Source organism: Pantoea sp. PNT03, assembly GCF_014852515.1.
Lineage (GTDB): Bacteria > Pseudomonadota > Gammaproteobacteria > Enterobacterales > Enterobacteriaceae > Pantoea > Pantoea leporis.
Map to the genome: position 1 here is coordinate 57,672 of NZ_JACVBT010000008.1, position 56,474 is coordinate 114,145.

At 55.7% G+C, this 56,474-nt stretch carries 55 protein-coding genes (2 of these 55 cut by a window edge); 25 read left to right on the forward strand and 30 right to left on the reverse strand.

What is annotated here, in order from left to right:
• On the forward strand, window positions 1-563 hold the 3' portion of the coding sequence (locus tag IB226_RS22280) for a glycosyltransferase family 9 protein (protein WP_192237023.1). It extends 469 nt beyond the left edge of the window; only the last 563 of its 1,032 coding nucleotides appear in the window; its start codon lies beyond the left edge, outside the window; it ends in the stop codon at window positions 561-563.
• Here the strand turns inward: IB226_RS22280 and IB226_RS22285 are convergent.
• The gene (locus IB226_RS22285; RefSeq protein ID WP_192237024.1) at window positions 544-1,509 is read right to left on the reverse strand and encodes a polysaccharide deacetylase family protein; all 966 of its coding nucleotides are present in this window, start codon (window positions 1,507-1,509) and stop codon (window positions 544-546) included. The genes IB226_RS22280 and IB226_RS22285 overlap by 20 nt on opposite strands.
• Before the next feature lie 205 nt (window positions 1,510-1,714).
• Between IB226_RS22285 and IB226_RS22290 the strand changes: the two genes are divergently transcribed.
• Window positions 1,715-2,797: a glycosyltransferase gene (locus IB226_RS22290; RefSeq protein ID WP_192237051.1), complete on the forward strand. Its 1,083-nt coding sequence runs from the start codon at window positions 1,715-1,717 to the stop codon at window positions 2,795-2,797.
• A gap of 35 nt (window positions 2,798-2,832) precedes the next feature.
• On the opposite strand, the gene tdh is transcribed toward IB226_RS22290, so the two are convergent.
• The gene (gene tdh / locus IB226_RS22295; protein WP_101760674.1) at window positions 2,833-3,861 is read right to left on the reverse strand and encodes an L-threonine 3-dehydrogenase; all 1,029 of its coding nucleotides are present in this window, start codon (window positions 3,859-3,861) and stop codon (window positions 2,833-2,835) included.
• Window positions 3,858-5,066, reverse strand: a complete 1,209-nt coding sequence (locus IB226_RS22300) for a glycine C-acetyltransferase (RefSeq protein ID WP_192237025.1) — start codon at window positions 5,064-5,066, stop codon at window positions 3,858-3,860. The genes tdh and IB226_RS22300 overlap by 4 nt, the downstream gene beginning before the upstream one ends.
• A gap of 231 nt (window positions 5,067-5,297) precedes the next feature.
• Here IB226_RS22300 and rfaD point away from each other — a divergent pair, with 231 nt between their 5' ends.
• Genes rfaD through IB226_RS22320 form a run of 4 tightly spaced genes read left to right on the forward strand, consistent with a single transcriptional unit; the run spans window position 5,298 to window position 9,156 of the window.
• Window positions 5,298-6,230 (forward strand): ADP-glyceromanno-heptose 6-epimerase, encoded by a 933-nt coding sequence (gene rfaD, locus IB226_RS22305; protein ID WP_101760676.1) that lies wholly within the window; start codon window positions 5,298-5,300, stop codon window positions 6,228-6,230.
• A gap of 17 nt (window positions 6,231-6,247) precedes the next feature.
• Window positions 6,248-7,291, forward strand: coding sequence for an ADP-heptose--LPS heptosyltransferase RfaF (rfaF, locus tag IB226_RS22310; protein ID WP_192237026.1), 1,044 nt, complete (start codon window positions 6,248-6,250; stop codon window positions 7,289-7,291).
• A 2-nt stretch (window positions 7,292-7,293) separates the two neighbouring features.
• On the forward strand, window positions 7,294-8,256 hold the full coding sequence (gene rfaC / locus IB226_RS22315; RefSeq protein ID WP_192237027.1) for a lipopolysaccharide heptosyltransferase RfaC: 963 nt from the start codon (window positions 7,294-7,296) through the stop codon (window positions 8,254-8,256).
• Window positions 8,257-9,156, forward strand: a complete 900-nt coding sequence (locus IB226_RS22320; protein ID WP_110868202.1) for a sugar glycosyltransferase — start codon at window positions 8,257-8,259, stop codon at window positions 9,154-9,156.
• 94 nt (window positions 9,157-9,250) lie between these two features.
• Here IB226_RS22320 and IB226_RS22325 read toward each other — a convergent pair whose 3' ends face one another.
• From IB226_RS22325 to envC, 3 genes are all read right to left on the reverse strand, one after another.
• The gene (locus IB226_RS22325; RefSeq protein WP_110868201.1) at window positions 9,251-10,327 is read right to left on the reverse strand and encodes a glycosyltransferase family 9 protein; all 1,077 of its coding nucleotides are present in this window, start codon (window positions 10,325-10,327) and stop codon (window positions 9,251-9,253) included.
• A gap of 130 nt (window positions 10,328-10,457) precedes the next feature.
• Entirely contained in the window at window positions 10,458-11,354 is an 897-nt protein-coding gene (locus IB226_RS22330) for a divergent polysaccharide deacetylase family protein (protein ID WP_192237028.1), read from the reverse strand.
• 3 nt (window positions 11,355-11,357) lie between these two features.
• Window positions 11,358-12,659, reverse strand: coding sequence for a murein hydrolase activator EnvC (gene envC, locus IB226_RS22335; RefSeq protein ID WP_192237029.1), 1,302 nt, complete (start codon window positions 12,657-12,659; stop codon window positions 11,358-11,360).
• A gap of 249 nt (window positions 12,660-12,908) precedes the next feature.
• Here envC and IB226_RS22340 point away from each other — a divergent pair, with 249 nt between their 5' ends.
• From IB226_RS22340 to cysE, 5 genes are all read left to right on the forward strand, one after another.
• Entirely contained in the window at window positions 12,909-13,340 is a 432-nt protein-coding gene (locus IB226_RS22340) for a rhodanese-like domain-containing protein (protein ID WP_008109709.1), read from the forward strand.
• Between the two features lie 18 nt (window positions 13,341-13,358).
• Window positions 13,359-13,613, forward strand: coding sequence for a glutaredoxin 3 (grxC, locus tag IB226_RS22345; protein ID WP_007885328.1), 255 nt, complete (start codon window positions 13,359-13,361; stop codon window positions 13,611-13,613).
• Between the two features lie 40 nt (window positions 13,614-13,653).
• Window positions 13,654-14,118: a protein-export chaperone SecB gene (gene secB, locus IB226_RS22350; RefSeq protein ID WP_101760668.1), complete on the forward strand. Its 465-nt coding sequence runs from the start codon at window positions 13,654-13,656 to the stop codon at window positions 14,116-14,118.
• A complete protein-coding gene (gene gpsA / locus IB226_RS22355) occupies window positions 14,118-15,137 on the forward strand; it encodes an NAD(P)H-dependent glycerol-3-phosphate dehydrogenase (RefSeq protein ID WP_101760667.1) in 1,020 nt (339 codons plus the stop codon). The genes secB and gpsA overlap by 1 nt, the downstream gene beginning before the upstream one ends.
• Window positions 15,138-15,206: 69 nt before the next feature.
• On the forward strand, window positions 15,207-16,022 hold the full coding sequence (cysE, locus tag IB226_RS22360) for a serine O-acetyltransferase (protein WP_007885334.1): 816 nt from the start codon (window positions 15,207-15,209) through the stop codon (window positions 16,020-16,022).
• Here cysE and trmL read toward each other — a convergent pair.
• From trmL to cpxR, 3 genes are read right to left on the reverse strand one after another with little or no spacing between them, the layout of a single operon-like run.
• Window positions 16,019-16,492: a tRNA (uridine(34)/cytosine(34)/5-carboxymethylaminomethyluridine(34)-2'-O)-methyltransferase TrmL gene (gene trmL / locus IB226_RS22365; protein ID WP_192237030.1), complete on the reverse strand. Its 474-nt coding sequence runs from the start codon at window positions 16,490-16,492 to the stop codon at window positions 16,019-16,021. The genes cysE and trmL overlap by 4 nt on opposite strands.
• Window positions 16,493-16,527: 35 nt before the next feature.
• On the reverse strand, window positions 16,528-17,904 hold the full coding sequence (gene cpxA / locus IB226_RS22370; RefSeq protein ID WP_101760665.1) for an envelope stress sensor histidine kinase CpxA: 1,377 nt from the start codon (window positions 17,902-17,904) through the stop codon (window positions 16,528-16,530).
• The gene (gene cpxR / locus IB226_RS22375) at window positions 17,901-18,599 is read right to left on the reverse strand and encodes an envelope stress response regulator transcription factor CpxR (RefSeq protein ID WP_007885339.1); all 699 of its coding nucleotides are present in this window, start codon (window positions 18,597-18,599) and stop codon (window positions 17,901-17,903) included. Before cpxR ends, cpxA begins: the two co-directional genes overlap by 4 nt.
• Before the next feature lie 150 nt (window positions 18,600-18,749).
• Here cpxR and cpxP point away from each other — a divergent pair, with 150 nt between their 5' ends.
• From cpxP to IB226_RS22395, 4 genes are all read left to right on the forward strand, one after another.
• Complete coding sequence (cpxP, locus tag IB226_RS22380) at window positions 18,750-19,262, forward strand: cell-envelope stress modulator CpxP (RefSeq protein WP_101760664.1); 513 nt, start codon at window positions 18,750-18,752, stop codon at window positions 19,260-19,262.
• Between the two features lie 202 nt (window positions 19,263-19,464).
• The gene (gene fieF, locus IB226_RS22385) at window positions 19,465-20,367 is read left to right on the forward strand and encodes a CDF family cation-efflux transporter FieF (protein WP_008109699.1); all 903 of its coding nucleotides are present in this window, start codon (window positions 19,465-19,467) and stop codon (window positions 20,365-20,367) included.
• 209 nt (window positions 20,368-20,576) lie between these two features.
• A complete protein-coding gene (gene pfkA, locus IB226_RS22390) occupies window positions 20,577-21,539 on the forward strand; it encodes a 6-phosphofructokinase (RefSeq protein ID WP_101760662.1) in 963 nt (320 codons plus the stop codon).
• 146 nt (window positions 21,540-21,685) lie between these two features.
• Window positions 21,686-22,675: a sulfate ABC transporter substrate-binding protein gene (locus IB226_RS22395; protein WP_101760661.1), complete on the forward strand. Its 990-nt coding sequence runs from the start codon at window positions 21,686-21,688 to the stop codon at window positions 22,673-22,675.
• A 45-nt stretch (window positions 22,676-22,720) separates the two neighbouring features.
• Here the strand turns inward: IB226_RS22395 and IB226_RS22400 are convergent, their stop codons facing one another.
• The 8 genes from IB226_RS22400 to IB226_RS22435 form a co-directional block, all read right to left on the reverse strand.
• Entirely contained in the window at window positions 22,721-23,890 is a 1,170-nt protein-coding gene (locus IB226_RS22400) for a cupin (protein WP_192237031.1), read from the reverse strand.
• Between the two features lie 10 nt (window positions 23,891-23,900).
• Window positions 23,901-24,683, reverse strand: coding sequence for an HpcH/HpaI aldolase/citrate lyase family protein (locus tag IB226_RS22405; protein WP_110868195.1), 783 nt, complete (start codon window positions 24,681-24,683; stop codon window positions 23,901-23,903).
• Window positions 24,665-25,381: an alpha/beta fold hydrolase gene (locus IB226_RS22410; protein WP_192237032.1), complete on the reverse strand. Its 717-nt coding sequence runs from the start codon at window positions 25,379-25,381 to the stop codon at window positions 24,665-24,667. Before IB226_RS22410 ends, IB226_RS22405 begins: the two co-directional genes overlap by 19 nt.
• A gap of 2 nt (window positions 25,382-25,383) precedes the next feature.
• Entirely contained in the window at window positions 25,384-26,565 is a 1,182-nt protein-coding gene (locus IB226_RS22415; protein ID WP_158238591.1) for an MFS transporter, read from the reverse strand.
• A 10-nt stretch (window positions 26,566-26,575) separates the two neighbouring features.
• The gene (locus IB226_RS22420; RefSeq protein ID WP_192237033.1) at window positions 26,576-27,337 is read right to left on the reverse strand and encodes an SDR family NAD(P)-dependent oxidoreductase; all 762 of its coding nucleotides are present in this window, start codon (window positions 27,335-27,337) and stop codon (window positions 26,576-26,578) included.
• A 10-nt stretch (window positions 27,338-27,347) separates the two neighbouring features.
• Window positions 27,348-28,667, reverse strand: coding sequence for a histidinol dehydrogenase (gene hisD / locus IB226_RS22425; RefSeq protein WP_192237034.1), 1,320 nt, complete (start codon window positions 28,665-28,667; stop codon window positions 27,348-27,350).
• 170 nt (window positions 28,668-28,837) lie between these two features.
• Window positions 28,838-30,139 carry an amidase gene (locus IB226_RS22430; protein ID WP_192237035.1) on the reverse strand — a complete coding sequence of 434 codons (1,302 nt, stop codon included), beginning with the start codon at window positions 30,137-30,139 and terminating at the stop codon, window positions 28,838-28,840.
• Window positions 30,136-31,371: an MFS transporter gene (locus IB226_RS22435; protein ID WP_192237036.1), complete on the reverse strand. Its 1,236-nt coding sequence runs from the start codon at window positions 31,369-31,371 to the stop codon at window positions 30,136-30,138. Before IB226_RS22435 ends, IB226_RS22430 begins: the two co-directional genes overlap by 4 nt.
• A gap of 298 nt (window positions 31,372-31,669) precedes the next feature.
• Here IB226_RS22435 and IB226_RS22440 point away from each other — a divergent pair, with 298 nt between their 5' ends.
• The 5 genes from IB226_RS22440 to IB226_RS22460 all read left to right on the forward strand — a co-directional run bounded on the left by IB226_RS22440 (window position 31,670) and on the right by IB226_RS22460 (window position 37,129).
• A complete protein-coding gene (locus IB226_RS22440; RefSeq protein ID WP_192237037.1) occupies window positions 31,670-32,737 on the forward strand; it encodes a LacI family DNA-binding transcriptional regulator in 1,068 nt (355 codons plus the stop codon).
• A complete protein-coding gene (locus IB226_RS22445; protein ID WP_110868187.1) occupies window positions 32,737-33,705 on the forward strand; it encodes a nuclear transport factor 2 family protein in 969 nt (322 codons plus the stop codon). Before IB226_RS22440 ends, IB226_RS22445 begins: the two co-directional genes overlap by 1 nt.
• A 152-nt stretch (window positions 33,706-33,857) precedes the next feature.
• Window positions 33,858-35,012 (forward strand): ester cyclase, encoded by a 1,155-nt coding sequence (locus IB226_RS22450; RefSeq protein WP_192237038.1) that lies wholly within the window; start codon window positions 33,858-33,860, stop codon window positions 35,010-35,012.
• Window positions 35,009-36,307 carry a histidinol dehydrogenase gene (hisD, locus tag IB226_RS22455; RefSeq protein WP_192237039.1) on the forward strand — a complete coding sequence of 433 codons (1,299 nt, stop codon included), beginning with the start codon at window positions 35,009-35,011 and terminating at the stop codon, window positions 36,305-36,307. Before IB226_RS22450 ends, hisD (IB226_RS22455) begins: the two co-directional genes overlap by 4 nt.
• A gap of 63 nt (window positions 36,308-36,370) precedes the next feature.
• Window positions 36,371-37,129, forward strand: a complete 759-nt coding sequence (locus IB226_RS22460) for a CDP-diacylglycerol diphosphatase (protein ID WP_192237040.1) — start codon at window positions 36,371-36,373, stop codon at window positions 37,127-37,129.
• Window positions 37,130-37,212: 83 nt separating this feature from the next.
• On the opposite strand, the gene tpiA is transcribed toward IB226_RS22460, so the two are convergent.
• The 3 genes from tpiA to fpr all read right to left on the reverse strand — a co-directional run bounded on the left by tpiA (window position 37,213) and on the right by fpr (window position 39,544).
• Window positions 37,213-37,980 (reverse strand): triose-phosphate isomerase, encoded by a 768-nt coding sequence (gene tpiA, locus IB226_RS22465; protein WP_008109693.1) that lies wholly within the window; start codon window positions 37,978-37,980, stop codon window positions 37,213-37,215.
• Window positions 37,981-38,100: 120 nt separating this feature from the next.
• Window positions 38,101-38,691: a YiiQ family protein gene (locus IB226_RS22470; RefSeq protein ID WP_192237041.1), complete on the reverse strand. Its 591-nt coding sequence runs from the start codon at window positions 38,689-38,691 to the stop codon at window positions 38,101-38,103.
• Window positions 38,692-38,797: 106 nt separating this feature from the next.
• The gene (gene fpr / locus IB226_RS22475; RefSeq protein ID WP_110868182.1) at window positions 38,798-39,544 is read right to left on the reverse strand and encodes a ferredoxin--NADP(+) reductase; all 747 of its coding nucleotides are present in this window, start codon (window positions 39,542-39,544) and stop codon (window positions 38,798-38,800) included.
• A gap of 289 nt (window positions 39,545-39,833) precedes the next feature.
• On the opposite strand from fpr, the gene emrD reads away from it, so the two are divergent.
• The gene (gene emrD / locus IB226_RS22480; RefSeq protein WP_225608424.1) at window positions 39,834-41,030 is read left to right on the forward strand and encodes a multidrug efflux MFS transporter EmrD; all 1,197 of its coding nucleotides are present in this window, start codon (window positions 39,834-39,836) and stop codon (window positions 41,028-41,030) included.
• On the opposite strand, the gene glpX is transcribed toward emrD, so the two are convergent.
• The 3 genes from glpX to IB226_RS22495 all read right to left on the reverse strand — a co-directional run bounded on the left by glpX (window position 41,020) and on the right by IB226_RS22495 (window position 44,514).
• Window positions 41,020-42,030: a class II fructose-bisphosphatase gene (glpX, locus tag IB226_RS22485; RefSeq protein ID WP_192237042.1), complete on the reverse strand. Its 1,011-nt coding sequence runs from the start codon at window positions 42,028-42,030 to the stop codon at window positions 41,020-41,022. The genes emrD and glpX overlap by 11 nt on opposite strands.
• Window positions 42,031-42,126: 96 nt before the next feature.
• Complete coding sequence (glpK, locus tag IB226_RS22490; RefSeq protein ID WP_110868179.1) at window positions 42,127-43,635, reverse strand: glycerol kinase GlpK; 1,509 nt, start codon at window positions 43,633-43,635, stop codon at window positions 42,127-42,129.
• A 30-nt stretch (window positions 43,636-43,665) separates the two neighbouring features.
• Window positions 43,666-44,514 carry an MIP/aquaporin family protein gene (locus IB226_RS22495; RefSeq protein ID WP_061720295.1) on the reverse strand — a complete coding sequence of 283 codons (849 nt, stop codon included), beginning with the start codon at window positions 44,512-44,514 and terminating at the stop codon, window positions 43,666-43,668.
• Window positions 44,515-44,934: 420 nt separating this feature from the next.
• Between IB226_RS22495 and zapB the strand changes: the two genes are divergently transcribed.
• Window positions 44,935-45,174, forward strand: a complete 240-nt coding sequence (zapB, locus tag IB226_RS22500; RefSeq protein WP_007885384.1) for a cell division protein ZapB — start codon at window positions 44,935-44,937, stop codon at window positions 45,172-45,174.
• A 50-nt stretch (window positions 45,175-45,224) separates the two neighbouring features.
• On the opposite strand, the gene rraA is transcribed toward zapB, so the two are convergent.
• The 6 genes from rraA to priA all read right to left on the reverse strand — a co-directional run bounded on the left by rraA (window position 45,225) and on the right by priA (window position 52,306).
• Window positions 45,225-45,710, reverse strand: coding sequence for a ribonuclease E activity regulator RraA (gene rraA, locus IB226_RS22505; protein WP_061720294.1), 486 nt, complete (start codon window positions 45,708-45,710; stop codon window positions 45,225-45,227).
• 155 nt (window positions 45,711-45,865) lie between these two features.
• On the reverse strand, window positions 45,866-47,203 hold the full coding sequence (hslU, locus tag IB226_RS22510; RefSeq protein ID WP_007885388.1) for an HslU--HslV peptidase ATPase subunit: 1,338 nt from the start codon (window positions 47,201-47,203) through the stop codon (window positions 45,866-45,868).
• 5 nt (window positions 47,204-47,208) lie between these two features.
• The gene (gene hslV / locus IB226_RS22515) at window positions 47,209-47,745 is read right to left on the reverse strand and encodes an ATP-dependent protease subunit HslV (protein ID WP_101760642.1); all 537 of its coding nucleotides are present in this window, start codon (window positions 47,743-47,745) and stop codon (window positions 47,209-47,211) included.
• Between the two features lie 89 nt (window positions 47,746-47,834).
• The gene (gene ftsN / locus IB226_RS22520; protein WP_192237043.1) at window positions 47,835-48,752 is read right to left on the reverse strand and encodes a cell division protein FtsN; all 918 of its coding nucleotides are present in this window, start codon (window positions 48,750-48,752) and stop codon (window positions 47,835-47,837) included.
• A 151-nt stretch (window positions 48,753-48,903) separates the two neighbouring features.
• Complete coding sequence (cytR, locus tag IB226_RS22525; protein WP_061720292.1) at window positions 48,904-49,941, reverse strand: DNA-binding transcriptional regulator CytR; 1,038 nt, start codon at window positions 49,939-49,941, stop codon at window positions 48,904-48,906.
• Between the two features lie 166 nt (window positions 49,942-50,107).
• Complete coding sequence (gene priA, locus IB226_RS22530; RefSeq protein WP_192237044.1) at window positions 50,108-52,306, reverse strand: primosomal protein N'; 2,199 nt, start codon at window positions 52,304-52,306, stop codon at window positions 50,108-50,110.
• 210 nt (window positions 52,307-52,516) lie between these two features.
• Between priA and rpmE the strand changes: the two genes are divergently transcribed.
• Window positions 52,517-52,732, forward strand: coding sequence for a 50S ribosomal protein L31 (rpmE, locus tag IB226_RS22535; RefSeq protein ID WP_007885402.1), 216 nt, complete (start codon window positions 52,517-52,519; stop codon window positions 52,730-52,732).
• Between the two features lie 77 nt (window positions 52,733-52,809).
• Here rpmE and metJ read toward each other — a convergent pair whose 3' ends face one another.
• Window positions 52,810-53,127 (reverse strand): met regulon transcriptional regulator MetJ, encoded by a 318-nt coding sequence (gene metJ, locus IB226_RS22540; protein ID WP_007885403.1) that lies wholly within the window; start codon window positions 53,125-53,127, stop codon window positions 52,810-52,812.
• A 274-nt stretch (window positions 53,128-53,401) separates the two neighbouring features.
• Here metJ and metB point away from each other — a divergent pair, with 274 nt between their 5' ends.
• Entirely contained in the window at window positions 53,402-54,562 is a 1,161-nt protein-coding gene (gene metB, locus IB226_RS22545; protein ID WP_008109665.1) for a cystathionine gamma-synthase, read from the forward strand.
• A gap of 2 nt (window positions 54,563-54,564) precedes the next feature.
• Window positions 54,565-56,474, forward strand: the 5' portion of a protein-coding gene (locus IB226_RS22550; protein WP_192237045.1) for a bifunctional aspartate kinase/homoserine dehydrogenase II. Its footprint extends 523 nt past the window's final position; the window shows 1,910 of its 2,433 coding nt (coding positions 1-1,910); the start codon lies at window positions 54,565-54,567; its stop codon lies off the right edge, out of view.

A 56,474-nucleotide genomic window follows, 5' to 3' on the forward strand; every position in this document is an offset into this window, starting at 1 on the left:
TACCCGCTGTGAATCTCTATCTCTCCACCAGCGAACGTGAAGCAGCTGGCAAACGCATCAGCGCTTTGTTCCCCTCATTGGGCAAGGTTTATGGCGTGCACATCAGTAGTCGCAGCCCAAAGCGCCGCTGGCCGGCGGAATCCTATGCGGCTTTTATCAATAAGCTGCTGGAAGATGAGCAGGCGCGCGTGCTGGTATTCTGGTCGCCGCAGGGAACGCTCGATCTCAATGATAAAGGCGATGCAGCACGCACCGATGAGCTGATGCAGTTGGTCAATTCGCCGCGGGTGGCGCGCTATCCCACCGCATCTGTGCGCGAACTGGTGGCGGGTTTTGATCGCTGTGAGCAGATTCTGTGTAGCGATGGCGGGCAGATGCATCTTGCCGCCGGGCTGCACAAAAAGCAGGTGGTGTTTTTTGGTGATACCAATGCCAGCCGGTGGCATCCGTGGTCAGGGGAATATCGGATCATGCAGACCGCTTCGGGCGAATGTCAGGATGTCTCGCCAGAAGCAGTATGGGAAGCATGGCAGCAACTCAGCGTTAAGCCTGTTGCAGTTTGAAGTTGTCGTGATACTCCGACAGTGTCTGTCCGACGAAGCGGGGGGCTAACCAGCTAAACAACGCTTCTAAATCTTCGTACAGTCGCTCGATATCCTGTTGGTTTTTGAACGTTGGACTGCCGTCAGGCATAAATTCTGAGCTGTGCAGCATAAACTCGGCGTAATCCTGGCCTTCGGCCAGCGACATTTCAACCACGCGTTTCATGTCAGCCAGATTCCCGCCTGATGGACGTAACCAATAAACGGCAGGACTCTTTTGTTTGCCGCGTAAGCGGTACAGACCCTGTTTGACCGTATTCATCAGCGGTGAATACTTGTATTGAATGCTCATGGGGATTTCGAGCAGCGAGGAGCGACCGCTGCGTGAGATGTCGTCAGGATCGATAAAATAAGGTTTATGCGGGAAGTGAGTGTAGTTCGTGCCGCCTTTCCCCTGCGGCGCACCACGGGTGAAGGCCCAGTTAACGCGCGGTGTGACGGAGCAGTCTACCTTATAGCCCAGTTCAGTTAAGATCGCCGCATAGCGCTCATCAAAAGCCCAGCGTCCGGCACGATGGCTGAGCATTTTTGTCTGGAACTTCTCCTCCAGCAGATCAGTCATATAAGCAACTTTATCCCGCAGTACTGAATCGGGATATTCAATCAGAAAAGGTTGCCAGCGCCAGTCATCATCGGTGAGTGGCGCTTCCGGTGGGCTGTTCCAGGCGTGAAGATGCATGCCAATTTCGCCCTGCTTGCGTGCAATCACATCTTTGCCGAATTCGACAAAAGCAGGATCCGTTGCCATTTCATAGTTGGTTAGCCAGGTAGGTTTAAAACCATAGCGCTCACATAAAGCCTGAAAGCGTGGCAAATAGCCGGTATTTTCAGTGGTGATGGAGCGATGATTGCGCCAAAGGTTGTCGCCTTCGGTGTCTATGGTAATAAGGAAAGCATGCCGGATCATGTTTGCCGCCTGAGGCCAATAAAATCGCAATGTTACGCTGTGCTTTTCAGTGACGCAAAACTAATTGCTGCGGATGCTTAAAGCGAAAATAGCGCCGTGAAAAATCGGATTTGCTAGCAGACTGCGTTAAGATTCACGCGGCATTATTTAGGCAAACAGAGTTTTAAAATCAGACAGGTGGAGCATTTTGTCAAAGCGCATACTGATGGTGATTGATGGTTTACCGGGCGGTGGAGCCGAAAAAGTCGTGCTGACGTTGGTGACCGGTATGCTTGAGCTGGGACATCGGGTGTCGCTGTTTTCGCTGCGCAAAGTATGCGATTACCCTTTGCCTGACGGCGTTGATTATCAGGTCATCCAGGATACGAATCGTCAGCCCTGGCGCAAGCTGACCGAATTAACGCGTCGCGCCAGATTGCTGGATGACGCTGTTCTGCGGGCGGAGCAGATCGCCGGTAAGTACGATTTAGTGGTATCTCATTTACACAAAACCGATCGTATTGTGCGCCGTTGTCGGACGCTCTTGCCTCGTAAAACCTGGTTTTGTCTACACGGTGTATTCTCCGCCTCCTATCTGGGCCATCGTGCGGGACTATCGCGCTGGTTAAAAGCACGCAAAATTCACCGTGTTTATCAGGCACGCAACGTGATTGGCGTCTCTGCTGCGGTGGTGGAAGACCTAAAGACTGCTTTTGCGGTTACGCCGGCGCGCGAGGCCGTGATTGGTAATCCGTTCGATATCGAAGATATTAAGCAACGTGCAGCCGAGCCGGCTGATGTGCCGCCGCAGGGATTTCTGGTGCATGTGGGGCGATTTCACGAAACCAAACGTCATGATCGCTTGTTGCAAGCCTATGCACTGAGCAACATACCGCTGCCGCTGGTGTTATTAGGCCAGGGATCACCGCAGCGTAAAGCTGCGCTGCAGACGCTGGCCCAGCAGTTGGGTATTGCGGATCGCGTCATCTTTCAGGGATTTACGCTCAATCCTTATGCGTGGATTAGCCGGGCAACAATGCTGATAGTCAGCTCGGACAGCGAAGGTTTTGGTAATGTCCTGATTGAAGCGATGCTGTGCGGTACGCCGGTGGTGAGTACGCGCTGTCCGGGTGGGCCAGCTTCGTTACTACAAGGCGATTTGGCGCGCGGACTGGCGGATTTAACACCTGAATCACTGGCAGAAAAGATGCTGGAGATTTATCAGTCCCCACCTCAACTCCATGCTGATGAGTTCGCTGCTTTTGATACCAAGGTCATTTGCCAGCGCTATCTGGCGCTGGCCGAATAATCATAAAAGGGAGCATTGCTCCCTTTTATGAGTGTTTAATCCCAGCTCAACACCACTTTGCCGGATCTTCCCGAGCGCATCTCATCAAAGCCCTGCTGGAACTCATCGATGTGATAGCGATGGGTGATGATAGGGGTGAGATCGAGGCCGGACTGAATTAGCGCCGCCATCTTGTACCAGGTTTCGAACATCTCGCGGCCGTAGATGCCCTTGATGAACAAGCCTTTAAAGATCACCTGATTCCAGTCGATGGACATCTCGCCCGGCGGAATGCCCAGCAGCGCGATGCGGCCGCCGTGGTTCATTACCTCCAGCAAGGTGCGGAACGCCGGTGGCGCACCAGACATCTCCAGACCGACATCAAAACCTTCGGTCATGCCGAGTTCGGCCATCACATCACGCAGATTTTCCTGCGCCACGTTGACGGCGCGCGTTACGCCCATTTTGCGCGCCAGATCGAGGCGATAGTCGTTGATGTCGGTGATCACCACATGGCGCGCGCCGACGTGCTTGCACACCGCCGCCGCCATGATGCCAATCGGCCCGGCACCGGAGATCAGCACATCTTCGCCCACCAGATCGAACGAAAGCGCAGTGTGCACCGCATTGCCAAAGGGATCGAAAATCGCCGCCAGTTCGTCAGAAATGTTGTCGGGAATTTTGAAGGCATTAAACGCCGGAATCACCAGATATTCGGCAAAGCAGCCCTGACGATTGACGCCAACGCCTACCGTATTGCGGCACAGATGCGTGCGTCCAGCGCGGCAGTTGCGGCAATGGCCGCAGGTGATGTGGCCTTCACCGGAAACACGATCGCCAACGGCAAAGCCCTTAACTTCCTGGCCCATTCCCACCACTTCACCCACATATTCGTGGCCGGTGATCATCGGCACCGGAATGGTTTTGCGCGACCAGTCATCCCAGTTGTAGATGTGCACGTCGGTGCCGCAGATAGCGGTTTTACGAATCTTAATCAGTAGGTCGTTATGGCCGGGTTCAGGTATTGGCGCGTCCTTGACCATCCAAATGCCTTCTTCAGCTTTTAATTTGGCGAGTGCTTTCATTTCCCTGCTCCTGAAATAACGCCCAGCTGTTGACCAATACGGGTGAAGGCCGCCACGGCGTGCTCCAGCTGCGCCTGCGTATGTCCGGCAGAGATCTGCGTGCGGATACGTGCCTGACCTTGCGGTACCACCGGATAGAAGAAACCTGTGACGTAGATTCCTTCCTGCTGCAACAGGCTGGCAAATTGCTGCGCCACTTTGGCATCGCCCAGCATCACGGGGATGATGGCGTGATCGGCGCCGGCCAGGGTGAAGCCTGCGGCAGTCATCTTTTCGCGGAAGAAGCGGGCATTTTCCCACAGACGCTGGCGTAAACCGTCACCTTCACTCAGCAGCTCCAGCACGCGCAGCGAGGCAGCCACAATCGCGGGTGCCAGCGAGTTGGAGAACAGATACGGACGCGAGCGCTGACGCAGCCACTCAACCACTTCTCTTTTCGCCGCCACGTAGCCGCCCGATGCGCCACCCAGCGCTTTACCCAGCGTGCCGGTCAGAATGTCGACGCGATCCATCACGCCGCAATATTCGTGCGTGCCGCGTCCGGCAGAACCCACAAAGCCCACCGCATGGGAATCATCGACCATCACCAGCGCATCGAATTCATCGGCCAGATCGCAAATGCCCTGCAGATTGGCAATCACCCCATCCATCGAGAACACGCCATCGGTGGCAATCAGGATGTGGCGCGCGCCTTTGTCGCGTGCTTCCTGTAAACGCGCACGCAGCTCACTCATGTCATTATTGGCGTAACGATAGCGCTGCGCTTTACACAAACGCACGCCATCAATGATCGATGCGTGATTAAGGGCATCTGAAATAATCGCGTCTTCGGCGCTGAGCAGCGTTTCAAACAGGCCGCCGTTGGCATCAAAGCAGGACGAGAACAGAATCGCGTCTTCCATGCCGAGGAACGCGGCCAGCTTGTGTTCCAGCTGCTGGTGGATGTCCTGCGTGCCGCAGATAAAGCGCACCGAGGCCATGCCAAAACCGTGCGTATCCATGCCGTCTTTCGCCGCCTGGATCAATGCCGGATGATTAGCTAAACCCAAATAGTTATTGGTGCAGAAGTTGATGACGGGCGGGCTGTTAGCAACGTTGATTTCTGCCTGCTGCGCCGACGTGATGGTGCGTTCTTGTTTGAACAATCCGTCCTGACGTGTTGTCTCAAGTTGTTGACGAATTTGCGAATAAAACTGACTGGACATGATTATGCTCCTCAGATAGCAAATATTTGGCACATATTACTGATCGAAAAGCGAATCAACGACATTTCAGCCATCAATATCTCGGTTTTGCAGCATAGTTCACGCTGCGAACAGGATTTGTGCAGCGCATACGGCGTCATCTGGCTGCCTGCGTCTGGCTGAAATGTTATGATGATAGGCATTCGTGGGTGAAACCTCCTGTTTCCCCCCAACTCTTTAAAGGCAAAGCATATGATTATCGTAACCGGTGGCGCTGGCATGATTGGCAGCAACATTGTTAAAGCGCTGAACGACCGCGGTCTGACCGACATTTTGGTGGTGGATAATCTGAAGGATGGCACCAAGTTCGTGAATCTGGCGGATCTCGACATCGCCGATTACATGGATAAAGAGGAATTCCTCAGCTACATCATGTCTGGCGAAGATCTCGGCCCCATCGAAGCCGTGTTCCATGAAGGTGCGTGTTCCGCAACCACCGAGTGGGATGGCAAGTACATGATGGATAACAACTATCAGTACTCCAAAGATCTGCTGCACTTCTGCCTCGAGCGCGAAATCCCGTTCCTCTACGCCTCATCTGCTGCCACTTACGGCGGCCGCAACGAGAACTTCATCGAAGAGCGCCAGTACGAGCAGCCGCTGAATGTGTACGGCTACTCAAAAATGCTGTTCGATCACTACGTGCGCCAGATTCTGCCTGAAGCAGACTCACCGGTGTGCGGCTTCCGTTACTTCAACGTGTACGGTCCGCGTGAAGGCCACAAAGGCGGCATGGCGAGCGTCGCGTTCCACCTCAATACGCAAATTAGCAACGGTGAAAATCCAAAACTGTTCGAAGGCAGCGACGATTTCCGCCGCGACTTCATCCATGTTGATGACGTGGTTGCGGTAAATCTGTGGTGCTGGGAAAACGGCGTTTCCGGTATCTACAACTGCGGAACAGGCCGTGCTGAATCTTTCCAGGAAGTGGCGGATGCGGTGCTGAACTTCCATCAGAAAGGCCAGATTGAATACATTCCGTTCCCGGACAAGCTGAAAGGCCGTTATCAGGCGTTTACCCAAGCCGATCTCACCAATCTGCGTGCAGCCGGTTACGACAAGCCGTTCAAAACCGTTGCGCAAGGCGTGGGCGAATACATGGCCTGGCTGAACCGTAACGTATAAGGAAACCGGCAGCAGCGATGAAAATTCTGGTTATTGGCCCATCATGGGTCGGCGATATGATGATGTCGCAAAGTCTCTATCGCACGCTCAAGGCTGAGCATCCTGATGCGGTGATCGACGTGATGGCGCCGGCCTGGTGCCGCCCATTGTTGTCGCGTATGCCGGAAGTGAATCAGGCGCTGGCGATGCCGCTCGGCCACGGCGCATTGGCGCTGGGCGAGCGTCGTCGTTTGGGGAAAACCCTGCAGGCCAGCGGCTATGACCGCGCCTATGTGCTGCCGAACTCCTTTAAATCTGCGCTGGTGCCGTTTTTCGCCGGGATCAAACGTCGCACCGGCTGGCGCGGCGAGATGCGCTATGGCGTGTTAAATGATGTCCGCGTGCTGGACAAAGCGGCCTTTCCGTTGATGGTTGAGCGCTATGTGGCGCTCGGCTATGACAAACCGGTTGCTTCCGCGCAGCAGCTGCCGCAGCCGTTGCTGTGGCCGCAATTGCGCGTCGATGACGATGAAAAGCGGATGACGGCGGCGCAATTTGCGCTGTCAGCCGATCGTCCAGTGATTGGATTTTGTCCGGGCGCAGAGTTTGGCCCGGCGAAGCGCTGGCCGCATTATCATTATGCCGCGTTGGCAGAGCAGCTGATTGGCGAAGGTTATCAGGTGGTGCTGTTCGGTTCGGCGAAAGATCGTGAAACCGGCGACACCATTGTGCAGACGCTGTCAGAAGCGGCGCGTGCGCACTGTAAAAATCTGGCGGGTGAAACGCAACTTGAGCAAGCCGTGATTCTGCTGGCGAACTGTGCGGCAGTGGTCAGTAACGATTCCGGCCTGATGCATATCGCTGCGGCGCTTAATCGTCCGCTGGTGGCGCTGTATGGCCCAAGCAGCCCGGACTTCACTCCGCCGTTGTCTCAGCAGGCGCGCATTATTCGTTTGATCACCGGCTATCACAAAGTCCGCAAAGGTGATGCCGAACAAGGTTATCACCAGAGCCTGATTGATATTCAGCCAGCGCGCGTCCATCAGGAACTGAGCGCGCTGTTGCATCCGGTGCAGGAGTAAAGATGCACGTTTTGATTGTTAAAACCTCCTCGATGGGAGACGTGCTGCATACCTTGCCAGCGCTCACGGATGCGATGCAGGCGATTCCAGGCATCAAGTTTGATTGGGTGGTTGAAGAAAACTTCGCTCAAATCCCCGCCTGGCATCCGGCGGTGGATAAAGTAATGCCGGTGGCGATTCGCCGCTGGCGCAAGCACTGGTTCGGTAGCCAGCAGCGTGAAGAGCGTGTGCAATTTAAGCGTGAGCTGCAATCGCGTCAGTATGATGTGGTGCTGGATGCACAAGGTTTGATCAAAAGCGCCGCGCTGGTAACGCGCCTGGCAAAAGGCGAGAAGCACGGGCAGGACAGCCGCAGCGCACGCGAACCTTTCGCCAGCTGGTGGTATGACAAACGCCATGAAATCAACAAGCAACAGCATGCTGTCGAACGTACGCGCGAGCTGTTTGCCAAAAGTCTCGGCTATGAAAAGCCTGCAACGCAGGGCGACTACGCGATTGCCGGCCATTTCCGCTCTACGCTGCCCAATGACACGCAGCCTTATCTGGTGTTTCTGCATGCTACCACGCGTGATAACAAACATTGGCCGGAGTCACACTGGCGTGCGCTGATTGAGTTAGTTCAGCCAACAGGATTGCGCGTGAAATTGCCGTGGGGCGCAGAGCATGAACATCAACGCGCACAGCGTCTGGCCGAAGGCTTCGACCATGTTGAGGTATTGCTTAAGTTAACGCTGGAGCAGGTAGCGCAAGAATTAGCTGGCGCGCGCGCGGTGGTGTCGGTAGATACCGGTTTAAGTCATCTGACGGCAGCGCTGGATCGTCCGAATATCACGCTATTTGGTCCCACCGATCCGGGATTGATTGGCGGATATGGCAAGAATCAGCATGAATTAAAAGCAAGCGATGGTACCATGCAGGCAATTACGGCCGAGATGGTTATGGAAAAATTGAAGGAACTGCTCTGAATGACCTCAATTTTTAAACAAATCTATCGTTATACTCATGCAAGGGCATTGAGACATAACGAAAACTTGTGGCCCCATATTAAGATTCGCCGAGCCAAAACCGATAATATTCAGCGGCTAAGCTACTGGGGAAAGCAAGTTAAGATTGAGGATCTCATCGCATTGCGTGCCACGATAACGGGAGATGTGACAATCCTGGCTACTGGCCCTTCGGTTAAATCATTAGACATTGAGAAACTTGCCAGCACCACATTCGTGGGCGTTAATGGCGCCTATAATCTGCGCGATAGAATTACCTTTGCATATTATGTCATCGTCGATCGGGGATTTATCGATAAAAGATTCGATCTTGTCACTGATATTATTAATGACGAAAAGCTGGTTCTGTTTACAACCGTGCACTGCTTCAATGATATCTTGCAGCGCGCTGATTTACGGGACGTTAAGTGCCGCCTGGCAATTATTGAAGATCTCAGCTTTAAAGTATTCAGAGGTATCGTTCGCCCTGAAGAGTATGCCCTCAATTATCAGGGGAAAATGGGGATTTCTCTCTCTGAAACGCCATTCATCTCTGGTTTTTCCTGGGATATTTGTCAGGGGGTTTTCGATGCCGGCACGGTTGCTTATTGGGCCTTGCAGATATCCGTCTGGCTGGGTGCCAGTCGTATTTTATTAGCTGGCGTTGATATGAATAATTTTTCAGCGCCGCGCTTTTATGAAAGCGACAATGATAAGCTTCCAAGCCTACTTGAATCTAACTTTAGCGCGGTTATTAAACCCGCCTTTATCCATGCAAGCCGGGAATTAGAACGAGCGGGGATTAAAGCGTATAACCTTTCATTAGAAAGTGCTCTTGATGAGAATATTTTTGAGAAGGCTACACCAGAAGCTATTTTTTAAAATAGATCACAACCTGAAATCTATTTATTCTTTTTTATTTTTCTAATTTATAAAAAACTATACCAGGCTTCACATTAAAACCTGGTATATATTATCAATTTAACGTTTTCAACACTGCGTTATAGACCTGTTCCACATTGATTTTCCGCATAGGAAATTGTGGGTCATCATTTTCCTCAGGCTCAATACGGATTATCTGGTGAATATCCAGATCCTGATAAGGTCCAGTATGGCGAGGATTGGCACCCACATACAGACTTACCGTCGGCGTTTGCGCGGTAACAGCAATATGTAATGGTCCCGTATCGCCCGTTATCAATACATCAATTCGCTTAATAAGCTGAAGCAGTTCGGGCAGACGCGTTTTGCCAATATATGAAGTGACCCGATGATGATACTTTTCTGGCAGTAGTGCAAAGAAGGCGCTTTCGATCGGGCGATCCTGGCCGGCTCCAGTCAGAACCAAAGTGGATTCTGGACTGTGGCTAAAAATACGCTCTGCCAATTGTGCAAAGTGTTCCACGGGCCAGCGACGGTTATCACCTGATGCGCCCATTTGAAAACCGACAATGGTAGAGCTTTCCTGCTGGTGACCATCATCAACTTTTATAGGAAATTCCATGCGGATATCAGTGGTGTCACAGCCTAATGAACCAATAAGATTTAGTTTACGTTGAATAATGTGTGATTCTGCTCGCGGTGAGTAGAGATCAAGCCAATGATTAAATACAGGATTATCGCTACCGAAATTATCTCTAACCAGATATTTTGAGCCGCTTAACCGCGCGCAAAGAATATCGTAGCCTAAGCTGGAGTGCAGTAGCAGCGTTAGATCAGGTTTGAAGCGGCGTAGTTTCCTGATCAGATTAGGCGCACGGACAATTTTATTGTCCCAAATAGCCACTTGATCAAACCATTCGCTGTCTTCAACCAGATCGCGGTTTTTATCGCTGGAAACCAGCATGATTTTGGCGGATGGATAACGGCGCTTAATCGCTTTTATTGCTGGTGTGTTAAACAGCAGGTCACCTAATGCCGTCGTCGAAAAAATAACGATGCGCTCGAACTCATGGGTCGCGCTCAGCGGGGACTTATTTCTGTCGATTTGGCTCAGTTTAGCGTGCAGACTCAGCACGGAGTTAATTAGATTTATTTTCCAACGCTTTTTCATTAATACGGCTTACCCTAGAGAATCTGACTATTCGACAGCCATAGCAAAAAATAATTTCGCCATTATAACGAAAAAAACATCAGCCCCGTATAGAGGCTAACGTTAAGGCCGGTTTGCACTTTGACTTAATTTAGAACAAAGACTCTAAATGCTTGAACAATGGGCTTTGCGCAATGCTTTCACTGATCAACTCAACGGCATAGTGCTGCGGCACGGGCGGCAACGGTTTGCCCGGCTTACACACGCCTGGCGCACGGAAGCGTGGCGGCTGCGTTTTGGATGGCGGCGAAGCCGCACCCTGATGCAGCGGCTCATTCAGCAACTGGCTTGGCCGCACTAGCGTGATATCGGCTGGCAATGTCGGCAGCATCTGCTGCAGTACGCGCACCGTCGTCGGATGCGGATGACCAATCGCAATGGCATAACCATCGCGCTGCGCAAGTTTCACCGCGCGGGTAAACTGCGCGCGGATTGAAGCCTCATCCTGACTATCATCAAGGAACACGCGGCGTTTCAGGACCTTAACGTTGGTACCTTGCGCGGCTAGGATCGACTGACTATTGCCAATCGTCATGCTATCGAGAAAGTAATAGTTGTAGTGATTGAGCACCTGCATCACTTTCTGCATGCCGGGCAGGCTGGAGGTCATTTTGCTGCCCATATGGTTATTCAGGCCAACCGCAAAAGGCACTTTGCCGCTGGCTTCTCGAATAATCCGCTCGATTTCCGTGCTGCTCATCTCGGGCGTCAGCGTGTCTTTCTCCAGCGGCTGTTTGCTAAGCGGTGCCATCGGCAGGTGGATCAGCACTTCGCGACCACCCTGATGCGCTTTGGTGGCCATCTCACGCGCATGGGGCGCATTCGGCAGGACCGCAACGGAAATCGCGGTGGGCATCTGCAGCACTTTATTCTCTTCTTTTGGCCGATAACCAAAGTCATCGATCACGATAGAGAGTTTTCCCGCATGGGCGGAAAGTGACAGAAACAGGCCGCACAGGGCGGCCGAGAGCTTAGAGGGTTGAAACAAAACTTATCTTCCTAACCACGGTAGTGGATTGACAGCCTGTCCCTGGCGTCGGATTTCAAAGTAGAGCGAAGGCGTGCCGCGGCCGCCGCTGGTGCCCACAAGGGCGATAGGCTGTCCTGCCTTCACCTGAGCACCCACGCTCACCAGTGCGCTTTGGTTGTAGCCATAAAGGCTCATATCACCTTTACCGTGTTCCAGAACGACAACCAGACCATAGCCTTGCAGCCAGTCGGCCATCAATACGCGTCCATCAGCGATGGCTTTCACTTCGGTACCTTCTGGCGCATCGACGACCAGACCTTTCCAGCGCAATTCGCCCTGCATCGATTCACCGAAGCGATGTTCAATACGTCCCCGTACCGGCCAAACCGCTTGCCCGCCGGGCTTGCCTAATCCGCCGGTACGCGCCATCAGCTCGCGCTCACTCTGCGTTGGCTGATAACTTGATCCTTTGGCTTTCGCCTGCGCCTGACGCTGACGCACTTTTTCCGCCTCGCGCGCTTCGCGTTCCGCACGTTCGCGTGCTTCACGCTCTGCCTTAGCGATTTTGCTTTGCAGGCGGCTTTCGTTCTCACGCATTTCAACCAGGTCCGCCTGATCTTTCTCCAGCGAGCTTTCCAGTATGGTGAGCGTTTTCTTACGCGCCGCGCTGGCGACTTCCAGCTTGCTTTGCTGCGTTTGCTGCTGGGCCAACAACGATTTTTGCTGCTCCTGTTTGCCCTGCAATGATTGACGCTGTTCCGCTAATTGCTGCTGGGTTTGTTTGAGATCGTCGATGTTTTTCTGGCGTGCGGCGTTGAGATAGCCGAAATAGGCAAGAATGCGCTCACTGCGCTGGGCTTCTTCGCCTCCGAGCAGCAACTGCAGACCATTATGCTGTCCCTGACGGAAGGCGGCATCAAGCTGTTGTGCCAGCAGTTTTTCCTGCTGTGCTTGCTGCTTTTCCAGCCGCGAGATAGAAGAGGTGACCTGCGCGATTTCACCCTCAAGCGTGCTGAGGCTGTTACGCGTTTCGCGCAGCTGACGGCTGGCCTGCGCAATCACTTTTTCCTGGCTTTGCAGCTGATCCAACAACTTACTGCGCTGCACTTTCTGCGCTTTAACGCTCTTTTCTTTCTCGGCAATGTCCTGCTGAATGGACTTCAACTGCGTTTTACTGTCATCCGCACTGCGTGCAGCGGCAGGAAGTAATAATGTGCCCGCCAGAAGCAGACTCAGGGAGATTTCGGACCAGCGAAATGACAACGGAAGCGCAGTGCCGTTGTAACGGGTCCTTGTGTATGTAACGGTCGCTTTTCCCTTCATAGTCGATAATTATTCCACGATGAACAGCCGCTTACCAGTTAGCCCGGCCGGGTTTTACTTTACTAAAAATGTCTGTACCGAGCTTACCGGCATAAACTTTGTCTTAATTTTGGGATTAGAACACTTTTTTTGGAAAATGACGCACAAATCGTAACTCTGTCCCCTTAGCGACTGTACATGCGAAGTGGCGCAGGTATACTCAGAACCCTTGTTTTAGCTTATCAGCCCGGTTTGGAGTCGTTACCCCTCATGCAAGAAATTATGCAGTTTGCAAGCAATCACCCCATCCTCAGTCTGGCATGGGTCGCTTTACTCGTTCTCGTGATTGTGACCACCGTTAAAGGTATGTTCTCTAAAGTAAAAACTATCAGCCGTGGTGAAGCTACCCACCTGATAAACAAAGAGGACGCGGTGGTGGTAGACGTGCGTTCACGTGACGATTACCGCAAAGGACACATTTCTGGGGCTATCAACGTAGCGGCAGCAGACATCAAAAAAGAGAGCTTTGGCGAGCTGGAAAAGCACAAGTCACAGCACATAATTGTAGTTTGCGCGACCGGTCAAAGTGCGGGTGAATCTGCAGCGAAATTGAGCGCAGCGGGTTTTGAAAAAGTCTCCGTTCTGAAAGATGGCGTGAGCGGCTGGAGTGGTGAAAATCTGCCACTGGTGCGCGGTAAATAACTTCTCAGAGGTAACCGTATGGCGAATGTAGAGATCTACACCAAAGTCACTTGTCCTTATTGCCACCGTGCAAAGGCGTTGTTGGATCAGAAAGGCGTGTCGTTCCAGGAGATTCCCATTGACGGGAACGCGGCGAAACGTGAAGAGATGATTCAACGCAGCGGCCGCACTACGGTGCCACAGATTTTTATTGATGCGCAGCACATTGGCGGCTGTGACGATCTTTACGCGCTGGATGGGCGTCAGGGACTTGATCCTTTACTCCAGGCATAACTTTTCGGTCAGACAATTTTAACTCACAGGATTTAGTCACATGTCAGAGCAAAGCAGCAGCGAAATGCAGTTCCAGATTCAACGTGTTTACACCAAAGATGTTTCTTACGAAGCGCCAAACGCACCGCAGGTTTTCCAGAAAGAGTGGGAACCGGAAGTGAAGCTGGATCTGGACACCGCCTCTTCTCAGTTAGCTGATGGCGTTTTTGAAGTCGTTCTGCGCGTTACCGTAACGGCAACCGTTGGCGAAGAAACCGCATTCCTGTGTGAAGTACAGCAGGCGGGCATTTTCACCATTAGCGGTATCGAAGGCACGCAGATGGCGCATTGCCTCGGCGCGTACTGCCCGAACATTCTGTTCCCGTATGCACGCGAATGCGTAACCAGCCTTGTGTCTCGTGGTACTTTCCCGCAGCTCAACCTGGCGCCAGTGAACTTCGATGCGCTGTTCATGAACTATCTGCAGCAGCAAGGTGAAGGCGAAGCGCCACATCAGGATGCCTGATGACTACACTCAACGCTTCAATTAGCGTCATCGGTGCCGGCTCGTACGGCACCGCATTGGCCATCACGCTGGCCCGCAACGGCCATCCGGTTCTGCTCTGGGGCCACAATCCTCAAAGCGTGGCGCAGCTGCAAGCTGACCGCTGCAATGCTGCTTTCCTGCCCGATGTCCCTTTCCCTGATAATCTCGTTCCTGAAGCCGATCTGGCAACCGTGGTTAACGCCAGTCGCGATCTGCTGGTCGTCGTGCCGAGCCATGTATTTGGCGACGTGCTGACGCAGCTTAAGCCGCATTTGCGTGCCGATTCGCGGATTGTCTGGGCGACTAAGGGGCTGGAAAAAGAGACCGGCCGGTTGCTGCAGGATGTGGCGCGTGAAATCCTCGGCGATGCGATTCCACTCGCGGTGATTTCCGGACCCACCTTTGCCAAAGAGCTGGCAGCCGGCATGCCAACGGCCATCGCACTGGCATCCACCGATGCGGAGTTCGCTGAAGACCTGCAGCAGAAGCTGCACTGCGGCAAAAGTTTCCGCGTCTACAATAATCAGGATTTCATCGGCGTGCAGTTAGGCGGCGCGGTGAAGAACGTGATTGCGATTGGTGCGGGGATTTCTGACGGCATTGGCTTTGGTGCCAACGCGCGTACCGCCTTGATCACTCGCGGCCTGACGGAAATGAGCCGTCTTGGCGCAGCGCTGGGCGCCGATGCCACCACCTTTATGGGCATGGCCGGTTTAGGCGATCTGGTGCTGACCTGTACCGATAATCAGTCGCGCAACCGTCGTTTCGGCATGATGCTGGGGCAAGGCGAGAGCGTAGACGAGGCGCAACGCATTATCGGACAAGTTGTAGAAGGCTACAGAAACACCAAAGAAGTCAAAGCATTGGCCGCGCGCGTCGGCGTAGAAATGCCGATTACCGAGCAGATTTATCAGGTGCTCTATTGCGGAAAATCAGCGCGAGAGGCAGCATTGACCTTACTTGGCCGTGCAAGGAAGGACGAAAACAGCCAAAGCTAAAGCAGGATGCGCCAGCGTCACCACCTGTAGCGCCCCATCAGGCGCTTTTTTTATCGGGAGCAAACAGCAATGTCGTCTGAAGAGTTAGAACTGGTCTGGAACCATATCAAAGCCGAAGCCAGAGCCCTGGCCGACTGTGAACCGATGCTGGCCAGCTTTTACCATGCGACACTGCTCAAACACGAAAACCTCGGCAGCGCGCTCAGCTACATGCTCGCTAACAAGCTGGCGAACCCGATCATGCCCGCTATCGCTATTCGCGAAATCGTGGAAGAAGCCTATCGTGAAGACCCGGAGATGATTGTCTCTGCGGCCTACGATATTCAGGCTGTACGCCAGCGCGATCCCGCCGTTGATAAATACTCTACGCCGCTGCTTTACCTCAAAGGTTTCCACGCCTTGCAGGCCTATCGCATCGGCCATTGGCTGTGGAAAGAGGGCCGCCGCGCGCTGGCTGTCTATCTGCAGAACGAAATCTCCGTCTCATTTGCCGTGGATATTCACCCGGCGGCGCGCATTGGTCGCGGCATCATGCTTGACCATGCCACCGGCATTGTCATCGGCGAAACGGCAATCATTGAAAATGATGTTTCTATTCTGCAATCGGTGACGCTCGGCGGTACCGGTAAAACCAGCGGCGATCGCCATCCGAAGATCCGTGAAGGTGTGATGATTGGCGCCGGCGCCAAGATTCTGGGCAACATTGAAGTGGGGCGCGGCGCAAAAATCGGAGCCGGTTCGGTTGTCCTGCAGCCTGTACCGCCGCATACCACGGCGGCCGGCGTACCAGCGCGCATTGTCGGTAAACCGACCAGCGATAAACCCTCGATGGATATGGATCAGCACTTCAACGGCGCAGGCTTTGAGTACGGCGACGGCATCTAACCTTTGATCAGTGCGCCAGCATAATCGAGTTGGCGCCACGCTTCATACACCACCACTGATACTGCATTAGACAGGTTCATGCTGCGGCTCTCCGCCATCATCGGAATGCGGATTTTCTGCTCAGCGGGTAGCGCGTTGAGAATTTCTGCGGGTAAACCGCGACTCTCCGGACCAAACACCAAATAATCACCCTTCTGATATCTCACCGCGCTGTGCGCCGGCGTTCCTTTGGTGGTGAGGGCGAACATGCGCTGTGGCGTTTCTGTTGCCAGAAATTCTGCGTAATTGGCGTGTTTTTTCAAGGCGGTATATTCGTGGTAATCCAGCCCGGCGCGGCGCAGGCGCTTGTCATCCCAGGCAAAGCCCAGCGGTTCAATCAGGTGTAACTGGAAACCGGTATTTGCGCACAAGCGAATGATGTTGCCGGTATTTGGCGGAATTTCAGGTTCGAATAAGACAATGTTTAGCATAAGGCCCCCAGAAACGAGGGCCGAAGCATAACAAATTATTGACGGGCGGAGTACAGCGGCAGCCACAGCGTGAGGCGTAAACCGCCAAGAGGGCTGTCATCCGCTTTAACCCAGCCGCGATGCTGCTGGATGGCGGTTTCGACAATCGCCAGGCCTAATCCGGTGCCGCCTGACTCACGATCGCGCGCCTCATCGGTGCGGTAGAACGGACGGAAAATCTGCTCGCGATCTTCTGGGCTGACTCCTGGACCATCATCATCGACATGAATGGTGATGCCCGCAATATCCACCGAGAAGCTGACGCTGATGTGCGAATTCGAATAGCGCAGCGCATTACGCACGATATTTTCCAGCGCACTCTCCAACGCATGGGGATTACCGTACAGCGGCCACGGGCCAGGCGGATAGGGCACTTCCATCAGTTTGCCCATCTGCTCGGCTTCAAATTTGGCATCTTCCAGCACGCCATTCCAAAGCTGATTGGCCTTCATCGCTTCGCTAACCAGCGCGTTATTGTGCTGCGTTCGCGACAGCACCAGCAGATCGTTAATCATGCCATCCAGACGCTGCGCTTCCGTTTCAATGCGCTGCAGCTCTTTGCCTTCACCGTTACGGCGACGCAGGAGCGCGGTTGCCAGCTGCAAGCGAGTTAACGGCGTACGCAATTCATGGCTGATATCGGATAGCAGACGCTGTTGCGCCGTCATCATGCGTTCGAGCGCGCTCACCATTTGGTTGAAACTGGAACCCGCAGCCAGAAACTCTTGCGGCCCCGATTCCAGTTCCGGATGCTGGCGCAAATTGCCGCTTGCCACTTCATCCGCCGCATATTTAAGTTTGCGCGCGGGGCGCGCCAGGCTCCACGCCAGCCACAGCAGCAGCGGCGAGCTGATCAGCATCGTGACAATCAGCAGCAGTAGCGGGCGGTCAAACAGCAGATTAACGAAATCGAGCTGCGAGCTGGTGGCAGGACGAATCAGGTAGAGCTGATAGTTGTCTTCGCCATCGCGGACCGCGAAAGGTCCAACCATCTCCACGCGACCATACTTTTTCTTTTGTGGGTGGTCGGCGTTATCCGACTGCCCAATAAAGTTGCGGATGATCTGCATTTCATTGTGCTGCGCGCCAATCACCCGGCCTTCGCTGGTCACTAATAATAAACGCTGACCGGGCGGCGCCCATTTGTCGATGGAGCGGAACAGGCGACGCCACCACATTAAGTCGTTCGGCGGATCCTGAGACAGCTCCGCTTCAACGTGCTGTTCAATCATGGTGCCCTGACGCTGCTCGCTTTCCAGTAACGCGGTCATCTGGCGCGAATCGAGTTTAGGCACCATGAGAACCAGCATCAACACCAACGCTAGCGTGAGCCAGAAGATGGCGAAGATGCGGGTGGTTAAACTTCCAATCATGATGCCGAAACCATCAGATAGCCGCGTCCGCGTAGGGTTTTAAACCACGGATGACCATCACGACGTTCCGGCAATTTACGACGCAGGTTAGAAATGTGCATATCGATAGCGCGGTCAAACGGTGTCAGACGTTTGCCCAGCACTTCCTGACTAAGGTGCTCACGCGATACCACCTGACCCAGATGCTGTGCCAGCAAATAGAGCAGGGTGAACTCGGTGCCGGTGAGATCCAAAGTTTCGCTGTCGAAGCTGGCCTCCTGACGACCCGGATTCAGGCGCAGGCAGTCGACTTCCAGCGTGGGTGAGCTGTTATCGTGCTGCTGTTGCTGCTCGCTCCAGTTTGAACGGCGCAGAATGGCACGAATACGCGCTACCAGTTCACGATCGTTAAACGGTTTAGGCAGATAGTCATCTGCGCCCAGTTCAAGGCCCAGAACGCGGTCCAGTTCGCTGCCACGTGCAGTCAGCATAATGACCGGAGTTTGGTGCTGTTGGCGTAGTTCTTTCAAAGTGTCGATACCGTTCTTCTTCGGCATCATCACATCAAGCAATAGCAAGTCCACGGTGTTGTCTAGCAGGTTAAGCGCCTGCTCACCATCGCTTGCCACAATGACTTCAAAACCTTCCATCTCAAGCAGTTCTTTAAGCAGCGAAGTTAATTCGCGGTCGTCATCAACCAACAGGATTTTATTCATTTTTTATTGCCCTCCGCAGGCAAAATACCGTGTTCCTTGACTTGCAATCCAACGCTTTACGTAGTTTTACACCCCCTGACGGATGTTTGCAGCCACCGCCGTACACTGGCTCTCGTTGAATCGCAAAACGGAACGAACTGGGAGTTAACGATGCGCTACTTAACCGCCGTCGTCATTGCCTCAGCGATGGTTCTCAGTCACGCCAGCGCCGAAGCAGCAGACACGACGACGATTGACGAGATGCATCCGAACAGCGGATTGACGACAGGCAGTATGACGCAAAATCCGCAAAGCTACATGTTCGATGGCATTGAGCTGACTGAACAACAGCGGCAGCAGATGCGAGACCTGATGCAGCAAGCGCGACACGAACGCCCAACCATCAGCGTTCAAGATATAGAAACTATGCATGACCTTGTCATTGCAGACAAATTTAACGAATCGGCTATCCGACAGCAGGCAGAGAAACAAGCCCGCGCAGCGGTAGAACAGCAAGTCGAGATGGCTCGGGTTCGTAATCAGATGTATCACCTGCTAACGCCTGCACAGCAAGCGACATTGCAGAAAAATTATGAGCGACGATTAGCTGAAGTTCGTCGGCTCTCAGGATTGCAGCCATCATCACCGCTGCAAGCAGTGAGTAGTACCAGCAGTAACCAGTAACATAGTATCCCTGTTTTCCTTGCCATAGACACCATCCCTGTCTTCCCCCGCATGATGCGGGGGTTTTTTTTGCCTGTCATTTCTCTCTAACATCATTGCCTTAAAATTCAATCACGCAGCACACTTATGCCGATGATAAACTTTAGCCATCTTGAGACCTAAAGGCCGCACCTATGAAGCGTGCGATCCGACGAGGCATAGCATGGATTCTTCCTATGCAAAGTTAGTTAATCGGGCGGCGCTGGCGGCAACTACGCTGGCGACATTGCTGTTAATCGTAAAAATTTTCGCATGGTGGCATACCGGTTCAGTCAGTATGTTGGCGGCGTTAGTGGATTCGTTGGTGGATATCGCCGCTTCACTCACCAATTTGCTGGTGGTGCGCTATTCACTGCAGCCGGCCGATGACGATCACACCTTCGGCCACGGTAAAGCCGAATCTCTGGCCGCGCTGGCGCAAAGCATGTTTATCTCCGGCTCGGCGCTGTTTCTGTTTCTCACCGGCATTCAGCATCTGGCCTCGCCCGAAACCTTACATGCGCCGCTGGTGGGTATTGTGGTGACGGTGATTGCGCTGTTTTCAACCTTGACGTTGGTTGCCTTCCAGCGCTGGGTGGTGCGACGCACGCGCAGCCAGGCGATTCGCGCAGACATGCTGCACTATCAATCTGACGTGGTGATGAACGGCGCAATATTGGTCGCCCTCGGTTTGAGCAGCTATGGTTTTGTACGGGCGGATGCATTGTTCGCGCTCGGCATCGGCGTTTACATTCTCTATAACGCGTTGCGGATGGGTTATGACGCGGTACAGGCGCTGTTGGATCGTGTTTTGCCTGAGCATGAAACGCAGGAGATTATCAACGTGGTGACCAACTGGCCGGGCGTACGCGGCGCGCATGCATTACGCACGCGACAATCGGGCCCCACGCGTTTTATCCAGCTGCATCTGGAGATGGAAGATCAGCTGCCGCTGGTGCAGGCCCATCAGGTGGCCGATCAAATTGAGCAGGCGTTACTCAAGAAGTTTCCCGGCTCAGACGTCATCATCCATCAAGATCCCTGTTCTGTTGTGCCGAGCAATCAACATGGATTTTTTCAAGGTTAGCGATTTAAAATCATGCAATTACACAAAAAAAGTGACGTAACGCTAACAACTCTGTAAAAAATTAGCGAAAACTTGTCTGACCTGAATCAATTCAGCATCAAGCGTTTGATATACTATTTTGCAACTATTAAGCCATGCGATCGCGAGCTGGTCCACGCCGGACACATGGCAGGAATAATCCTTAGTTTTTGAACAATCCAGAGGTTGTCATGATCAAAAAAATCGGAGTACTGACCAGCGGCGGCGACGCCCCAGGCATGAACGCAGCCATTCGCGGAGTTGTACGTTCCGCGCTGAGTGAAGGACTGGAAGTTTTTGGTATTTACGACGGCTATCTGGGATTGTACGAAGATCGCATGATCAACCTTGACCGCTACAGCGTGTCAGACATGATCAACCGGGGCGGCACCTTCCTCGGTTCCGCCCGCTTCCCAGAATTCCGCAACGATGAAGTGCGCCAGACCGCGATTGATAACATGAAAAAGCGTGGTATCGATGCGCTGGTGGTTATCGGCGGTGATGGTTCCTACATGGGTGCCAAGCGCCTGACTGAAATGGGCTTCCCGTGCATCGGCCTGCCTGGCACCATTGATAACGACGTAGCAGGTACTGATTACACCATCGGTTACTTCACTGCGCTGGAAACCGTGGTTGAAGCGATTGACCGCCTGCGTGACACCTCATCTTCCCACCAGCGTATCTCCATCGTGGAAGTGATGGGCCGTTACTGCGGCGATTTAACCCTGGCGGCAGCGATTGCCGGTGGTTGCGAGTTCATCGTGCTACCTGAAATCCCGTATACCCGCGAAGAGCTGGTTGCTGAAATCAAAGCCGGCATTGCCAAAGGTAAAAAGCACGCCATCGTGGCGATCACCGAGCACATCTGCGATATCGACGATCTGGCGCACTTCATCGAAGCTGAAACCAAACGCGAAACCCGCGCTACCGTTCTCGGTCACATTCAGCGTGGCGGCGCACCTTGTGCCTATGACCGCATTCTGGCCTCGCGCATGGGTTCCTACTCCATCGAGCTGCTACTACAAGGCTACGGCGGCCGCTGCGTCGGTATTCAGAACGAGAAGATGGTGCATCACGACATCATCGATGCGATTGAAAATATGAAGCGTCCATTCAAACGCGACTGGCTGGATACCGCGAAAAAACTCTACTGATTATTCAGCATCAAGGCGCGACGCGATTCGCGCCTTTTTTGTGCCTGCTCATATTCCGTGGGGTTATAACAGCTTATTTTTAATTCTTTAATCCGTGGATAAGTTTGTGTCAGTCTTGTTCTATAACGACCTCGGGAGAGCAAGCAATGAATAAGTGGAGTATTGGTGTCACCCTGTTACTGGCTTCAACCAGTGTTCTGGCAAAGGATATTCAGTTGTTAAACGTCTCTTACGATCCAACCCGTGAGCTGTACGAGCAGTACAACAAAGCGTTTAGCGCGCATTACAAGCAGGAAACCGGCGACAACGTGGTGATTCGCCAGTCGCACGGCGGTTCAGGTAAACAAGCAACCTCAGTGATCAATGGCATCCGTGCTGATGTGGTTACGCTGGCGCTGCAATCTGATGTCGATGCTATTGCTGACCGAGGTCGTATCAATAAAGACTGGATTAAGCGCCTGCCGGACAACTCCGCACCCTACACCTCAACCATCGTGTTCCTGGTGCGCAAAGGCAACCCGAAAGGCATTCATGATTGGCCAGATCTGATCAAACCGGGCGTTTCCGTCATCACGCCAAACCCGAAAACGTCAGGCGGTGCACGCTGGAATTATCTGGCTGCATGGGGCTGGGCGCTGGATCAAAACAACGGCGATCAAGCCAAAGCGCTGGCTTACGTGAAATCGCTGTTTAAGAACGTAGAAGTGCAGGATTCTGGCGCACGTGGTGCCACTAACACCTTCGTAGAACGTGGCATTGGCGATGTGCTGATAGCGTGGGAAAACGAAGCCTATCTGGCGGTAAATAAGCTGGGTAAAGACAAGTTTGAGATCGTCACCCCAAGCGAATCGATTCTGGCGGAGCCAACGGTTTCGGTAGTGGATAAAGTGGTCGACGAGCAGGGCACCCGCAAAGTAGCCGAAGATTACCTCAAGTATCTCTACTCGCCGGAAGGTCAGACTATCGCGGCGGAAAATTTCTATCGTCCACGTGATAAAGCCGTTGCGGAGAAATTTGCCAATAAATTCGCCCCGGTAAAACTGTTCACTATCGACAACAAGTTTGGTGGCTGGACGCAAGCCCAGAAAACCCACTTCGCCGATGGCGGCAGCTACGACCAGGTGATGAAGCCATAACGTACATCGTCAGGTCGCCATTTATGGCGACCTTTTTACATACCATTACGCCTCTTGCGTCGCCAACCGCCGACCGGCACGCTGGGCCACCAGCGGCAACAATGCCTGACGTACCAGATAGCCATCTGGATCCAGCCCCCAACCTAACGCAGCAGCGGCATCGACAATCGCTTTATCCCATTCCAGTTTTTTCCGTCCGTCACCCGCAGTGGTAATCACCACTTCACACGCATGATCGGATGCCTGATAGCGACGCCAGCTGCCTGCCGGCACGGAAATCACCGAACGCTCCGGCGCGGTCATCGTCACTTCTTCACCATCACGATTGAAGGTCACAGTAAGCGTGCCCTTAAACACCATGAGTACTTGCACCTGTGCGCAGCGGTGAGTACCCATCTCGCCCGCTTGTGGCAAAGCCAGCCACTCTACCGAGAAGCCGTGTGGCGTGTTGATGGGTGGAGCGACCTGACGATCCTGATTGATGCCATAGCCGATGACGGGTGCCATACGCGCACCGTGATCCGGCAACATGGCATCCAGTAGCGCGTGATCGCTCCAGGCGCGCTGCTCACCGGTGACGGCAAACTGCGCCATCTGCTCGGGCGTAAAATGCTGTAACTGCGCCATCTCCGCCTCGGGCAGCGGCGGCATACGCTCTGCAACCGGCGGGATCGCCGCGCCGGTTGAGGTATCGATCAGCATGTTATTGGGGCTGAGATAGAGTCCATATTCCGCCGCCGCCGACATCACATCGGGATGCCAGATAATGCCGCCGGTGTTATCGCCGCCCAGCACGGTAAATACCCAGCCATCGGTATCGGTAGCCGACACATTGGTGAAGCCACGGAAAATCCAGGTGGGCAGGCTGACAATCGCCGGAGCGTCGAGCTCCAGCGACTCTTCGCCTTTATTCCCCCAGCGGAAACGCCAGCGGCCTTCATGGATCAGGAAGACTTCGGCAGTGAAATGCAGATGCAGATTATTGGTCACGCCTTTTGGCATCGCCGCCGCGCCAATATTAAAACCGTGCGCTTCAGGAATATTGATCACCTGCTCAGACGACTGCGTCACGCCCGGCCCGATAAACGAGTAATTCTGCTTGAGATGCGAACCCGGCAGTTTGCAGTCGATAAACGCCAGATTGCACGACACCATATCTTGCGGCGCGATCAGGCGCGCACGTGCTGCTGTAGCGGACAATGTTTGCTGTTTCATCTTCTTCTCCTCAATAACCCGAACCAGAACGAACAGGCAACGCCTCACCGCGCGCGGTGGCGACAGCGTGGCGTGCGGCATGCGTTAGCTGCATCACATCATTGGCGGGGGTCACCAACTGAAAGCCCTGTGCGATGCGCTGTGCGGCGGCTTCTCCGCTGGTACAAAAAATACCGGCCAGTTTGTGGCGGGCGCGGGTGCGGCTCAGCACCCGTTCAATGGCATTTAACATCTCAGGATGCTGCGATTCGGCGCTGGCCTGGCCGGTGAGCGTAAGAGACAGATCGTTGGGGCCGATAAACACGCCGTCCAATCCCTCGACGTCGAGAATGGCATCAAGATTGGCCAACCCCGCGCGTGTTTCAATCATCGCCAGCGTCAGAATTTGCTGGTTAGCATGCTGCGGATAATCTTTGCCGCCATACAGCAGCGCACGCGCTGGACCAAACGAGCGCGAACCTTGCGGCGCATAGCGGCAGGCATCGACAAACTGCTGCGCTTCGGCGGCATCGTTGATCATCGGGCAGATAATGCCGTAGGCGCCGGCATCCAGCATGCGCATAATCTGCGCCGGCTCGTTGTGCGAGACGCGCACCAGCGGCGTCGCGGGTGTGGAGGATAGCGCCTGCAACATGCTGAGCGCGGCGGCGAAATCGATCAGGCCATGTTGCAGGTCAACGGTGACGGCATCAAAGCCCTGATGTCCGGCAATCTCGGCGCTGTAGCTGCTGGGGATCGCCAGCCAGCCGTTAATAATCGGTTCACGGCGTTGTTTTAAAGGGTTGATACGCATAATTCACTCCTCTTAATCCAGGTTTGCAGCGCGCGGGCACAGGCTTGCGGCTGCTCCAGCAGCAGAAAGTGTCCGCACTGTTCAAGCGTGATGTGGCGTGCGGCGGGAGCCGCTTTGACAAGCAGGTGATGGTGTTCGGGGGTGCAGATGGCGTCGCTGTCGCCGTTGAGGATCAACAGCGGTGCCTGCAGCGCCGGTAAGGTATGCCGTAAATCGCGACGTTGTAGGGCGATGGCGGTTTGTTGACGAAAGCGCTCAACGCTGCTGCGTTCTGCCATCGTCACCAGCGCGCCAAGCAGCTCGCGATCCGCCAGCCGCGATGCATGCACATAGCGCGGCCAGAGTTGCTCAATCACCGATCGCATACCGTTTTTCGCAGCTCGATCAAGCAAGGCAATACGTCCCGCAGCGTTGACCGGCGCATCCGCCAACGGATTCACCGCCAGCAGCGCGAGGCCCGCGATACGTTGCGCGGCTTGCGCCTGCATCTCCAGCGCCACCAGCGCACCCAGCGAGAATCCCACCAGTAAAAAGCGAGCAGGCAAGTCAGTCAGCAGCTGCGCCGCGAGCTGTTCGGCGCTGTCAGCACCGCTCATCTCGGGAATGATCATCGGCTGCTGCGGTAGATGGCGGCAAAGCGGTTGCCATAACGCGCCGTCGCACAAGGTACCGCCCAGTAACACCAAAGGCAGTTGCATGGTTAGCCCTCCGCCACAGGACGGGCATTCACCATCCGCATCACATGGCGCACCAGCAGCAGCGACAGCAATGAAATAATGCCAATCACCATAAAGCCCTGCTGCATCGCGAAGTAATATTTGATGTAGCCGACCAGCACCGGGCCAAAGAAAATCCCAGCGGAGTAGATGCTTTGATATAGCCCAACGCGAGTGGATTGCTGCCAGGCGGGCGTGCGGGTGACGATCAGCGAATTCAGCACGGTGGAGATCATGCCGAAGGCACAGCCCGCCAGCGCCTGCAAGCCATACAGCAGCCAGATATTGGGCGCGTAAGGCATGGCTATCGCTACGGCCCCTTGCAGCACGCCGCCGATAATCGCGGTGTTGCGTAAGCCCAGCAGGCGATAGAAGAAGGGCGCGCACAGCGCGGTGGCCAGCGCATAGAAGAACAGATGGATGCCGCTTAGCGTCGCCAGCGAAGCGGCCGCCATGCCAAAGCCTTCTGCCAGTAGCGGCGTCAGCGTGTCGCGCGTGGCAAATGGCACCATCATCACCAGTGCACAGAGTCCGCCGAGATACCACACCGAAGGATCACGCAGCTGAGTGCGAACCGCAGAGAGACGTTGCGCCGTGGGCATCGCTTCCGGGCGTTTTTCACGGATAAAGAACGTCAGCAAAAAAGCCAGCAGCGCGGCAGCGGACGCCACCAAAAAGCTCGATTCGGCACCGAAATGACGGGCAATAAATCCTGCCACCGAAATCCCGATAAAAGTGCCTACCGGCGAGGTGACGCTCAGCATGGCGATCGCGGCGGCGGCTTCCAGCGGCGGGAAGTAAGCCACGAACATCACGTTATACACCACCCACGTCGCGCTGGTGACGCCATCGGCGAGCTTGGCGATAAACAGTGTTTCCGGTGTCGGCCAAAGGTAAACCACCGGCCAGGCGATAAGCGTAAACAACAAGCCAATCTGGATAATGCGTTTGCGGCGGCGAAAGCGGTCCGACAGAATGCCGGTCGGAAAACGCAGCAGCATCGAGGCCAATCCGGTCGCACCGATGATGATTCCCATCACGCGCGCCTCGACATTCAGCGACATGATGTAGGGGGCGAGAAACGGATCAAAGGCGTGAATGCTGATAAAAAACAGCAAGCTAATAATGAAAAATAGCAGCACATCACGACGCAATAACGCTTTCATAATGAGTTCCTCAATAAGCCGTCCAGCCGCCATCCACCTTCAGCGCGCTGCCGGTGATCAACGCTGCGGCCGGTGATGCCAGAAACACCACCGGCCCCATCACATCTTCCAGCGTGCCAAGACGACCAATCTGAATGCGGCGCAGCGTCTGCTGGCGAAACGCTTCATCTGCCAGCGAGGCCTGCGACAGTTCGGTTTCGATAAAGGTGGGGCACAAGGTGTTGATGCGAATGCCGTCGCGTCCCAGCTCCAGCGCCATGGCACGCGTCAGCCCTTCCAGCGCCGCTTTTGATGCGCAGTAGACGCTGCGCTGCGGGCCGCCGACGTGCGCCATCTGCGAAGAGAGATGGATAATGCTGCCGCCGTGTCTGGTGGCCTGCATACCGGCTGCGACCTGCTGCGACAGGAAAAACGTGGCGCGCAGGTTGACGTCCATCACCGCATCAAAGTTGGCTTCGCTGACCTCGCTAAACGGCTGATGGCGCGCCAGCCCGGCGCTGTTGACCAGCACATGAAAGCTCGGCAAATCGTGCAGTGTCTGGCGCACCGCGTGCGTGTTGCAGACGTCGAGCGGCAGCGGATGCAATGTCAGGCCGGCGCTCGCCGCCTGCTGCACGGCGTGCGCCAGGCGATCGGCGTCGCGCGCGGCAATCCACACCTGCGCTCCGGCGTCGGCCAGCGCGATAGCGGCGGCAAAACCGATACCGCGCGAGCCGCCGGTCACCAGCGCGCGCTGTCCATCCAGGCGAAATAAAGGGGTAGTCGGAACCATGCGCGCCTCCTTATTTCACCGTAACCGGCGCGGGTGCGGCGTAGGCCACTTCCTGCTGGCCGTAGCGGCGCACGCGGATGTTGGCCTGTTCGGCATGACCGGCAAAGCCCTCCAGCAGCGCCAGGCGCGAGCAGTAAGCGCCGATTTCTGCCGAAGCCGCATCGCTGGTGACGCGCTGCCAGGTGCAGGTTTTCATAAATTTGCCCACCCACAAGCCGCCGGTATAACGCGATGCACCCAGCGTGGGCAGCGTATGGTTGGTGCCGATCACCTTGTCGCCATAAGCCACATTGGTACGCGGCCCGAGAAACAGCGCGCCGTAATTGCGCATGTTCTGGTGATACCAGTCATCGCGATCGGTCATCACCTGCACGTGTTCAGAAGCGATGCGGTTGGCTTCTGCCAGCATCTCGTCGTGATCGGCACAGAGAATGATTTCGCCATAGTCGTGCCAGGCTTGTTGCGCCACATCGGCGGTAGGCAGTTGCAGCAACAGCTGGTGAATATAGCGCTCGGTCTCCTGCGCCAGCTGGCGCGAGCAGGTCAGCAGAATCGCGGGTGAGGTGGGGCCATGTTCCGCCTGGCCGAGCAGATCGGTTGCGCAGAGTTCACCGTCAACGCTGTCATCGGCGATCACTAGCGTTTCGGTCGGGCCAGCGAACAGGTCGATGCCAACGCGGCCAAATAGCTGGCGTTTGGCTTCGGCCACCCACGCGTTGCCCGGCCCGACTAACATATCGACCGGCGCAATCCGCTCAGTACCAATCGCCATGGTGCCCACCGCCTGAATGCCGCCGAGCGCATAGATCTCGTCGGCGCCGGCCATCGACTGCGCCGCAACAATGGCTGCAGCCGGTTTACCGTGAAACGGCGGGGCGCAGCTCACGATGCGATCGCAGCCTGCGACTTTGGCGGTAATGATCGACATATGCGCCGAAGCCAGCAGCGGGTATTTGCCGCCCGGTACGTAACAGCCGACATTGCTGATGGGAATGTTGCGATGGCCAAGTATCACGCCCGGACGCGTTTCAATCGCCAAATCGGTCAGGCAATTTTTTTGCGCCTGAGCGAAGTTATGCACCTGCTCCTGAGCGAATTCGATGTCGCGAATATCTTGTTTGGTCAGCTGTTGCAGGCAGGCATTGATCTCCTGCGGCGTTAAGCGGAAATCATCGCGGGCAAAGCCATCGAACTTAATCGAGAGTTCGCGCACCGCGTCATCGCCGCGCGCTTCAATTTGCGCCAGCACTGCTTCCACATCGCTGCGAACGCGCTGTTGCTGCTGTTGGCGTTCTGCTTTCGCTGCCGCCTGTTTTAACCAGATTGCCATGCTCTTTTCCTCATCATTGATTGCTGTTAATCAGATTTGCATACGTATGCAAAGAGCGTAAAGAGGCTGAAAGGGGAAAAAATGAAAAGTGAGAATGTGCGCAGTTTTTTCAAATTGCAGGCAGCAGAAAGCCCCGCAGAACGGGGATTAACATGATGAATTTTCTGGTTTTACAGTCGCTCTATCGCCAAAGCGAGCGCCAGCAATGCTTCTTCATCAGGCGCTGGATAGAGCAGTTCCAGCCCCAGCGGCAAACCGTTAGCTAGTTGACCAAACGGCAACGTTACGGCGGGTAAGCCGCTGATGGCCGCCAGCTCCGGCGCCCAGCCCGGCGGCATCTTCTCCAGTGAAATCGGAGTGCGCTGGCTGGTGGTATAAATCAGCGCCTCCAGCCGCTGATCCTGCATCTGCTGTTGCAGTTGCTGACGCAAATGGCGTTGAAAACGGCGTTGCTCGCGCCATGCGGCACACACCAGCGCGCTGCGCGTGAGGTGTAATTGCAGCAGTTCATCGAACTCGGCGAGATGCTCGCCTCGTGCCAGCAGATCCGAAAGCGAAGCAGGCGCATGGTCCATTTTGCTTAGCCAGCGGGACATCGCCGGATGGAATTCGCGCAGGCTGAGACAAGGTTCCTGCGCCACGCGCGATGATAGCGGTAACCGCAGCGGAATTAGTGTGGCGCCCGCCCGCCGCAGACGAGAGAAAGCCTGTGCTAATGCCTGACGTTGCGCGTCATCATCGCCTGGCAGATCGCTAACCATGCCCAGCCGCACACCCCGCAAGGTTCGCTGCGCTAGCGGGCGCACCGGCAGCCCATGCGTTACCTGATGCAGCAGCGCCGCATCAGCCACGCACCATGTCATCGGCCCAACGGTGTCTTTGCTGAGCGAAAGCGGCGCGACGCCGCGCAGCTGGCGGCGGCGAAATGCCGGACGCAGTCCCACCAGACCGGTCCATGCCGCGGGAATGCGGATCGATCCGCCAGTATCGCTGCCGAGTGCCGCATCCGCCATACCGGCCACCACCGCCGCTGCGCTGCCGCCGCTTGAGCCACCGGCGGTCAGCTGTGGATTCAGGGGATTGCGCACATCGCCGCCGAGCGAACTGCGCGAACGTACGTCAAAGGCGAACTCAGACAGATTCGCTTTGGCGAGAATCAGCGCACCCGCAGTTCTCAGGCGTGCAATCACGCGCGCATCTTCACGTGGCTGTGCTTCGGCCAGCGCCCGGCAGCCGAGCGTGGTAGCCATGCCGACGCAATCAATATTATCTTTTATCACCAGCGGAATGCCGTGCAGCACGCCAACCGGCGCGCCGCTACGCCATAAGCGATCGCAGCGCTGTGCCTCTTTCATCACCTGGGGATTAATACTGATAATCGCGTTGAACGCGCGACCTGCATTGATAGCGGCTAAGCGGCGTTCAACCTCTTCCGCACTGTTGCGCTGCGGTTGCAGGCGCGCGGCACTCATTTCACCGCATCCTGCGACAGCATGCCGCTCGCTTTACGTGCCGCTGGCGGCAACTGACGCTGCTGCACCCGTTTTGCCGCTAGCGGTGTTAACACGCCAGCGATCAGACACAAGCCACCAATCACCCAATAACCCGCGTAGACATTGACGTATTGCAACAACACGCCCATCAGCACCGGGCCGAAAAACATGCCGCACGAATAGATGGTTTGAAACAGCCCCATCCGGGTGGTTTGTTCATGTTCCGAAGTGTTAACCACGCTTAAGGACATAAACACGGCAAACGCCATGCCAAAGGAAAAACCGGCCAGAGCTTGCCACAGGTAAATCAGCCACATGTTGCTGGTCAAGGGGACGAAAATTGACGAGATGATTTGTAATCCGATGCCCACCAGCGCGGTGTTAACCAAGCCCAGCCGCTGATAAAACACGGAACTGCACAATGCCACGGCCACACCATAAAACAACAAGTGGATATTACTCAGCACTGCCAGCGTGCCCGCCTTGGCACCTAACTGCTGAGCGTATATGGGCGTAAGCGTGTCGCGAGTGGCAAACGGGACCAAAATCACCACCGTCGCCAGCAGCCCAATAAACCAAATTGAGCGGTCCGCTAGCTGGCGTTTAGCGCTGTCGATACAGGCTTTGAGGTGCGGCGCTTTGTGGCTATCTTCCTCTTCACGAACGCGCAGGCTGAGAAGCAGCGCCAGGCAACCGGCAATCGCTGGCACAAAAAACGCCTGCGTACTGCCCAGCCATAGGGCAACGGCACCGCAAATGGCATTGCTAATAAATACGCCAATCGGCCCGGCCAATGCCAACAGCGCCACTGCAGCCGGCGCGTCATCACGAGGAAAATAGCGGATGAAAATGATGTTGTAGAGCACCCAACTCGCGGCAGCGATGCCGCAGGCCAGCTTGGCCAGCCAGAATGTCAGCGCAGCGGGGAACATCCATGCCAGCGGCCAGGCAATCACCGGCAGCAGCAGGGCGAACTGCATAAACACTTTGCGATTTTTCATCACGTCAGAGATGACGCTGAGCGGAAAACGGATACACAGCGATGCCAAACCAGAGGCGCCCATGATCATGCCGATGGTTTGCGGTTCAATGCCTAATCTCACCATGTAAGGCGCCATGAAGGCATCGAAGCCGTGAATGCAGATAAAAAACAGCACGCTCATGGTGAAAAACGTCAACAGCTCGGGACGGCTAAACAGTGCTCGAAACATGTTAAACCTCTTATCAACACAGATAAGTGACTAAAAACGCGGGTTTCATCCTGAGTCCGGGTCGGTTATGTTGCATGCATTGAATACGTATTCAACGGCCGAAGTTACGAAATGATTTCATGTTTGTAAAGTGCGTGCTTGGCAATGTGAAAAAAAAGTTATTGAGTGTTGCATACGCATGCAAAAAAGGTGTAAGAGTAAAAAACACACACCGAAGCAGGTGAGTCCGGTTGATGAAATTGGCTACAATGCCCGGCAGTCACCCGTGCATCAGTGTGCTAAACAGGAAGATAACGCCATGAAACGTAAGACCTTCGGTCCAGTGACCTCACAACACGTTGCGCAGCACGCCGGCGTTTCACAGTCTGCGGTCTCGCGTACCTTCACGCCGGGCGCCAGTATTTCACCGGCCACGCGTGAAAAGGTGCTGCAGTCTGCCCGTGAGTTGGGTTATCGACCCAACGCGTTGGCGCGATCGCTGAACACCGCACGTTCGCGCATCGTTGGTGTGGTGATCTCCTGTTTCGATAATCCGTTTTATCCCCATGTGCTGGAAGCGTTGGGGCGTGAACTGGATGCGCTTAACTACCATCTGCTGCTGTTCGTCAGCGATCGGGATAGCAATGTTGACCGCATTTTCGATCAGATCATGCAGTACCGCGTGGATGGCATTGTGCTGGCATCCGGCGCGTTATCCGATGCCTTATCCGAAGAGTGCCACGGCGCGGGCATTCCGGTGGTGCTGTTCAACCGCACCGCCGAAAGCGAAATGGCGTCAAGCGTGAATACCGATAACCGTGCCGCCGCACGTCAGATCGCCGAATTTCTGCTGGCAGGCGAACATCAACGCTTTGCCTGCATTACCGGCGCGGACAACGCTTCGGTAAATCAGCTACGGCTGGACGGTTTTTGCGAGGCATTGCGCGCGCGCAATATCGACGTCACGGTGTTAGCAGGTCAAAACGACAGCGAGCAAACCGCACAGGCGGCGCGTCAATTGTTCAGCAGCGGCACGCCGCCCGATGCGGTGTTTGCCGTCAACGATCATATGGCGCTGACGGTTATGGATGTGGCGCGTTACGAGTTTGGTCTGCGCATTCCGCAGGATGTGTCGGTGGTGGGTTATGACGATGTTGGTCCAGCGGGCTGGCCTTCGTATGCGCTGACGTCTATCTGTCAGCCGGTTGAAGTGATGGTGCAACGCACCATTGGCCTGCTAATGCAGCAAATCGACAGCGCGGTGATGGCACCCGAGCAAATTGTTATTCCCGGCATGTTGGTAGTACGCCACTCCGCGCGGCGTCCGCGTCACGGCGTGGTAGAAGAGAACGGCCAGCTGCTATTTCGTTCAGAGGAGGTTGAGTAATGCGATTGCCGGGTTTCAGTCCCCAGTTTGATTCTATTCAGCAGTTTATTCTGACGTTAACCCACGTGGTATGGGAGCAGAAGGATATCGGGCAGCTGGCTGATTTCTACGCCACGCCGGTGGTATTTCACACGCCGGAAAAGCGCCTGACCGAACTCAGCGATTTCATGCGTTTGACGCTGGAAGCGTTACATTGCTTCCCGCAGCGTCAGGTGCTGACCGAAGATATTCTCACCGCGCGTGAAGGCGATACCTGTTGGTACGCCTCGCAGCGCACGCAGGCACGTATTCAGCATCTGGGCGAAGGCTTCTTTGGCGCGCCGAGTGGCAAAACGGTTTGGGTACGTACTTTCGCCGATCGTATTTGTCGTGATGGGCTGGTGGAGCAAGAGTGGCTGCTGCAGGATCGCGCGGGCATTCTTGCGCAGATTGGTACCAACGTGGCGGAGTTTGCCCAGCATCTAACGCAGATGCGCCAGCAACAAGGGCTGGAGATGCCCGCGCCCGAAGAGCTGGAAGCGCGTTGGGCTGGCGGCCCGGATGGCGATGATGCCGAAGGAACCATCGCGGGTTTGATTGAGCGCTATCTCAGCATGTGGGCCGGCGGCAACAGCGGTGTGGTGCCAGGTGTTTATCATCCCGCCGCCACCTTGCACGGACCGGGCCACAGCAGCTTTACCGGCGAGCAGGAGATTGGCAGCTTCCTTTCCGGCTATCGCGCCTCATTCGCTGACAGCGAAACGCAGCTGCATCATTTGGTGGTGCGCCGCGATGCCAACGAACCGGTGCGCATCAGCCTGCGCTGGTCACTGTTGAGCTGGCATGACGGCTACGGAAAGTTTGGTCCGCCGTCGCGCAAGCCAGTGTGTATTTCCGGTATTTCTCATTTGGAATTACGTGATGGCGTCATCATGCGGGAATATTTAGGTATCGATGAACTCTCAATCTGGTTACAGCTACTCAGCTGATTAATCAGCACTTTTAAATAACGCATCACGTCACGGTAATTAATCCCTTAATTACCGACGGCGTTCTGCACCCTGAATTCAGCCGGGTGAATCGGCAGCGCTTGATTGCGAGGACCGCGCTCACCCTTAATTCGTCAAAAGCAGGAGTGTTTATGTCTACAACGGATACGGCTAATAAAGCCACCGCCAGTGAAAAGAGCGCAGAAAAAACCTCAGCACGCACCCAGGCCGAACCGGTTTTGCAGGTTGAGCGACGGGATTTTGTCGATCTGGTTCCAAAAAACCGTGCGCGGGTGCAGCCAATGCGCGGTTTCGATCCCTGCTATACCGATATCGTTGATTACATTGTGCGTTGTACCCACAAGATCTGGGATGAGCGCGATGTCGGGCTGATCTACAGCCATTACACCCATAACTGCGTGTTATACAACGCATTGGGCACCATTTATACCCGTGAACAAGTGGTGCTCGATACCTTGCAACGTTTGGTCGCCTTCCCGGAACGCCGCGGCATGGCAACGCAGGTGATTTGGAACGGCAACGACGTGGACGGCTTCTACACCTCGCATCTGGTCACCGGTAGCGGCCGCCATACACAATCAAGCCAATACGGTAAACCCACCAACCGCACCTTCACCACGCGCACCGTGGCGGACTGCATGATTCTGGAAAACAAGATTTACCGCGAATGGGTGGTGAGCGACAACATGTCGCTGATGCGTCAATTGGGGCTGGATACCGACCAGATCGCGTACAACATGGCGAAAGAGCAGTTTGATAAGGGTTTCCGACTGACGGAGATTGGCGAAAACCGTCGTCTGCTCGGCCAGTATCCGCCAGAAAGCGATCCGGATTACACGCTGGCGCACAGTGATACCGAAGCACAGGTGCTGGGCTGGCTGCACGAGATTTACAACAAACGCATGCTGGGCAAAGTGAAAGAGGTTTACGCCAGCAATGTGCAGTGGCACGGCCCACTGATGAAAGAGTTATATGGTCAGGCATCGGTGATCCATCAGACGCTGGCGCTGATCGGCATGATCCCAGACGGCGCATGGATGCCGCAGCATATCTGCTCCAATCCATGTGAAGAGGGCGGCACCAAAGTGGCGGTGCGCTGGGTAATGGAAGGGCATCATCTTGGCTACGGCGAATTGGGTAAACCGACGGGACAGCGTCTGCTGGTGATGGGCATGAGCCACTATCACGTAGTAAACGGCAAAATTGTTGATGAATGGGTGGTTTACGATCACTTGGCGATGCTGGCGCAGATCAAACTGGGACAACTGGCGGAGACGGAAGCATGAGCAAACAACGCGTGCAGTTTATCAAGCAAGCCGCGGGCGAGGATGCGCAGGCGGATGCCAGCCTGATCGCCACCGTGAGCGACATTATTAGCAACGTGCGTCAGCGCGGAGACGCGGCACTGCGTGATTACTCGCAGAAATTTGATGGTGTCGCGCCGGAGCAGCTGGAAGTTTCGGCAGCAGAGATCGAGCAGGCGCTGGCGCAACTCGCCGATCAAACCCGCCAGGACAGTGAGTTTGCTATTGCCCAGGTGCGCCGCTTCGCCGAAGCGCAGCGCGCCACCTTGCAGCCACTGGAGATTGAGACGTTGCCGGGCGTTCATCTGGGGCATCGCATCATCCCGATTGAAACCGTGGGCTGCTATGTGCCGGGCGGACGCTATCCGATCCTCTCCGCGCCGGTGATGTCTATCGTGCCAGCGGTGGTGGCGGGCTGCGATAACATCATCGCCTGTCTGCCGCCGAGCGCTCATCCGGCAATGATTGCAATTTGCCACTTGGCCGGAGCGCACCGCATTTTCAAAGTTGGTGGTGCGCAGGCCATTGCCGCGATGGCATACGGCTCCGCATCGCTGCCGGCGGTGGACAAGATCGTCGGGCCGGGCAACGCTTTCGTCAATGAGGCGAAGCGTCAGGTATTTGGCAAAGTGGGTATTGATGCGTTGGCGGGGCCGAGCGAAATCTTTATCGTCGCCGATGACAGTGCTGATCCGCGCGTGCTGGCAGCGGATCTGCTGGCGCAGGCGGAGCATGACGTGCGCACGCGTGTTGGGCTGGCGACCACCAGCGAACGCGTGGCGCATGCAACATTGCGGGAAATTGAGGCGCAGCTGGCATCCTTGCCGACGGCGAAAACGGCTGGTGAGGCGTGGCAGCGTCAGGGCGAAATTGTTCTCTGTGCCGACGAGGATGCGATGGTGGCGTACACCGATGAGATCGCCACTGAGCATCTGCAAATCCATGCGCGCGATCCCCATGCGCTGGCGGCGCGCATCCGCAATTACGGATCGCTGTTTATCGGGCAAAACGCCAGCGTGGTGTTTTCTGATAAATGCTGCGGCACCAACCACACGCTGCCCACCATGGCGGCGGCACGTTACACCGGCGGATTGTGGGTCGGTGCGTATCTGAAAACCTGCACGCATCAATGGATTGACGATCAGGGCATCGCCGCCATCGCTGCTCCTGCGGTGCGCCAGAGCCGTACCGAAGGGATGCAGGCGCATCGTCGTGCAGCGCAGATTCGTTTGCAGCCAGAAAAACTCGACGCCATCCTGCGTGGCGCGGAGGATTAGTCCGTGACTTTCATCACCTGCCAGGCGAGGATGCTGGCAGGTGATGAACAGAGGAATCGGGCTATGCAGGGCAGTCGTCGTACCCTGAAGTTACTTACCGCTTTATTGGTGCTGTTGATTGTCGGACTGATCGCCGGCGCCATCCATTTCCATAAAAACTCTAACGCCTTATGGCAGATCATCAGCGAAAAGTGCGTGCCGAATATGGCGGCGACGGGCAACCCAGCGCCATGCCAGCAGGTGAATAGCGCGCAGGGTTACGTCACGCTGAAAGATCTCAACGGGCCGTTGCAGTATCTGCTGATGCCGATCGAAAAAATCACCGGCATGGAAAGTCCCATCATTCTTGAACCTGCTACACCAAATCTGTTTGCCGAAGCCTGGCAACAGCGCGGATTACTGGCGCAAAGGCACGGCGCGCCGATTCCCGATAGCGCGCTGTCGCTGGCCATCAATGCGCAATACGGGCGTACGCAGAATCAGCTGCATATTCATATTTCCTGTCTGCGTCCGGATGTGCGCCAGCAGCTGGATGCACTGGCACCGAGACTGAATGCACAGTGGCAGAGTGAAACGCTGCGCAAGCATGGTTATCTGGTGCGGGCGCTTTCTAAGCAAGAGCTGTCGCAGCAGAGTGCGTTTATCCGTCTGGCGGATGAAGTGCCGCATGCGCGCAGCGAGATGGGGAAATATGGCCTGGCGCTTGCACAGCTGCCGGATGGCCGTTTAGCGCTGCTGGCGCTGGAACGTAACTGGCTGAAACTGAACAGCGGCTCGGCGGAAGAGCTGCAGGATCATAACTGCAGCATATTGCCGCAATAACCCTTTTTCGTAGGGACGCAATTAATAGCGGCCAATAAAAAAGGCGGCTAATCAGCCGCCTTAATCTGCATCTAAACGCTAAGTTACGCGTTTTTCGCTGCTGCTGCCGCTTTCACGATTACCGCAAAAGCATCCGCTTTCAGTGAAGCACCGCCAACCAGCGCGCCATCGATATCTGGCTGGGTGAACAGCTCAGCGGCGTTTTTGTCGTTGACCGAACCGCCGTATTGAATGATCACTTGCTGAGCGATAGCCGCATCTTTCTTCGCGATGTGGTCACGAATGAATTTATGCACCGCCTGAGCCTGCGCTGGCGTAGCTGATTTTCCGGTACCGATAGCCCAAACCGGCTCATAAGCGATGACTGCGCCTTCGAACGCCGCGGCGCCCTGCGTTTCCAGCACAGCGTCGATCTGACGTGCGCACACTTCTTCCGTTTTGCCCGCTTCGTTTTCTGCGTCAGTTTCACCGATGCACAGAACCGGCACCAGACCCGCTTCTTTCACTACGGCAAATTTCTTCGCGATGAACTCGTCGCTCTCTTTGTGGTAGGTGCGGCGCTCAGAGTGGCCGATGATGATGTATTTCGCGCCAACGTCTTTCAACATGTCTGCGGAAGTTTCGCCAGTGAATGCGCCAGACAGATTAACGTCAACGTTCTGAGCACCCAGAGCAATGTGGCTACCGGAAATGGCGTGTTTTGCCAGGTCCAGATAGATGGCTGGCGGTGCAATCGCGACGCCACAACCATCAACACCAGACAGCTCTTTGCGCAGGCCTTCAATCAGCTCTTTGGTGATCTGCTTGCTACCGTTCAGTTTCCAGTTACCCATAACCAGTGGATGTCGCATTCTTTCCTCCGCATAACGCGATTCATGAAATAGCGCTGCCATCGGGCAGCGATGTCTGCGAGACAGTATAGAGATCAAATGTGTTGCTGGCTTTGCTTTTCGTCATTTTTGCCGATGCGATCAGGGCGTCGCGAGCGCCAGTTTTATCGGTTCAACGGCGAAGGTCAAACCCTTGTCGCCGTTGTCTGCCACCACGAAACGCAATGCACCTTCGGTGCGGGCAAAATAGCGCGCACCTTTACCGGCGCTCAGCAGGGAATCGAGTTTTTTACGCCCCTCTTCGGGCGACAAGCCGGGAATGAAGAAGCGCAGCAGGGCGGTCATGTAATCCATGGCGCGAGCCTGCGCGGCTTTCATATCGGGACCGGGAACCGGCAGCCAGGTGATTTGCAGGGTTTTGATTTTTCCGGTGCCTTGCTCCAGCGCAGTTGAGGCATACAGCGTTTCGCTGATTTTGCTGGCGGCACGCGTCAGATTGCTTTTATCGCCGCGACTATCAATGGCGCGATACTCCTGCAGCAATGCATTGGGATTAGCCGCGTTGTACTTCTCACGGAACTGAGCAACGGTCATATCGAACGTCGGCGCACCCGCGAGCAGATAGGGCGCTGCAGGCAGATGATCGCTACGATCCAACGCGGCTGCATCGTCCGCCCAGGCGGGAAATGTCAGTGCGAGGCCAAGCAGCAGCGCGACTGGCAAGTTGTTCATTGCTTCGGCCCTAAATCATTCACTTAGCCCACGATTAGAACGGTTTTTACCGGGCAAAGTCAAAACCCACACTGGGAAAAATCTCAGATTATTCGCTCCGCGCCGATTACCAGTAATGCTCGCTGGTCATGTGGCCGGGTTTGCGTTTGAAATGTTTGCGCATCTCACGCGTATCTTTCAGCAGCTGCTGGGTATCGCGCACCATCTGTGGATTGCCGCACAGCATCACATGGCTGGTTTCTGCCGTCAGCGGCAAGCCAACCGCACGCTCCAGTTCTCCGCTTTCAATCAACTGCGGTACGCGGCCGTGCAGCGAACCGGCGATCTCTTCGCGGCTCACCACCGTTTGGATGTGTAACTTGCCCTGATAGCGCTGCTGCAACGCCTGCATCAAGGGCAGGAAGCTCAGATCGTCGGCGAAGCGCGCGGCGTGTACCAGCACAATATTGTCGAAACGATCCAGATCTTCGCCCTGTTGCAGAATCGATAAATAGGGGCCGATCGCCGTGCCGGTCGCCAGCATCCACAGCGTTTGGCAATCTGGAATTTCGTCGAGCACAAAGAAACCCGCCGCCTCTTTAGTGATCATCACCTGCTCGCCGGGCTGCAGCGCCTGCAAACGCGGGCTCAGTTTGCCTTCCGGCACCGTGACCAGATAAAACTCCAGCAGCGGATCCTGCGGCGCGTTGACGTACGAATAGGCACGCTGCACGCGCTCACCGTCAATCTCCAGAGCCAGCTTGGCAAATTGTCCCGCGGTAAAGGTATCAATCGGCGCTGCAACGCGCAGGCTGAACAGTGCGTCGGTCCAGTTTTTTACCTCTTTCACTTCAGCATTGATCCACTCAGCCATGCTCACTCCTTAGTGTTGAATATTCAGGCACATGATTATCATCGTTATCCATCCGATAAATTTCCAGCCCGGTACCCTGTAAAGGGCTCTCAGCGACAAACGCAGCGCACAGATCAGCAACTGTAGCGGGCGGTTTACAATCTGGACAAACAGCTTGACGGCTTGAGACATACAGCTTTGCCCGCGCCTCTCGATTTGTCACTGAATCCTGATATTTTTGCCGCCATAAATCCGAGGCGGCCTGTTTTGTGCTGCTTATTCTTTGTTTCTCAGGCAGACATTTTGTTCCATGTTGATAAGTAAAACGCAAAATCGCTTTCTGTTATTCATGCTGATCGTGCTGGTGGCGGTTGGGCAGATGGCGCAAACCATCTATGTGCCAGCGATGGCCAACATGGCCGAAACGCTTAATGTGCGCAGCGGGGCGATCCAGCAGGTGATGGCCGCCTATCTGATGACCTACGGCGGATCGCAGTTGATCTACGGCCCGCTGTCGGACAGTTTTGGCCGACGTCCGGTGATCCTGATTGGCATGACGATCTTTGCCGTCGGCGCGTTGATCGCCATGTTCGCGCCCTCGTTGGAGATTCTGGTGCTGGGCAGCGCGGTACAAGGTTTAGGTACCGGCGTGGCGGGCGTGATGGCGCGCACCATGCCGCGCGATCTCTACGCCGGCATCGCACTGCGCCAGGCGAACAGCTTGCTTAATATGGGCATTCTGGTCAGCCCGCTGCTGGCTCCGGTGATTGGGGCGCTGCTGACGCATCTGTTTGGCTGGCACGCCTGTTTCGCCTTCCTGCTGCTGCTGTGCGTCGGCGTCACCGCGTCGATGGCGCGATGGCTGCCGGAAACGCGTCCAGCGGATACGCCCGCCACGCCGTTCCTGCGCCGTTATGCCACTTTGCTGAGCGACGGCAACTTTGTGCGGTATCTGCTGCTACTGATTGGCGCGCTGGCGGGCATCGCGGTGTTTGAAGCCAGCTGTGGCGTGCTGATGGGCGGCGTGTTGGGGCTAAATGGATTAACCGTCAGCATCCTGTTTATCCTGCCGATTCCGGCGGCGTTCTTTGGTGCCTGGTTTGCCGGACGTGAGCAGAAATCCTGGCACACGCTGATGTGGTACGGCGTGAACAGCTGCCTGTTAGCGGGCTTGCTGATGTGGGTTCCGGCCTGGTTTGGCGTGATGAACATCTGGACGTTGCTGGTGCCGGCTGCGCTGTTCTTCTTTGGCGCGGGCATGCTGTTTCCGCTGGCAACCTCGGGCGCGATGGAGCCGTATGCGTGGATGGCGGGCAGCGCGGGTGCGTTAATCGGAGGCTTGCAGAACCTCGGTTCCGGCGTGGTGGCGTGGCTTTCTGCGCTGTTACCGCAGCACGATCAATCCAGCCTTGGCATGCTGATGTTTGTGACGTCGCTGGTGATGCTGCTGTGCTGGTGGCCGCTCTCACGTCATCCGGAGAGCGGCAAGCAGGCGATTACAGGATAAATTGATGCAGCGCCGCGTCTTTGCGATCCAGATAGTGGATTGACTGGATGCGGCGAATGGTGCGCGATTTACCGCGCACCAGCAGGGTTTCGCTGGTGGCGATGTTGCCGTTACGCGTGATGCCTTTCAATAAATCGCCGGTGGTGATGCCGGTGGCCGCGAAGATAACGTTATCGTTGCGCGCCATCTGATCCAGCTTCAGTACCTGACCCGCTTCAATGCCCATCTCGGCGCAGCGTTGCAGTTCATTCTCGCCCAGACGACGATTCTCTTCGCTATCCCCTTTCACATGGTGACGCGCCAGCAGGCGTGCCTGCATGTCGCCGTCCATCGCACGGATCACGGCCGCCGACACCACACCTTCCGGCGCGCCGCCGATGCCGTACATCACATCCACTTCGCTATCCGGCATACAGGTCAGAATCGAGGCTGCAACATCGCCATCCGGGAAGGAGAACACGCGCACACCGAGCTGTTGCAGCTGGGCAATCACCGCATCGTGGCGGGGCTTGGCCAGAATCGATACCGTTAACTGGCTGAGTGGTTTGCCCAATGCCAGCGCGATGTTTTTCAGGTTGATATCAAGCGACAGATTGAGGTCGATGGCGCCACGTGCGCCCGGTCCAACAATCAGCTTTTCCATGTACATATCAGGTGCGTGCAGGAAGCTGCCCTTATCACCAACCGCCAGCACCGCCAGCGCATTGGCCTGGCCCATCGCCGTCATGCGTGTGCCTTCAATCGGATCGACCGCGATATCCACCGCGTCGCCACGGCCGGTACCGACTTTCTCACCGATATACAGCATCGGCGCTTCGTCGATTTCGCCTTCGCCAATCACAATCTGGCCGTCGATATCAATAGTGTTGAGCATAATGCGCATGGCGTGAACGGCTGCGCCGTCGGCCGCATTTTTATCGCCGCGTCCTAACCAGTGATAGCCCGCCAGAGCGGCGGCTTCAGTCACGCGGGAAAATTCAATCGCGAGTTCTCGTTTCATGGTGGCACCTGACAAAAAACAGGCAGGCAGTTTAACACAGCGGAGAAGCGTGGCAGGGGAAAAACCCGCGGCAGGGCGCCGCGGGTTAGCAGGATGTTACTCTTCGTCTTCCCACGCTTTAGCGCGAGCGACGGCTTTCTTCCAGCCGGCGTAACGGACGTTACGTTCGGTGGTTTCGATGCTTGGGCGGAACTCACGCTCAATCACCGCTTTAGCGCGGACTTCTTCCAGGTCGCCCCAGAAGCCAACGGCCAGGCCAGCCAGATATGCCGCACCCAGCGCTGTAACTTCGCGCACTTCCGGACGCTCAACGCGCGTGCCGAGAATGTCAGACTGGAACTGCATCAGGAAGTTGTTGGCGACTGCACCACCATCCACGCGCAGTGACTGCAGGCGGGTGCCAGCATCGTTCTGCATCGCTTCCAGTACATCGCGCGTCTGGTACGCAATCGACTCCAGCGTGGCACGGATGATGTGGTTAGCGTTCGCACCGCGCGTCAGACCGAAAATCGCGCCGCGTGCATACGGGTCCCAATAAGGCGCGCCCAAACCGGTGAAGGCCGGCACCATATATACGCCGTTAGTGTCTTTCACTTTCAACGCGAAGTATTCAGAGTCGGTTGAATCACTGATCAGCTTCATCTCATCGCGCAGCCACTGAATCGACGCACCACCGATAAACACCGCACCTTCCAGCGCATAGTTCACTTCGCCGCGTGGGCCGCAAGCGATGGTGGTCAGCAGGCCGTGCGTCGAAGTCACGGCTTCGGTGCCGGTGTTCATCAACATAAAGCAGCCGGTGCCGTAAGTGTTTTTCGCCATACCCGGTTGTACGCACAGCTGGCCATACAGCGCCGCTTGCTGGTCACCGGCGATTCCGGCGATAGGAATACGCGTACCGCCTTTACCACCAATGTTGGTCTGGCCGTACACTTCGGAAGATCCTTTCACTTCTGGCAGCATTTCACGCGGGATATCGAGGATCTCCAGCATGCGCTCATCCCACTCCAGCTTGTGGATGTTGTACATCATGGTACGTGAGGCGTTGGTGTGATCGGTGACGTGCACACGTCCCTGCGTCATTTTCCAAATCAGCCAGGTATCAACGGTACCGAACAGCAGTTCGCCGCGTTTTGCACGCTCACGTGCGCCTTCAACGTGGTCAAGAATCCACTTCACTTTGGTGCCGGAGAAGTACGGGTTAATCACCAAACCGGTGGTGTGCTGGATGTACTCTTCCAGACCCTCTTTCTTCAGTTTGTTACAGTAATCTGCGGTGCGCGGATCCTGCCAGACGATGGCGTTGTAAACCGGTTTGCCGGTCTCTTTATCCCACACGATGGCGGTTTCACGCTGGTTGGTGATACCAATCGCCGCGATTTGATCGGAGTTAATATCGGCGTGCGCCAGCACTTCCACCAGCGTGGAGCTTTGTGACGCCCAGATATCCATTGGGTCATGTTCAACCCAACCCGCTTTCGGGTAGATCTGGGTAAATTCGCGCTGAGAAACCGCAACGATGTTGGCATCATGATCAAGCACCACGGCGCGTGAGCTGGTTGTGCCCTGATCGAGTGCAACGATATATTTTTTATCAGTAGTCATTGTGCTGTCCTGATGTGGTATCGATGAAACTTACGCTTTACGCTGCTGAGCGCGCGCAACCGGTTTTTCTGCTGTGCTGGCTTCCGCGACGTTAACTGGCAGATGGCGGCCAATCAGCGAACGGTAACCAAAGGCTCCGAGGCAAGCACCGACCAGCGGGCCAAAAATCGGAACCAGGAAGTAAGGAATATCTTTGCCACCGGTGAAGGCGACGTTGCCCCAACCAGCGAAGAACGCGAACAGTTTTGGACCGAAGTCACGCGCCGGGTTGAGTGCGAAGCCGGTCAGTGGACCCATTGAGCCACCGATGACCGCCACCAACAGACCAATCAACAGCGGAGCCAGCGGACCACGCGGCACGCCGTTGCCGTCATCGGTCAGCGCCATGATCACTGCCATCAACACCGCTGTAATCACCATCTCAACCAGGAACGCCTGAGCTACGCTGATGTGCGGGTTCGGGTAAGTCGAGAAGATACCGGCCAGATCGAGGCTTTCAACACTGCCGCGCACCATTTGATGGCCCGCTTCGTAATCAAAGAACAGATTGTAGTAGAGACCGTAAACCAACGCGGCAGCGCAGAACGCGCCGGCAACCTGCGCCAGAATATAGGGAACAACTTTACGACCTTCAAAATTAGCAAACAGGCACAGCGCGACGGTAACGGCTGGGTTAAGATGCGCGCCGGAAACGCCTGCGCTCAGATAGACTGCCATGGAGACGGCTAAACCCCAGATAATACAAATTTCCCACTGACCGAATGACGCACCGGCCAGTTTCAGTGCAGCAACGCAGCCTGCACCAAAGAAGATAATCAAACCTGTACCGAGAAATTCAGCGATGCACTGACCTTTTAGTGTGTTAGTTGTCTGACTCATAATGGCATTCCTGAAGCGAGGTTAAATTTTATCAGTTTTTGTTCTCATCCATGAGTCGCCCAGCTATCAATGTAGGGTTGATGTGAATTTATCGTTAACGAGCATAAACGAGAAATAGCGAAATTGAAAACTGTGTACTGTGTCATAAAAATGCGCGTTTTCGCGTCTTTTGCGTTTCTTTAAGGCCCATTCACCGCGCTTTACTGGTCGATGCTGACGTGATCGCGCACACAGATGCGCGAAGATGCGCATTTTTTTAGGCATAGACTGAAAAGTGTTACAGACTGCCCTCGCAGGCCTTGTGCCGCTGGACTTGCTGGGTTTGGCTACATACAATCGAGTCATCGTGGCTGAGCGCACTGTAATAAGGCATGCACTAGCCCCATCAACGCCTTGCAAGATTTAGGAGAGGTCAGAAAGATGTCATTTGAAGTGTTCGAGAAACTGGAAGCGAAAGTACAGCAGGCGATTGATACCATCACTCTGCTGCAGATGGAAATTGAAGAGCTGAAAGAGCAAAACAACACGCTGAAAAACGAAGTCAGCCAGGCTTCAGGCAACCAGGATGCACTGGTGCGTGAAAATCAGCATCTGAAAGAAGAGCAGCATGTCTGGCAGGATCGTCTGCGGGCACTGCTGGGAAAAATGGAAGAAGTTTAAGCGTCAATGCTTAAACCAACGGGTGCCGCGGCACCCGTTTTTGTTGCGGCTTACTCGATGTCGAGCGCGTCTTCAGACAGGATGATGCCGGTATTGTCGGCATACAGATGGTCGCCAGAGAAGAAAGTCACGCCGCCGAAGTTAACGCGCACGTCACTTTCGCCAATGCCCTCACCCGCTGCACCCACCGGAATCGCCGCAATCGCCTGAATGCCGATTTCCAGCTCTTCGAGATCGTCAACCTGACGCACCGAGCCGTACACCACAATGCCTTCCCACTCATTTTGCGCCGCCAGACTCGCCAGCTGAGCATCGACCAGTGCGCGACGGACCGAACCGCCGCCATCCACCAGCAATACGCGACCCCGACCGTTCTCTTCCAGCAAATCGTAGAGTAAGCCGTTATCTTCGAAACATTTCACTGTGGTGATTTGACCACCGAATGAGCTGCGCCCACCAAAGTTCGAAAAAAGCGGTTCAACAACATTCACAGCTTCGTGGTAGATGTCACAGAGTTCAGATGTATCGTATTTCATGAGGGTTTTCGTCTGTTTGCCACAGGAGCGCTAAGTATATCGCTATCTGGCGATTGTTGGCAAAATCATCAACCGCCAAAAAAAGCGTTGCATCAATATCCTGCGTAAAAAAAAAGCCCGGCACAGTGGCCGGGCAGAGATTTCGCGGGTGAAGCTTACAGAATGAAGCGGCTGAGATCTTCGTCGGCCACCAGCTCATCCAGATGCTTACCGACGTACTCGGCATCGATAGTGATCGACTCACCGTTACGATCGCTGGCGTCATAGGAGATATCTTCCATCAGACGCTCCAGCACGGTATGCAGACGACGCGCACCGATGTTCTCGGTGGTCTCGTTCACCTGCCATGCGGCTTCGGCGATACGCCGCACTGCGTCATCGGTGAAGTCGATGTTGACCCCTTCGGTGCCCATCAGCGCTTTGTACTGCACGGTAACCGAGGCGTTTGGCTCGGTCAGAATGCGCTCGAAGTCATTGACGGTCAGCGCCTGCAGTTCAACGCGAATCGGCAGACGGCCTTGCAGTTCAGGGATCAGATCTGACGGGCTGGCGACCTGGAACGCGCCGGAAGCGATAAACAGAATGTGGTCGGTTTTCACCATGCCGTGCTTGGTGGAAACGGTGCAACCTTCAACCAGCGGCAGCAGGTCGCGCTGTACGCCTTCGCGTGACACGTCTGGACCGCCCGCATTCTGGCCGCCGCGCTTACAGATTTTGTCGATTTCGTCGATGAACACGATACCGTGCTGCTCAACCGCATCGATGGCATCCTGCTTCAGCTCTTCCGGGTTCACCAGCTTGGCCGCTTCTTCTTCAATCAGCAGCTTCATGGCTTCTTTGATTTTCAGCTTACGCGGTTTCTGCTTCTGCCCACCGAGGTTCTGGAACATCGATTGCAGCTGGCTGGTCATCTCTTCCATGCCCGGAGGCGCCATGATCTCAACGCCAGCCGATGAAGCGGCCAGATCGATCTCAATCTCTTTGTCATCCAGCTGGCCTTCGCGCAGTTTCTTGCGGAAGGATTGACGCGCTGCCGATGGCTCAGCCGCTTGTTCAGCCTGGCCCCAGTTATTTTTCGCGGGTGGGATCAGCACATCCAGGATGCGCTCTTCCGCCATCTCTTCCGCGCGGTACTTGTTCTTCTCGATTGCCTGGCTGCGCACCATCTTGATGGCAGAATCGGTCAGATCGCGAATGATGGAATCAACCTCTTTACCGACGTAACCGACTTCGGTGAATTTGGTGGCTTCCACTTTGATGAACGGTGCGTTCGCCAGTTTGGCTAAGCGACGGGCGATTTCGGTTTTACCGACACCGGTTGGACCAATCATCAGAATGTTTTTTGGCGTCACTTCATGGCGCAGCTCTTCGTCGAGCTGCATGCGGCGCCAGCGATTACGCAGGGCGATCGCGACCGCCTTCTTTGCGCCGTCCTGGCCGATGATAAAGCGATTAAGCTCGCTGACAATCTCGCGTGGAGTCATCTCAGACATGATGTTTAGTCCTTAGCCTTAGACGGTAATGCTTCGAAGTTAATATTGTGGTTGGTGTAGATACAGATATCGCCAGCGATGTTCAGCGCTTTCTCCACGATATCGTGTGCACCAATGTCGGTGTTTTCCAGCAGCGCGCGTGCCGCTGCCTGGGCGTAAGGCCCACCAGAACCAATTGCGATCAGGTCATTTTCCGGCTGGATAACGTCGCCGTTGCCGCTGATGATTAATGAGGCGTTTTCGTCGGCCACCGCCAGCAGCGCTTCAAGGCGGCGCAGCATGCGATCGGTACGCCAATCTTTAGCTAGTTCGACCGCCGCTTTCACCAGATGGCCCTGGTGCATTTCCAGCTTGCGCTCAAACAGTTCAAACAGGGTGAAGGCATCTGCGGTACCGCCAGCAAAGCCGGCGATCACTTTATCGTTGTAAAGACGACGGACTTTTTTAACGTTGCCTTTCATTACGGTATTGCCGAGCGTAGCCTGGCCATCACCGCCAATCACTACCTGGCCGTTGCGTCGTACACTTACTATTGTTGTCACGGGCAGACCCCTTGTTGCAGTAGAAAAGGAACTCCGCGCACTCGGCGCGGAGTATCATGCAACCAGATATGGGGTAGGAAAAAGGGGTTTCAACCCCCGAGAGCGAGGGGAATACAACTTCCGTGGCCGGAACTGTGTAAGCGTTTGACTGTGCTGTCGGCGCTGCTGCGATCTTTGAACGGCCCGATCACCACGCGATTCCAGCCACCGCCGGTGGTAATGCGGCTCTCAAATCCTTCAAATGCCAGACCGGCGCGCACGGATTCCGCCTGATCGGTGCCTTTGAACGAACCACACTGCACCATCCAGCGTTGTGAAGCGGCTTTCTCTTCCGCTTTCGCCTTGGCCGTTTCCTGCGGCTTGGTTTGCTGCGTTGGCTCACGCGTGATCGGCGCAGCTTGCTGTTGCTGCTGACGCGCGGCCTGTTGTTGCTGCAACTGTTGCTGGCGCTGCTGCTGCTGTAACTGTTGCTGCTGACGTTGCAACTGCTGCTGTTGTTGTTGCTGAACCTGCTGTTGCTGTTGCTGTTGCTGCACCTGCTGACGCTGCAGCGTTTGCTGGCGCTGCGCCGGGGTTTGTTCGTTCCACGGCACTTCGTTCAGCTGCGTCGGCTGCTGGCGCATATCGGCCTGCATCTGCTCCAGCAGCTGGCGCTGTTCATCGGTCAGCTGAGTTTGTGATTGCACGCCACCAGCCGAAGGCTCAGTCGGCGACGGAACGGTAATTTGGCGATTTTCCAGCTCTTTGATGTACTTCCAGCGCTCTTCCGGCTTCGGCGGCAGGCCGTTACCGTTGGCTTTGTGGTTTGGAATGACCTCAATCTCTTCTTTCTTATGATGCGAGATAAACCATAAACCACCGGCAAAGGTGACCAGCACGGCCGCGGCCAGTACCATCATGAGCTTTGAAGTGCCTGATCCGCCTTTGCTTTTCTTGCTGCGGCTGGCGGGTTTTTTGCGACGCGTCCCTGTTGAACGCCCGCGGCCTACATAATCTTTCTGTGCCACTTTCGTTCTGCTACCCTTCAAAAAAATGCCAATGGGCATGTAAATGTGCTGTTAATTGCCCGGCAATGAATGCGCCATGTTACGCAAGGGCTGGAACTTTGACCAGCACAGTCTGCCTTCAGAATCCGCTGAAAATGCAGGCGTCTACGCACTATTTTTCCCGTTTTGCCGCCGGTGCCGTACTGCCGCGCACGCGCAGCTCCGCATCCAGCAGGCGCGAACCGTTATTCACGCGTTTACCCTGCAGCTCATCAAGTAACAGCAGCATCGCTTCTCGGCCGATGGCAAAACGCGGCTGGGCCACGGTGGTCAGCGGCGGATCGTAGTATTGCGCCAGTTCGATATCATCAAAGCCCACCACCGACAGATCCTGCGGAATGCGCATGCCAAGTTTACGCGCCTGGTTCATCGCGCCCAGCGCCATCAAATCGCTATGGCAGAAAATCGCTTTCGGTGGCTGCGGCAAACTCATCAACTGCTTAAGCGCATTCGCGCCGGCTTCAAAGGTGAAATCGCCATGCACAATCATCGTTGGGTCGATGGCGATGCTGCTGCGACGCAGCGCCTGAATGTAGCCCTGCAAACGATACTGGCTCAGCGGAATGTGTTCTGGCCCGGTGATACAGGCAATTTGGCGATGACCAAGCTGCAGCAGGTGATTCACCGCTTCAAAGGCGGCGGTCAGGTTATCGATATGGACCGTGGGTAATGCCATCTCCGGCGCAAATTCGTTGCCCATCACCATCGGCGGCAGGTTGCGCTGATCTTCAATGCCCGCCTCAAACGGCAGCTGTGAACCCAACAGCACCATGCCGTCGATCTGTCGCGTCAGCATTAAATTCAGAAAGGTTTTTTCCTGTTTATTCTGATGCGCGCAATCGCCAATCAGTACCAGATAACCCTCATGCGCAGCGGTGACTTCCACGCCGCGAATGATCTCACTGAAGAAGGGATCGCAGATGTCCGGCACAATCACCAGAATGGTTTGTGTTTCACCGCGTTTGGCATTGCGCGCCAAACCGTGCGGCGCATAACCCACGGCAATCACGGCTTTTTCGACCTTGAGCCGGGTAGCAGCAGAGACTTTTTCTGGATTCATCAACGCACGTGAAACCGTGGCGGTTGAAACGCCTGCTTTCTCGGCCACATCTTTCATGGTGGCGGCGGTGGAGGGTTGCTTCTGGTCCAACGTATAACTCCTGACGCGGTACAGCGCATTGATTTTCAGACATTACCGGGCTTCAACCGGGTCGGCACTATTGTTAACCCAAGGTCGCGTCGGGTTGTTACTTAATTTGCATAAAAATTGTGACTTGTGCGACTTTTTTCGATCTGGCTCGCAGTTGTGGCGCGGCTTAGCTCTCGGTGGGATCGATATCCAGCGTCCATTTCACTTTGCGCGACGCCGGCAAGGTGGCGATCAGCGGCAGCGATCCGCTCAACAGCTGTTGCAGACGTTTGCGCGATGGATGCTGCAACAGCAGCTGCCAGCGCCAGCGTCCACTGCGCTTCGGTGCCAACGCCGGAACCGGCCCCATCAGCCACATCGCCTCATCTTTAAGCGGGCTGGCTTCCAGCAAATTGCGCAGCTGTGTGAGGAATTCCGCCGCCTGCTGGTTATCCATATCCTCAGCGCGGAACAGCGCATGGTTGGTCCACGGCGGCAGCTGAACGGACTGACGCTCCAGCAGCGTTTGATCGGCAAAGGCGAAATAGCCGCGATGCAGCAATGTTTGCAGCAATGGATGTTTCGGATGATGGGTCTGCAGCAACACTTCGCCCTGTTTACCCGCACGACCGGCGCGACCCGCGACCTGCGTGTAGAGCTGAGCGAAACGCTCGGCGGCGCGGAAATCGGCCGAGAACAGCGCGCCATCAACATCCAGTAGCGACACCAACGTGACATCCGGGAAGTGATGGCCTTTCGCCAGCATCTGCGTGCCCACCAGAATGCGCGCGCCGCCGCGATGCACATCGGCCAGATGCTGCTCCAGCGCGCCTTTACGGCTGGTGGTGTCGCGATCGATGCGCGATACCGGCACGTCGGGGAACAGCGTGCCCAGCTGCTGTTCCAGCTGTTCGGTGCCGACGCCGACCGGCATCAAATGCGTTGAACCACAGCTTGGGCACTGATTTGGCAGCGGGCGCTGGCTGTCACAATGGTGGCAGCGCAGCTGGCGATGGCTCTGGTGCAGCGTGTAGTAGCTATCGCAGCGCTGGCACTCGGCCAGCCAGCCGCAATCGTGGCACATCAGCGCCGGAGAGAAGCCACGGCGGTTGAGGAACAGCAGAACCTGATTATCGGCCTGCAGGTGCTGACGCATTTTGCCGAGCAGTGCTGGCGCCAATCCGCCTTTCAGCTGCTGGCCTTTAAGATCGATCAGCTGCTGTAACGCCGGTTTAGCATTGCCCGCGCGTTTGGTGAGATTGAGCTGGCGATATTTGCCGACGCGCACGTTGTGCAAGGTTTCCAGCGCGGGCGTGGCGGAACCCATCACAATTGGAATATCTTCCTCATGCGCACGGAACACCGCCAGATCGCGCGCCTGATAGCGCCAGCCTTCCTGTTGTTTGTACGAGCTGTCGTGCTCTTCATCAATGATGATGACGCCGGGGCGCGCCAGCGGCGTGAACAGCGCCGAGCGTGTACCGATAACAATCGCCGTTTCGCCGCTGCGCGCGCGCAGCCAGACGGCGAGGCGTTCGCTGTCATTCAGTGCCGAGTGCAGCACATCAATCGGCGCATCAAAGCGCTCACGGAAGCGGGCGATGGTTTGCGGCGTCAGGCCGATTTCCGGCACCAGCACCAAAGCCTGTTTGCCGCGTGCCAGCACGTTCTCCAGCACGCTGAGATACACCTCGGTTTTACCCGAGCCGGTAATGCCGGCCAGCAGCCACGGCGCATAGTGATCGTCTTCACTGCGCATCGCGCCCACCGCCATCGCCTGATCGGTGTTCAGGCGCAGGCGATCCCCTTTGACGGCAAAGCTGGTACGCCAGTCGTGCATCTGCGGCGTGTGTTCACGCAGTTCGCACAAGCCTTTTGCGCGCAACGCTTGCAGCGCGGCATCGGTAAAATCGTGTTCGCTGACCTGATGACGATAGAGCGGTCGCTGACGCAGCATCGCCAGCGCTTGCTGCTGTTTCGGCGCGCGCTTCAGGCTCTCCATCGCCACTTCACGGCCAGCGTCATTGATCACCCATTGCCACAGCGGCGCTTCCTGCGCGGGTTTGCCCTGACGCAGCAGCACCGGCAGCGCATGGCTCAGCACTTCGCCGAGCGGCGAATGATAATAGTTGGCGGCCCAATGCAAAATGCGCCACAGCGCGGGCGAGAACAGACTTTGATCGTCGAGCACGCTCTCTATCTGCTTGAGCTGCGTCAGCGGCAGATCGCTGGTCTCACGCGTGCCGATCACAATGCCGATCATTTTGCGATTGCCGAACGGCACATTCACGCGTGCGCCCGCCACCGGCTGCGGCGCATCGGCAGGCAGCAAGTAATCAAACAGGCGAGGTAGCGGAACGGGCAGGGCAACCTGAACAACGGGCATCTGAATCTCTATCCGATTCTGAATTAAGGAGAAGTAGTGTACACGGCTAATTAGGAAGCGGCTATTTGCTAAAACCGGTTAATTTCTGTATACTATGCCGCCTTCGATGAGAACACTTGTCGGAGCATACACTTAATGTTCAACCGCGTGTGGTGCTGTGCAGGCTGAGCCTGGCACGGAGAGCGACACGGCCTTTTATGAGGTTCTCCCATGAAACAAGGTATTCACCCTAAGTACGAAGCAGTAACCATGACTTGCTCTTGCGGTAACGTGATCAACACCCGTTCAACCATGGCTTCTGGTCTGAACCTGGACGTGTGCGGCAAATGCCACCCGTTCTACACTGGTAAGCAGCGTATTGCTGACACCGGTGGCCGTGTAGATCGCTTCAACAAGCGTTTCAGCGTGCCAGCAAGCAAGAAATAAGATTTTTGGCCGTCGAATCTTCGCAATTCGGCAGCAAGAAAAAACCCAGCCTCGGCTGGGTTTTTTTATTTCTGGCTTCAGTATTCCCAGCTATCGGGATCGATGCCCATTTCACGCATAATCTGTTTCGCTTCTTCCGGAATCTCATCGCTGCGTTCTTTACGCAAATCGACATCGTTCGGCAGAGGCTGCCCGGTGAAAGCATGCAAAAAGGCTTCACACAGCAGTTCGCTGTTGGTGGCGTGACGCAGGTTGTTCACCTGACGGCGGGTGCGCTCGTCCGTTAAAATCTTCAGCACTTTCAGCGGGATAGAAACTGTGATTTTCTTAACCTGCTCGCTCTTCTTGCCATGTTCAGCGTAAGGGCTGATATATTCGCCGTTCCATTCAGCCATGGGTTACCTTAATCAATAAAAGTTGAATATGGGGAAATCCGTTGATTATGCCCGATTTTTCGATGCCTGACCCCTTAAACCGCAGGTTTTATGCTTGAGCACCGCTTCTGCAAAGGAAAGCGCGCTGAACACCAGGCGATGACGGACAATTTTAGCGGTTATTGATGATTTGCTCAATCTATACGCAAAGACATTTAGATGTCCAGATGTATTGACGTCTATGTGCGGAATGTTATCCTGTTGCTCTTCTTTTTCTTCAGGAACAGTAAGCACCATGACGCGTAAACAGGCAACCATCGCAGTACGTAGCGGTTTGAATGATGACGAGCAATATGGCTGCGTTGTCCCACCGATTCATCTCTCCAGCACCTATAACTTCCTCGACTTCAATGAGCCGCGTGCGCATGACTATTCACGTCGTGGTAATCCAACGCGCGATGTGGTTCAGCGCGCGCTGGCTGAGTTGGAAGGTGGCGCAGGCGCGGTATTGACCAATACCGGCATGTCAGCGATTCATCTGGTGACAACCGTGTTCCTGAAGCCGGGCGATCTGCTGGTGGCGCCGCACGACTGTTACGGCGGCAGCTATCGCCTGTTCGATAGCCTGAGCAAGCGCGGCGCCTATCGCGTGAAGTTTGTCGATCAGGGCGATAAAGCGGCGCTGGCCGCTGCTCTGGCCGAGAAGCCAAAACTGGTGCTGGTTGAAAGCCCAAGTAATCCATTGTTGCGTGTGGTCGATATCGCCAGCATCTGCGCCGCTGCGCGAGAAGCCGGTGCCATTAGCGTGGTGGACAACACCTTCCTCAGCCCGGCGCTGCAAAACCCGCTGGCGCTGGGTGCCGACTTGGTTGTTCACTCTTGCACCAAATACCTCAATGGTCACTCTGATGTGGTGGCGGGCGCGGTGATTTCTAAAGATCCAGCGATGGCCACCGATCTGGCGTGGTGGGCGAATAATATTGGTGTAACCGGCGCGGCGTTTGATAGCTACCTGCTGCTGCGAGGTTTGCGCACGCTGTCACCGCGCATCGCCGCCGCACAACGCAATGCATTGGCGATAGTTGATTACCTGAAGCAACAACCGCTGGTGAAAAAACTGTATCATCCGTCCCTGCCGGAAAATGCCGGTCATGAGTTTGCGGTACGTCAGCAGCGTGGTTTTGGTGCCATGCTGAGTTTCGAAATCGATGCCGATGAGGCTCGCCTGCGCCGCTTCCTGAAAGCGCTGCAGCTGTTCACGCTGGCCGAATCGCTGGGCGGCGTAGAAAGTTTGATTTCGCATACCGCGACCATGACGCATGCCGGCATGTCTGCAGAAGCGCGCGCGGCAGCGGGAATTTCGGAAACACTGCTGCGTATTTCTGTTGGGATTGAAGATCACGAAGATTTAATCGCCGATCTGGATAATGCATTCCGGATCGCAGCCGAGGAGTAATCATGACGAGTTCAGTGGGCGCGGGAACGCCGATCAAGCAGTTGCATAAATTTGGTGGCAGTAGCCTGGCCGACGCACGTTGCTATCAGCGCGTGGCCAGCATCATGGCGGATTACAGCCAGCCAGGCGACTTAATGGTGGTCTCTGCCGCAGGCAGCACCACTAACCAGTTGATCAGCTGGCTGAAATTGAGCCAGAGCGATCGCTTATCTGCCCATCAGGTGCAACAGGCTTTACGGCGTTTTCACAGCGAATTAATTGCTGCGCTGCTGCCTGCTGAATATGCCGAAACCCTGACGTCTTCCTTTATACGCGATCTGGAAAGACTGGCGGCGCTGCTCGATGGCACCATCACCGACGCGGTGTATGCCGAAGTGGTGGGGCATGGCGAAATCTGGTCAGCGCGCTTGATGGCTGCGGTTTTGAGCCAGCGCGAGATCGAAGCCGCCTGGCTGGATGCGCGTGACTTCTTGCGTGCTGAACGTGCGGCGCAGCCGCAGGTTGATGAAGGCAAATCCTGGCCGCTGCTGCAGGAGCTGTTAACACAGCATCCGCATAAGCGTTTGGTGGTGACCGGCTTTATCAGCCGCAGCGAAGCGGGTGAAACCGTGCTGCTTGGGCGTAACGGCTCGGACTACTCGGCAACGCAGATTGGTGCGCTGGCGGGCGTCGGTCGCGTGACCATCTGGAGCGATGTGGCAGGCGTTTACAGCGCCGATCCGCGTAAAGTCTCTGATGCGTGCCTGCTGCCGCTGCTGCGTCTTGATGAAGCCAGCGAGCTGGCGCGTCTGGCTGCGCCGGTGCTGCACACCCGCACCTTGCAGCCGGTTTCCAACAGCGACATCGATTTGCAGCTGCGTTGCAGCTATCAACCGGAGCAGGGCTCGACGCGCATTGAGCGCGTGCTAGCCTCCGGCACCGGCGCGCGAATCGTCACCAGCCACGATGATGTGTGTCTGGTGGAGATTCAAATTCCCGACAATCACGATTTCAAAACCCAGCAGAAAGAGATCGATCTGCTGCTGAAGCGCGCGCAGCTGCGTCCGCTGGCAATCGGCGTGCATCCCGATCGTCGCCTGCTGCAGCTGTGTTACACCTCGGAAGTGGTGAATAGCGCCTTCAACCTGTTGCAGGACGCCGCACTGCCGGGCCATCTGCAGCTGCGCGACGGCTTAGCGCTGGTGGCGCTGGTGGGCGCGGGCGTGACGCGTAATCCGCTGCATAGCCACCGCTTCTGGCAGCAGATCAAAGATCAGCCGGTGGAGTTTGTCTGGCAATCAGAAAATCACATCAGCATCGTGGCGGTACTGCGCGTCGGCCCGACGCAGCATCTGATTCAGGGACTGCATCAGTCGCTGTTCCGCGCAGAAAAACGCATCGGTTTGATGTTGTTCGGCAAAGGTAACATCGGTTCACGCTGGCTGGAGCTGTTTGCCCGCGAGCAGGAAACGCTGTCGGCACGTACAGGATTTGAATATGTACTGGCGGGCGTGGCAGACAGCAGCCGCAGTTTGCTGAGCTACGACGGTCTGGAAGCCAGCCGCGCATTGGCGTTCTTTGATGATGAAGCGGTCGAGCGCGATGAAGAGTCGCTGTTCCTGTGGATGCGTGCGCACCCGTTCGATGATTTAGTGGTGCTGGACGTCACCGCCAGCGAGCAGCTGGCGCAGCAGTATCATGATTTCGCCAGTCACGGCTTCCACGTTATCAGCGCCAACAAGGTTGCCGGTGCGTCGAGCGGTCAGAGCTGGCGTCAGGTGCGCGATGCTTTCGCCAAAACCGGTCGTCACTGGCTGTATAACGCCACCGTCGGTGCCGGTTTGCCGGTCAATCACACGGTGCGCGATTTACGCGAAAGCGGCGACAGCATTCTGGCGATCAGCGGCATCTTCTCCGGCACGCTGTCGTGGCT

What these genes read in the sequence shown, in the direction of transcription:
- rfaC (WP_192237027.1), top strand. Translation starts at nt 7,294, where the DNA reads ATGCACGTTTTGATTGTTAAAACCTCCTCGATGGGAGACGTGCTGCAT.
- zapB (WP_007885384.1), top strand. Translation starts at nt 44,935, where the DNA reads ATGTCATTTGAAGTGTTCGAGAAACTGGAAGCGAAAGTACAGCAGGCG.
- IB226_RS22290 (WP_192237051.1), top strand. Translation starts at nt 1,715, where the DNA reads ATGGTGATTGATGGTTTACCGGGCGGTGGAGCCGAAAAAGTCGTGCTG.
- IB226_RS22325 (WP_110868201.1), bottom strand. Translation starts at nt 10,327, where the DNA reads ATGAAAAAGCGTTGGAAAATAAATCTAATTAACTCCGTGCTGAGTCTG.
- rpmE (WP_007885402.1), top strand. Translation starts at nt 52,517, where the DNA reads ATGAAACAAGGTATTCACCCTAAGTACGAAGCAGTAACCATGACTTGC.
- IB226_RS22460 (WP_192237040.1), top strand. Translation starts at nt 36,371, where the DNA reads ATGCAGGGCAGTCGTCGTACCCTGAAGTTACTTACCGCTTTATTGGTG.
- metB (WP_008109665.1), top strand. Translation starts at nt 53,402, where the DNA reads ATGACGCGTAAACAGGCAACCATCGCAGTACGTAGCGGTTTGAATGAT.
- cpxR (WP_007885339.1), bottom strand. Translation starts at nt 18,599, where the DNA reads ATGAATAAAATCCTGTTGGTTGATGACGACCGCGAATTAACTTCGCTG.
- IB226_RS22450 (WP_192237038.1), top strand. Translation starts at nt 33,858, where the DNA reads ATGTCTACAACGGATACGGCTAATAAAGCCACCGCCAGTGAAAAGAGC.
- IB226_RS22415 (WP_158238591.1), bottom strand. Translation starts at nt 26,565, where the DNA reads ATGAAAGCGTTATTGCGTCGTGATGTGCTGCTATTTTTCATTATTAGC.
- IB226_RS22300 (WP_192237025.1), bottom strand. Translation starts at nt 5,066, where the DNA reads ATGTCCAGTCAGTTTTATTCGCAAATTCGTCAACAACTTGAGACAACA.
- envC (WP_192237029.1), bottom strand. Translation starts at nt 12,659, where the DNA reads ATGAAGGGAAAAGCGACCGTTACATACACAAGGACCCGTTACAACGGC.
- glpX (WP_192237042.1), bottom strand. Translation starts at nt 42,030, where the DNA reads ATGAAACGAGAACTCGCGATTGAATTTTCCCGCGTGACTGAAGCCGCC.
- IB226_RS22440 (WP_192237037.1), top strand. Translation starts at nt 31,670, where the DNA reads ATGAAACGTAAGACCTTCGGTCCAGTGACCTCACAACACGTTGCGCAG.
- rfaD (WP_101760676.1), top strand. Translation starts at nt 5,298, where the DNA reads ATGATTATCGTAACCGGTGGCGCTGGCATGATTGGCAGCAACATTGTT.
- rfaF (WP_192237026.1), top strand. Translation starts at nt 6,248, where the DNA reads ATGAAAATTCTGGTTATTGGCCCATCATGGGTCGGCGATATGATGATG.
- rraA (WP_061720294.1), bottom strand. Translation starts at nt 45,710, where the DNA reads ATGAAATACGATACATCTGAACTCTGTGACATCTACCACGAAGCTGTG.
- glpK (WP_110868179.1), bottom strand. Translation starts at nt 43,635, where the DNA reads ATGACTACTGATAAAAAATATATCGTTGCACTCGATCAGGGCACAACC.
- cpxP (WP_101760664.1), top strand. Translation starts at nt 18,750, where the DNA reads ATGCGCTACTTAACCGCCGTCGTCATTGCCTCAGCGATGGTTCTCAGT.
- gpsA (WP_101760667.1), top strand. Translation starts at nt 14,118, where the DNA reads ATGACTACACTCAACGCTTCAATTAGCGTCATCGGTGCCGGCTCGTAC.
- fpr (WP_110868182.1), bottom strand. Translation starts at nt 39,544, where the DNA reads ATGGCTGAGTGGATCAATGCTGAAGTGAAAGAGGTAAAAAACTGGACC.
- trmL (WP_192237030.1), bottom strand. Translation starts at nt 16,492, where the DNA reads ATGCTAAACATTGTCTTATTCGAACCTGAAATTCCGCCAAATACCGGC.
- IB226_RS22495 (WP_061720295.1), bottom strand. Translation starts at nt 44,514, where the DNA reads ATGAGTCAGACAACTAACACACTAAAAGGTCAGTGCATCGCTGAATTT.
- grxC (WP_007885328.1), top strand. Translation starts at nt 13,359, where the DNA reads ATGGCGAATGTAGAGATCTACACCAAAGTCACTTGTCCTTATTGCCAC.
- emrD (WP_225608424.1), top strand. Translation starts at nt 39,834, where the DNA reads ATGTTGATAAGTAAAACGCAAAATCGCTTTCTGTTATTCATGCTGATC.
- secB (WP_101760668.1), top strand. Translation starts at nt 13,654, where the DNA reads ATGTCAGAGCAAAGCAGCAGCGAAATGCAGTTCCAGATTCAACGTGTT.
- metJ (WP_007885403.1), bottom strand. Translation starts at nt 53,127, where the DNA reads ATGGCTGAATGGAACGGCGAATATATCAGCCCTTACGCTGAACATGGC.
- tdh (WP_101760674.1), bottom strand. Translation starts at nt 3,861, where the DNA reads ATGAAAGCACTCGCCAAATTAAAAGCTGAAGAAGGCATTTGGATGGTC.
- tpiA (WP_008109693.1), bottom strand. Translation starts at nt 37,980, where the DNA reads ATGCGACATCCACTGGTTATGGGTAACTGGAAACTGAACGGTAGCAAG.
- IB226_RS22405 (WP_110868195.1), bottom strand. Translation starts at nt 24,683, where the DNA reads ATGCGTATCAACCCTTTAAAACAACGCCGTGAACCGATTATTAACGGC.
- IB226_RS22320 (WP_110868202.1), top strand. Translation starts at nt 8,257, where the DNA reads ATGACCTCAATTTTTAAACAAATCTATCGTTATACTCATGCAAGGGCA.
- IB226_RS22470 (WP_192237041.1), bottom strand. Translation starts at nt 38,691, where the DNA reads ATGAACAACTTGCCAGTCGCGCTGCTGCTTGGCCTCGCACTGACATTT.
- hisD (WP_192237039.1), top strand. Translation starts at nt 35,009, where the DNA reads ATGAGCAAACAACGCGTGCAGTTTATCAAGCAAGCCGCGGGCGAGGAT.
- IB226_RS22400 (WP_192237031.1), bottom strand. Translation starts at nt 23,890, where the DNA reads ATGAAACAGCAAACATTGTCCGCTACAGCAGCACGTGCGCGCCTGATC.
- IB226_RS22285 (WP_192237024.1), bottom strand. Translation starts at nt 1,509, where the DNA reads ATGATCCGGCATGCTTTCCTTATTACCATAGACACCGAAGGCGACAAC.
- hisD (WP_192237034.1), bottom strand. Translation starts at nt 28,667, where the DNA reads ATGGCAATCTGGTTAAAACAGGCGGCAGCGAAAGCAGAACGCCAACAG.
- IB226_RS22395 (WP_101760661.1), top strand. Translation starts at nt 21,686, where the DNA reads ATGAATAAGTGGAGTATTGGTGTCACCCTGTTACTGGCTTCAACCAGT.
- IB226_RS22430 (WP_192237035.1), bottom strand. Translation starts at nt 30,139, where the DNA reads ATGAGTGCCGCGCGCCTGCAACCGCAGCGCAACAGTGCGGAAGAGGTT.
- IB226_RS22445 (WP_110868187.1), top strand. Translation starts at nt 32,737, where the DNA reads ATGCGATTGCCGGGTTTCAGTCCCCAGTTTGATTCTATTCAGCAGTTT.
- fieF (WP_008109699.1), top strand. Translation starts at nt 19,465, where the DNA reads ATGGATTCTTCCTATGCAAAGTTAGTTAATCGGGCGGCGCTGGCGGCA.
- pfkA (WP_101760662.1), top strand. Translation starts at nt 20,577, where the DNA reads ATGATCAAAAAAATCGGAGTACTGACCAGCGGCGGCGACGCCCCAGGC.
- IB226_RS22410 (WP_192237032.1), bottom strand. Translation starts at nt 25,381, where the DNA reads ATGCAACTGCCTTTGGTGTTACTGGGCGGTACCTTGTGCGACGGCGCG.
- priA (WP_192237044.1), bottom strand. Translation starts at nt 52,306, where the DNA reads ATGCCCGTTGTTCAGGTTGCCCTGCCCGTTCCGCTACCTCGCCTGTTT.
- cysE (WP_007885334.1), top strand. Translation starts at nt 15,207, where the DNA reads ATGTCGTCTGAAGAGTTAGAACTGGTCTGGAACCATATCAAAGCCGAA.
- cpxA (WP_101760665.1), bottom strand. Translation starts at nt 17,904, where the DNA reads ATGATTGGAAGTTTAACCACCCGCATCTTCGCCATCTTCTGGCTCACG.
- IB226_RS22435 (WP_192237036.1), bottom strand. Translation starts at nt 31,371, where the DNA reads ATGTTTCGAGCACTGTTTAGCCGTCCCGAGCTGTTGACGTTTTTCACC.
- IB226_RS22420 (WP_192237033.1), bottom strand. Translation starts at nt 27,337, where the DNA reads ATGGTTCCGACTACCCCTTTATTTCGCCTGGATGGACAGCGCGCGCTG.
- hslU (WP_007885388.1), bottom strand. Translation starts at nt 47,203, where the DNA reads ATGTCTGAGATGACTCCACGCGAGATTGTCAGCGAGCTTAATCGCTTT.
- IB226_RS22340 (WP_008109709.1), top strand. Translation starts at nt 12,909, where the DNA reads ATGCAAGAAATTATGCAGTTTGCAAGCAATCACCCCATCCTCAGTCTG.